Raw genomic sequence first — 57,671 nt, forward strand, 5'->3', positions numbered from 1 at the left:
AGTATTCCAACTTGGGGTTGATAATGGTTACCAACGTTTTATTGGCTTAGTCAGTAAATACCGCCATATGACGTTAGCTCAAGCAGATAAAATTGCTCAAGGCCGCGTATGGACAGGTAAAGATGCGCAGCAACGTGGTCTAGTTGATAAATTAGGTGACTTCGATACCGCCATTACTGCTGCTGTTGAATTAGCGAAAGTAAAAGATTATCAATTAGTATGGATGCAACAACCACTCTCACCAGTACAACAATTCTTTAAAGAAATGTCTGGCGAAGTAACCGCTAAAATCGCAACTATGGTGCTGGGCGATATGCCATCCACGTTAGCGCCAGTGACAAAAGTTGCTAAAGATCTTACTTCACTCACTAATTTTAACGATCCTAATGGCCGTTATGCTTTTTGCTTAAATTGCAGCACGGTTAATTAAAGACAACAATTGTCAGTAGCTCGGTCAATATTGGCCGGGTTTTTTAATGTCTTCACACACCACAACCCACCATTAGTTAACAGTCATTTACACTGATACTGTGTAATAAATCAGCATACTCCGCTACGATCACATTTTAACTCATACAATCACACTACAAATCTAACTAACCTCGCATCTTCATGCAGTTTGCGTATAATACGCGCACTCATTCGTTCATTCTGAGCTTAAAAATGGAAAGAAAACACATTTACATCGCTTACACTGGCGGTACTATTGGTATGCAAAAGTCGGATCATGGTTATGTTCCTGTTGCTGGTTTTATGCAGCAACAATTGGCAAGCATGCCAGAATTCCATCGTTCAGAAATGCCAGAGTTCACTATCAATGAGTATGAACCACTGATTGATTCATCAGATATGACCCCCATGGATTGGCAGCGAATTGCAGATGATATAAAAGCTAATTATGATAAATATGATGGTTTTGTGATTTTACATGGTACTGATACCATGGCTTACACCGCATCAGCATTATCATTTATGTTTGAAAATTTAGACAAACCTGTGATTGTGACTGGTTCACAAATTCCATTGGTTGAATTACGCTCTGATGGTCAAAGTAATTTGTTAAATGCTCTTCATATTGCGGCTAATTACCCAATCAATGAAGTCACCGTATTTTTCAATAACCAATTGATCCGTGGTAATCGCAGTACTAAAGCACATGCTGATGGTTTTGGTGCGTTTATTTCGCCAAACTTACCACCGCTATTAGAAGCGGGAATCAATATTACTGTTAATAACATTGCCCAAATAGATAAAAAGCCTGACGGCGCATTTCAAGTCCATACTATTACACCGCAACCAATTGGGGTTATCACAATGTATCCGGGCATTTCTCCTGAAGTGATCCGTAACACATTACGTCAACCCGTCAATGCAATGATACTACTGACATTTGGTGTCGGTAATGCGCCACAAAATAAAGAATTGCTTGAGCAACTCAAAGCGGCAACAGATCGTGGCGTTATTGTAATGAACTTAACTCAATGCCTATCAGGTAAAGTGAATATGGGTGGGTATGCAACAGGCTGTGCGCTTGCTGAAGCAGGTGTCTTAAGTGGTTATGATATGACCCCTGAAGCTGCATTGGCTAAATTACATTATTTATTAAGCCAAGACCTTACCACTGAAGCGGTCCGTAGTCTGATGCAACAAGATTTACGTGGTGAATTAACCCATTAATCGATAATCACACTGTTGATTACCGATGCAAAAAAGAGCCGCTATGGCTCTTTTTTTGATCATGATTTCTACCACCAACAATAACAAAGCCAACTACACTTATTGCAATATTATCGCTCATTGAGCCAAGCAATAAGTGACCACTATGATTTTACATGGCACCTCGATATCTCCCTTTGTACGAAAAATAATGCTAGCACTCAATTACAAAGGTATTCGCTATGAACTCCAACCGCTTAATCCTTATCTTGAAAAGGAACTTGCACACAAACGCCACCCCATGGGAAAAGTTCCAGTACTTGAGCATGGAACATTAACCATCATTGATTCCGCAGTTATTGCGCATTATTTAGATGATGTTTATCCCATTCCACCACTATATCCAGGCAATGCACAACAACGAGCTCAAATACGCTGGCTTGAATCATACGCAGCAACTCGTGTCACATCATTAATTGGAGGAGTACTGTTTTATCAAAAAATATTACGTCAAAAAATGCAAAACAAAAGTTGCGATCAAGAAGCCGTTGAGCAATGTTTAACTCATCATCTTCCAGATGTACTGCACTACCTTAACCAACAAATTCCACAGCAAGGTTATGTCAGTGATCATTTTTCAATGGCTGAAATTAGTTTATGGAGTATCTTTCGAAGCGGATGGATGAGTGGGTTACGTTTACAACCGCATTATCCACAGTTACATGCTTATCTACAGCGAATAGAACAGGAACCATGGATAGCCAATCTTATCGCAGAAGAAGATCATCAATTACAAGATTTCTATTGTGAACCCATGATTTTACCGCACTCATCAACATGATAATTACAACTGATCATGATCAAAGCGAGCAATATCATTGTCATGGGACGTATTTTCAGTGTCACGAGGCATCGCAGTGACATCAACAGCAAAGTCCCGTTTAAATTCCGCTTTTGATTTAAATTTAATATCACCACCAGCAGCAACCGTCATGTGATCGGCCTTGATATTATGCCGAGACTGATACAGCATCACCGCTTGCATTGCACTATCACGTAATGGGGGAGTTAATGTTGAGCCATCCAACCATTTACCTGTCTCAACTGCGGTTAAAATACGCTGATAAACGTCAGGCGTCATTGCCGCTAAGAGTTGATTAACATCCATATTCTTATCCTTATTTACCATGGTTGCATGACATATTTTAGGTCAATATCAAAAAACATATTTATTCATTGTAGACCTATCATATTAAATTACTTTGCAGTAACAGTTTCATTTACAAAAAAAATAATACTGCTAAATTTAATTATCGCTTTTTTATGAGTTTATCTTTTGAACTTTGTTTTATTGTTCGCACGTACAGTATCGTCACACTCACTACGAAATGTAAAAGCCATAATGTTATTACCACTTTTACTGAGTGGTTGCTTTGATCATTACCGTACCACAGAGAATCTATGTGATGATAACCCCGACGTATGCCAACCATTAAATCTTAATGATGGCCAATGTCGCATTCAACGAACGAACCTTATATGGCAACGTTATGACACCTTGCAAACCCCCTCAGAACAACACAAATTTAAAGAGTTAAAAGCAACCAAGGAATATCAGTTCTGTCTTGAGTATGCCGCACGCATTGAGCCAACAGAATTAAAGCAACGTAAGACCAAACGCATACAAGCGCTATATCATAGTTATGAAAGTATTGAACGGCTCAATCAAGAATTACAATCCTCTCAAGATCCACATATTATTTATTATCGTTGGAGTCAGGGTGACCCAATAGCTAAACAACAATTTATTGCACTTGAAGGTGATAAAAAACTTGAACACCCTGAATTACAATTAGCACTGGCTCGCTATTATGTTAATAAAGATAAGCCTAAGACAATCGATCTTCTGCATCATAGCCTCAGCCTTTATAAAGCAAAAGATAATATTAATATCAGTATATTACACTCTCTTTCAACCTTATATTATCAGCAACACAACATGGCAGCAGCTTATGTCTGGGCTAATATCAGTACCCATTATCAACCCAATAATACACCTCAAAAAATAACACTTCATAACCCATTTAAGTTAACTGAAAACGAGCGAAAAAAATTAGATAGTGTGACACTCAACATCATTGCAACCTTGAATAACGGTCAATACCATCGCACTGATATTATGATGCAATAGCCATAACAACTCACCATAGTATAAAGATCTCAGCGCGATTATCTTAAACCGTCACGGGTACACAGCAGCAGATTAATTATCGGTAGAGAAAAGCAGTGAAATTGAATTAACACAAAATCGCTCACCTGTTGATGGCGGCCCATCAGGAAAAATATGCCCTAAATGGCTATCACACTGTGAACACCGAATCTCCGTCCGTACCATGCCATGACTATCATCATTTAAATAACGAATACACTCTTTCGTGATAGGTGCGTCAAAGCTCGGCCAACCACAGCCAGAATCATATTTATTAGCAGAAGCAAATAAAGGCTGCTCGCAGCAAGTACAACTATAAACACCAGTCTCACGATTATGTAACAGTGTGCCACTAAAGGGAGCTTCTGTTGCTTGCTCACGACACACTCGATAAGCATCAGTAGATAACTTATCCTGCCAATATGCATTATCTTTTTGATTCATTCTTTTATTGCCTTTCTTGTATTTTAAGTAAATTGAATAAATATATTTGCAATTTAGGGCCACTGTACCACATACTTCTTGTGCAAAAAGTCACATAGACTCGAAAATAGTTTGTGATTATTGCAACAAACAGTTAAGAGTAAATAATTACTGCGTCGTTAATTTAAACAATATTTGTATAAATTAACGGCGATGTAGTGAAAATGTAAAGAAATCCAAACTTTTTTTTGACCTCAAGCAATTTAAACGTTTTTTTTGCTTGCAGGCTTGCAAAGGATTCTGTAATTTTACTACCAGTTATATTTCATTAGAAATTAAGTTGTGGAGCAAACTGTAATGACAATTAAAGTAGGTATTAACGGTTTTGGCCGTATCGGTCGTTTTGTTTTCCGTGCATCTCAAGAGCGCACAGACATCGAAGTTGTTGGTATCAACGACCTAATCGACGTTGAATACATGGCATACATGCTTAAGTACGACTCAACTCACGGCCGTTTCAACGGTACTGTTGAAGTTGAAGGCGGTAACTTAATCGTTAACGGTAAAACTGTACGTGTAACTGCTGAGCGTAACCCTGAAGATCTTAAGTGGGATGCAATCAACGTTGACGTAGTAGCTGAAGCAACTGGCCTGTTCCTAACAGACGAGACTGCACGTAAGCACATCACAGCTGGCGCTAAGAAAGTTGTTCTAACTGGCCCATCTAAAGATGCTACACCTATGTTCGTAATGGGTGTTAACGATACAACTTACGCTGGTCAAGACATCGTTTCTAACGCTTCTTGTACTACTAACTGTCTAGCGCCTATCGCTAAAGTTCTAAACGACAACTTCGGTATCGTTTCTGGTCTTATGACAACAGTTCACGCTACTACAGCAACTCAAAAAACTGTAGATGGTCCTTCAGCTAAAGACTGGCGTGGCGGTCGTGGTGCTTCTCAGAACATCATCCCTTCATCAACTGGTGCTGCTAAAGCAGTAGGCGTTGTTCTTCCAGAAATCAACGGCAAACTAACTGGTATGGCTTTCCGCGTACCAACTGCTAACGTTTCTGTAGTTGACCTAACAGTTAACCTAGAAAAAGGCGCATCTTACGCAGCTATCTGTGCTGCAATGAAAGAAGCTTCTGAAGGTTCTCTAAAAGGCGTTCTTGGTTACACTGAAGATGCAGTTGTTTCAACTGACTTCAATGGCGACACTCGCACTTCAATCTTTGATGCTGCAGCTGGTATCGCACTTAACGATAACTTCGTTAAAGTTGTATCTTGGTACGACAACGAAATCGGTTACTCAAACAAAGTTCTAGACCTAATCGCTCACATCTCTAAGTAATGTAAGCAATTAGCTGACTTTCTTTGAAAGCAGATAGTAAAAGGCGACGCTTAAGGGTGTCGCCTTTTTTACATCTAAAATATGGTAATTATCAATTCAACCAAAAATAACATGCCGTCATCATTCTCACTTAGAACGAATAAATTATAAAATAACCACCGCAGCCCTGTTTAATGTATAGCACATGAAATATTCAGATCAAATATGTTACAAAAATAACAAATAAATCTTAATATTCTTTGATATTTTAAAACGAAAAATAAGTTTTCATTGTTTATGATTTTGCGCTGAATATAACCAAAATCATCACCAATGGGCGCTTTCGCCACTCAACATTAAGGAAAAGAAGATGGATTTACGTCAACTTTCGACAATTAATGCATTATCTGATGCTGTTACTGTATGCGAATATCAAGGTGTGAAAATTATTCGCATTATTCACCCAATGGTAGAAGCGGGAATTTCTCTCCATGGTGGCCATCTACTTTGGTTCAAACCTGCGGGTGAAAAAGATGTTATTTGGCTAAGTGAAAATGCTGAATTTGATCTAACAAAAGCAGTTCGTGGTGGTATTCCTGTTTGTTGGCCATGGTTTGGTAAAGCAGGAACTCCTTCTCATGGTTTTGCTCGTACAAGTGAGTGGACATTATCGCAACACCGTGAAAATGAGCATGGCGTTATTGTTTCTTTGACCCTTGAAGATAACCAACAAACTCGTGAAATTTGGCCACATAAATTCCATAACCAAATCACATTTGAAATGAATGCTGAGCTAAAAGTGAGTTTATCATCAACCAATACAGATACTCAGCCTTGGTCATTTGGCGGTGCACTACACACTTATTTTAATATTGCAGATATCAACAATGTTTCAATAACGGGTATGGGTCACGCATATTTAGATAGCACTCAAGCAGGAAAAGCATGCCAAGGTAGTGATGTATTAACCTTTAGCGCAGAAACGGATCGTGTATATACTCAGCCTCAACCAACGATTCTAATTGCAGACAAAAATAACCAACGTACTATTGCAGTAACGAATGACGGTGATAATGCAGCCGTTATTTGGAACCCTTGGCAACAATTATCAATAAGCATGGCTGACATGGCAAACAATAGCTTTGAAACCATGGTGTGTGTTGAATCAACAATTCATACCCCAACTATTGAGCTACAACCAGGACAGTCACATACCTTAGCAACTCGTATTGCCGTCCAGCACTAATTCATAATGCTTTCTCCATCACTAGCAAGATTACGATCTGGCTAGTGATGTTATGCTAGCATGGTGCCATTTGATTCAATCAATACCCAACCATTGCCATCAGGATCATTAAAGGTCGCAAATCGCCCTTCCATCATTGTAATAATTTCAGATAGTGCCACACCTCGACTGCTAAGCTCTTGATATGTAGATTGAATATCATGCGTTTGAACCACTAAACCTTGTACCCCTCCCGCTTCCATCCCCGCAAAAGGTTTTACTAAACTGATCGTTGTTTCAGCCCCTTTTGGCACCAGTTGTACCCACCGAGTTTGTTGATTCTCAGCATGATCTCTTATTAATTCAAACCCTAATACATCACGATAAAATTGCAGTGCTTGATTTTGATCTGTGACTGGAATTGATACCGTATCAACTCGACAAATAGACATAACATCTCGCTCCATACTTTTAAACACTAACATGACCGTCCATATTGAGATTAAATCAGTCATTTGCCTTTTGTGTTAAAAAATGAGTATGCCCCCTTAGATTCTTACAATTTATCATTCGCTCTTAATGTTAAGACAGAGCAAAAAAATCACGCTATGACAAAAAAACACAATAAAACTGCCTTTAATACATAATCAAAACATTTACTTCATAACTAAATACTTAATCAGTAATAAAAACTAATAAGCATATAAGTCATAGCATTTACATCCAACTGATAAACTCATCATCTACAAACACAAAAACAACATAGATACAATAACTTTGCAACAAATTAGCTTGCGAAACCCTTTAAATTAAAGGATAGTGATTGGTATCGGTTATTTAATCGGCAATTTTATCCTATCAACTGTGAAAAAATTTATTCACCAATCAGTAATTCTGCAATACAAAGTAGCAAGTTCAGACTAGGCTTAAATAAGTAAGCAATGCAAAAACACTATGTTTTTCATTAATTACTCTCAAATATAAGAACGATTCAGGGGGCATACTATGAGTATTTTTGACCACTATCGTCAGCGCTATGAAGAAGCTAAAGACGAAGAGCTTTCATTACAAGAATTCCTTGATATCTGTAAAGACGATCGTAGTTCTTACGTCAACGCAGCAGAGCGTCTTCTAATGGCTATTGGCGAGCCAGAAATGATTGATACCGCACAAGATCCACATCTTAGCCGCTTATTTTCCAACCGCGTAATATCACGTTATGACACCTTTAAAGATTTTTATGGCATGGAAGAAGCCATTGAACAAATTGTGTCTTACCTTAAACATGCGGCTCAAGGACTTGAAGAACGTAAACAAATTCTCTATTTATTAGGCCCTGTTGGTGGTGGTAAATCATCATTAGCTGAAAAACTTAAAAGTTTAATGCAAAAAGTGCCGATTTATATTCTTACGGCTAATGGCGAACGTAGCCCAGTCAATGATCATCCTTTCTGTTTGTTTGATAAACAAGAAGATGGTGGATTACTAAAAGATGAATATGGCATTCCTGGCCGTTATCTTAATAGTATTATGTCGCCATGGGCTGCCAAACGATTACATGAATTTGGTGGTGATATCACTCAATTTAAAGTGATAAAAGTACGCCCTTCGATTCTGGATCAGGTCGGTATTGCTAAAACGGAACCGGGTGATGAAAATAATCAGGATATTTCATCATTAGTCGGTAAAGTTGATATTCGCCAACTTGAGCATTTCTCGCAAGATGATCCCGATGCATACAGTTATTCAGGCGCCTTATGTAAAGCAAACCAAGGCTTAATGGAGTTTGTTGAGATGTTTAAAGCACCATTAAAAGTGCTACATCCATTATTAACAGCGACTCAAGAAGGTAACTATAACGGTACTGAAGGACTATCAGCATTGCCTTTTGATGGCATGATTTTAGCGCACTCAAACGAATCAGAGTGGCAGACATTCCGTAATAATAAGACTAATGAGGCCTTCCTCGATCGTGTTTACATCGTTAAAGTTCCTTATTGTTTACGGGTTTCTGAAGAAATGCGTATTTACGAAAAATTATTACAAAACAGTGAGCTATCATCGGCACCATGCTCACCAAGTACCCTTGAAATTCTAGCGCGTTTCACTGTGCTATCACGTCTAAAAGAGCCTGAAAACTCAAGTGTATATTCAAAAATGCGTGTCTATGATGGTGAAACACTTAAAGATACCGATCCAAAAGCAAAATCATATCAAGAGTACCGTGACTATGCGGGCGTTGATGAAGGCATGAATGGATTATCAACCCGTTTCGCCTTTAAGATCCTCTCACGTGTATTTAACTTTGATCATGCTGAAGTTGCGGCTAACCCTGTTCACCTATTCTATGTGCTTGAACAACAAATAGAGCGTGAACAATTCCCACAAGATATTGCTGAAAAATATCTAGAGCATCTCAAAGGCTTCTTAACGCCTAAATATGTTGAATTTATTGGTAAAGAAATTCAAACCGCTTATCTGGAATCTTATTCAGAATACGGCCAAAACATCTTTGATCGTTATGTAAGTTATGCTGACTTTTGGATTCAAGATCAAGAGTATCGTGATCCTGATACAGGCCAATTGTTTGACCGTTCTGCGCTCAATAATGAACTCGAGAAAATTGAGAAACCTGCAGGTATCAGTAATCCAAAAGATTTCCGAAATGAAATTGTTAATTTTGTTCTTCGTGCTCGTGCCAATAATGCAGGTAAAAATCCAAATTGGACTAGCTATGAAAAGCTACGAACTGTAATTGAGAAAAAAATGTTCTCTAATACAGAAGAGCTGTTACCGGTTATTTCCTTTAATGCGAAAACCTCAACAGACGAGCAGAAAAAACATGATGATTTTGTTGCTCGAATGATGGAGAAAGGCTATACCCGCAAACAAGTTCGCTTATTGTCTGAATGGTACTTACGCGTGCGTAAGTCGTCGTAACCAACTGACAACAAAGGGGGGAACTATGGCACACTTTATTGATCGAAGGCTCAATGGTAAAAATAAGAGCACCGTCAATCGCCAACGTTTTTTACGCCGTCATAAACAGCGAATTAAAGAGTCAATCGCTGATGCAGTAAATAAACGTTCGATTACTGATGTCGATAGTGGTGAGGATATAACCATCCCCTCTCGCGACATTAGCGAACCAACCTTTCATCAAGGTAAAGGTGGGCAACGAGAAGTCGTTCACCCAGGTAATGACCAATTTAGTCCCGGCGATCGCATCGAACGACCACAAGGAGGTGGTGGTCAAGGCGGCGCGGGCGAAGGTCAAGCAAGTCCTGATGGCGATGGACAAGATGATTTTGTTTTCCAAATTTCAAAAGACGAATACCTTGATCTATTGTTTGAAGACTTAGAATTACCTAATTTACAAAAAAACGCGATTAATCAACTTGTAGAATGGAAAACGTTTCGTGCTGGGTATAAATCACAAGGCGTACCATCAAATATCGCTATCGTAAAATCATTGCAAAATTCACTCGCAAGACGAACCGCAATGACCGCAGGTAAGCGGCGAAAAGTACGAGAGCTAGAGCAAGCACTGGCGTTATTATTTACAACTGAGCCTGCTCAACCGTTTGAAGAAGAACGGATTAAACAAGAGATTGACGTGCTACGGAAAAAGATTAACCGTACTCCATTTATTGATACATTTGACTTACGATATAAGAACTACGAACGTCGTCCACAACCATCAAGTCAGGCGGTTATGTTTTGCTTAATGGATGTATCCGGCTCAATGGATCAGGCGACAAAAGATATTGCTAAGCGGTTCTATATATTACTGTATTTATTTTTAAACCGTACTTACAAAAATGTTGAAGTGGTGTTTATTCGTCACCACACTCAAGCAAAAGAAGTGGATGAGCATGAGTTTTTCTACTCTCAAGAAACCGGTGGCACAATAGTATCAAGTGCATTGAAAATGATGCATGACATCGTTAAACAACGCTATCGTCCCGAAGAGTGGAATATTTATGCGGCACAAGCATCTGATGGCGATAATTGGGCAGATGATTCCCCAGGTTGTCGTGAATTGCTTGATAAACACATACTTCCAGTAACACGTTATTATTCATACATAGAAATCACTCGTCGAGCACATCAAACATTATGGCGAGAGTATGAAGCGTTACACAGCAGCCATGAGAATTTTGCGATGCAAAATATTAAAACTGTTGAAGATATTTTCCCCGTGTTTAGGGAATTATTTAAAAAACAAGTCAGTTAAATTAACGCTACTCCATGATACTAACCATAATCGGCACAGCATAAGCCTTGTGCCGATTTATGCCAACTTATCAGTATCGAGTGGACAAACATGGGGAGATTGAGTGATGGCAATAATGACAACAACAAAACCACTCAGTGATGGACCAGATTGGACTTTTGATTTGCTTGAACAATATCACGTTGAAATTAAGCGTGTAGCTGCACACTATCGCCTTGATACTTACCCAAATCAAATTGAAGTTATCACTGCCGAACAAATGATGGATGCCTATTCCAGTATCGGAATGCCTATCAATTACCACCACTGGTCATTTGGTAAGCGCTTTATTGAAACTGAGCGAGGCTACAAACATGGCCAGATGGGCTTAGCCTATGAGATCGTAATTAATTCCGACCCTTGTATCGCTTATCTGATGGAAGAAAACACCATTACTATGCAAGCCCTCGTAATGGCACATGCATGTTATGGGCACAACTCTTTCTTTAAAAGCAATTACCTGTTTAAAACTTGGACTGATGCCAGTTCTATCATTGATTATCTATTGTTTGCCCGTAAATATATTACAGAATGCGAAGAAAAATATGGTGTTGATGATGTAGAAAAACTGCTCGATTCATGTCATGCCTTGATGAATTATGGCGTTGATCGCTACAAGCGCCCTCAAAAAATATCACTAGTTGAAGAAACTGCACGCCAGAAGGCCCGTGAAGATTATTTGCAATCTCAAGTCAATTCTTTATGGCGCACCATTCCCCAACACCAAGCCAAAGAAACCATATTAGAAGAAGAACGTTTTCCATCAGAACCACAAGAAAATATTCTCTATTTCTTTGAAAAACACGCCCCACTACTGGAACCATGGCAACGAGAGTTAGTACGCATAGTACGTAAAGTTAGCCAATATTTTTACCCACAAAAACAGACCCAAGTCATGAACGAAGGTTGGGCAACATTTTGGCATTATTCAATTCTAAACCACCTCTATGATGAAGGATTGGTAACAGATCGATTCATCATGGAATTTTTACACAGCCATACTAATGTGGTCGCACAACCTGAATACAATAGCCCTTATTACAATGGCATAAATCCTTACGCGTTAGGATTTGCAATGTTCCAAGATATTCGTCGTATTTGTGAGCATCCAACCGAAGAAGATAAATATTGGTTTCCTGATATTGCTGGATCAAATTGGCTCGATACTCTCCATTTTGCAATGGAAAACTTCAAAGATGAAAGCTTTATAAGCCAGTTTTTATCACCAAAATTAATGCGTGACTTTAAGCTTTTCGCTGTCGATGATGATGACCGTCATAACTATGTTGAAGTCAGTGCTATCCATAATGAAGAAGGTTATCACGCCATTAGAGAAAAGTTATCGTCTCAATACAACCTCAGCAATAATGAGCCTAACTTACAAGTTTGGAACGTGGCACTTCGAGGAGATCGTTCATTAACATTACGTTACATTCCACACAATCGAATACCATTAGCAGACAGTCATGCCGAAGTGATAAAACACCTGCACCGACTATGGGGATTTAGAGTGACCCTCGAAGAGGAATTACCAGATGGACGTGGAAAAATTATAGCAACTTGTCCGGCAAATACGCAGTACAACACTGATATATAACATCAGCCTCAGCCACAATATAAAAAAGGGGGAACCAACATAACGTTGATTCCCCCGTTTTAATTTTTTTAAGAACAGTAACTATTACTGCTCTTCTTCATATAAATATTTAGAGATTTTAACACGATGGGTATACCAAATCGCCCCACTTTCTCGGCCATATTTTTTAATGCGATCAGCAACTAACTCAGGTTGATGACCATCACAGTATGATTGCAAATCACTATAGAAATTAAGCGCTAATTGACATGCTTCTGGATTCATAAAGTAATAACCGCCAACGCGAGTATAAATTTTACGTAATCCATTAATTGTCAGCACATATAGCGTATTACCTGATTTTCCTGCCATTCCTTGGAATAAACGGTAATCATAGTAATTAAAAGCACGGGCTCGACAAACTTCCTCACATAACTGAGGATCATTTTTACCGTATTTATCAACGATCTTTTTTACTTCTTGCAGTAAATCTAATCGATCATCACTATTTTCAATAAACTCAGCAAAACTCTCAGCTGCGAGTAATCGTTGACATGATTCAATTACATGTTGAATTAATTCACTGGAATTTTCTGGATTACCTTTGACAGCATAACGCATAAAAACACTACTGATATCAGTACGAGCCGCTAATAAATCAGCTAATACGCGTTGAACATCCTGTCCATCTAATGTAATTAACGTATCTAAAATGCTTAAACCAGAGGTCTCCATGTAATTATTTACACGGGTAGGTTTACCATGTTGAATAGTTAGCCAACCATCTCGAGCCAAACGTTGTAATACTTCACGCAGCGTTGTTCGAGTTACGCCAATCAGTTCTGAAAGTTCACGTTCAGCAGGAAGAATAGAGCCCTGAGGAAAGTGATTATTCCAGATACTTTCAATAATGTATTTCTCAGCAAACGTCGCTGGGCTATCTGCCTTAATAACCATCTAAGTTCAATCCAATTCGCTTCTTGTTTATATTATTTATTAACACTCATCATACCACTAGTTGTTCAATAGCTGAAATCTAGTACATAACTCTGACATAGCGCAGATAGATATGTACAAAAATAAACCATCTATCCCCTTAAAGGTTGCATTGGTTGCATTATTTTATCAGCTAGCGATATTTTGCCTTTAACATTCTGTATATTGTACCCTTAATGTCTTAGGTATCACCCTCAGTTTGTGATGAAAATGTCATAATAATTTTACATAGTTATGTCTGCGATTGACTAATCAATTTCAATCGGTAAAGTTATCATTAACAAACTGGGAGCAAATGGACGCTGCTGCCTGCTTTAAGTTAAATATCATCATCGGTTATTTATGGTGTTTATCTTAAAGAACTTATCACTGCTAAAAATTATTGGCATGACGCCATCAATTCTCTGCTGATTAGTGCTCGCGGGCGGCTTTTAGACCATTTCGTACCTTTAAATTTGCACTAATAATAAGAGATTCAAACATGGCTATATCGCTAGGGAATGCCTTCATAAAGAACTTTTTAGGTAAGGCGCCTGACTGGTACAAGATTGCAATTATTTCTTTTCTTATCATTAACCCACTGGTTTTCTTTCTCGTTGATCCTTTTGTTGCTGGTTGGTTATTGGTAGTGGAATTTATTTTCACTTTAGCAATGGCACTTAAATGTTACCCGCTCCAACCTGGTGGCTTACTTGCTATTGAAGCTGTCGCCATCGGCATGACCAGTGCTGAACAAGTAAAGCACGAGCTTGTTGCAAATATCGAAGTATTATTACTGCTTGTCTTTATGGTGGCTGGCATCTACTTCATGAAGCAGCTGTTGCTGTTTATTTTCACCAAAATACTCATTAGCATAAAATCTAAGATACTGCTTTCTCTCGCTTTTTGTATCATGGCGGCATTCTTATCTGCCTTCCTTGATGCATTAACCGTTATTGCCGTCGTTATTAGTGTAACGGTTGGCTTCTATAGCATTTATCATAAAGTCGCTTCAGGGCAAGATCCAAGCGCCAATCATGATCATACCGATGATGATCATGTTCAAGAACTGAGTCGTGACGATTTAGAAAACTACCGTGCCTTTTTACGTAGTTTATTAATGCATGCCGGTGTAGGTACGGCACTCGGTGGTGTAATGACCATGGTTGGTGAACCACAAAACTTAATTATTGCCGATCAAGCGGGTTGGCAATTTGGTGAGTTCATTATTCGTATGTCACCGGTTTCTATTCCAGTGCTGATTTGTGGTCTCTTTACCTGTGTGTTGATTGAGAAATTTAAAATTTGTGGTTATGGCGCAAAATTACCTGAAAATGTTCGCACGATTTTGGTTGATTTAGACAACGAAGAACGTAAACGTCGCACTAACCTTGATTACGCTAAATTTATCGTTCAAGGTATTATTGCGGTATGGTTAATTGTTGGTCTAGCAATGCACTTAGCGGCGGTAGGATTAATCGGTTTAACGGTCATTATTTTTGCAACCGCATTTACAGGCATAACGGAAGAACATGCATTAGGAAAGGCGTTTGAAGAAGCTTTACCTTTTACCGCACTACTTGCAGTCTTTTTCTCGGTCGTTGCTGTCATTATTGATCAACAACTATTTACGCCAATTATCGGCTGGGTGTTAAGCCTTGAAGGTAGTTCACAATTGACCATGTTCTATATTGCCAATGGTGTCTTATCGATGGTTTCAGATAATGTGTTTGTTGGCACGGTATACATTAATGAAGTTAAAGCAGCATTACTTCATGGTGTTATCGATCGCAATCAATTTGATATGTTAGCTGTTGCTATCAATACTGGTACTAATTTACCGTCAGTGGCGACACCTAATGGTCAAGCGGCCTTCTTATTTGTTCTAACCTCTGCGTTGGCACCGCTCATTCGACTTTCTTACGGACGTATGGTGTATATGGCTTTACCTTATACAATCGTATTAACCTTTGTGGGTTTAGCCGGTATTGAACTGTTATTAGTTCCGATGACTGATTGGTTTTATAGTATGAATTGGTTAACACAAGGCACAGTAGATGCTGCGGCATTAATTCCTGCGGTAGGTCATTAAAAGAACACAATCGACTTATATGACGATTTACTTATCTTCAGAGCTATGATTGAATAACGTTCAGTAATAAGTGCCATTTATCATTTCAAGGCCCTGATGTTCAGGGCTTTGTTTTATCCAGTTAGCCATTAGAGTATCCAGAATGAAAGTGCTTAATTCTTTTTCAAAAACACGTTTAGCTTGGTTGCTATTGCTACTGTCCATTATTTTCTTTGAAAGTTCTGCACTCTTTTTTGAACATGTAATGAAACTCGCACCCTGTGTAATGTGTGTTTATGAACGTGTTGCAATGATGGGGATTGGTATTGCCGCTCTAATTGGTTTATTGGCGCCTAAAAATGGCCTATTACGCTGGTTAGGATTAGCTGGCTGGGGATTTAGTGCTTACCGTGGTCTTGAATTAGCCTATCAACATGTAGGATTTCAATTTAACCCATCACCCTTTGCTACTTGTGATTTATTTGTCCAATTTCCTTCATGGGCACCACTTAACCATTGGGTTCCATGGATGTTTGAAGCCTATGGTGATTGTGCCAAAGTGGTATGGACCTTCCTTGATCTTTCAATGCCACAATGGCTAGTAATCATTTTTGCTGCCAACCTTATTGTTTGGGCCGTCATGGTTATTGCACAATTTTTTGGTAACAAGCGCTAAGCTATTACAGCTACATAAAAAACGAATATAAAAAAAGCGAAGCACAATGCTTCGCTTTTTTTATGCGCCACTATAGTAGCAACGTGTACTTAGCTAATATCGCTATCTCTTGAAGCTATATACTGTTGTAACGCGGCAATAATAGGATAATCAGCAGCACAAAACTGATAATCCGCTAATTGTCGTAATGAAACCCACGCTATTTTTTGATGGCTATTGAGCATAATATCCCCTTGCCGCCAATGGGATAAATAACCTTTAAGCTCAACGACTTTATCACCATAATCAAACACACTATCAGCAAGCCACATTCCCGTTGTAGTCGTTATCGACAGCTCTTCAGACAGTTCTCGTTCAAGGGCTTGTATTGGGGTTTCACCCTGCTCAACTTTGCCACCAGGAAATTCCCACAGCCCCCCCTGACTCGCATCATCAAACCGTTGGGCAATAAAATAATATCCCTGCTTTTCAATCACCCCCGCAACAACAATGACATGTGGCTTTGCTATTGTCATTACAGCGTTTTACCACAGCATTGTTTAAATTTCTTGCCACTTTCACATGGACAAGGATCGTTACGTCCAATACCTTTAAATGGATTAATTGCTTGAGCTCCAGAACCTATTTGCAATTGATCCGCCGCCATCATCACTTCGGTTAGCATTAAGGGTAACTGTGTATATAACTCACTGGCTGCTGGCATACCAGTAACACCCGCTTGTTCCATTTGCGCCAATGTTGCCGCTTCATCCACCAGTAACATTAATGTCGTTAATAGTGCTGACAACATGCGCATGGTGCCATCAGAAACGGTTTGCTGTTGCCAATTAGGCTCAATGAATGCCCACACAGCCAAAAATCCTTGCGCAAACTCACGTAACGCATTTTGATTACTGCCATCTTGCTGCCAAATCAAATTCGTTGGTAATTGGTATTCACCCGCTTTAACCTTACGATATTGCATTTCAAAATGACTAAGAATTGGCATTTTATCGGCGTCATCAACCATGACAACCGCAGCTTCATCACCACCACCATTGATTAAAACTGGCAGCCATATTTCTGGCTCCATTGGCTTTGGGTTAGCATTCGCAGCAAATAAAGCACCTTCAATAAAAGCCGCTGACATCCCTTGCCAATGTGATGGTAACGTCATTAATGTATTCATTCGATGTCCTACAGGTTAATTCTTTTGATTCACTTTACCGCTATTATACGTCGAATATGCATGGCAATAGCCATAACGACACCATTAATCGCCGTTAATCGCTAAAATTTGATAAAGTTAAAAGCAAATTAAATAAAAATACGTTATTTATAGCCCTCGACTTATATATGATGGATACACTTATGTCACCCCGTTCACTGAATGCGATTATTGCTGGAGCCAGCGGCTTAGTCGGTACTGAGCTATTACATCAATTACTCGACCACCCACGTTTTGATCATATCTACGCTTTAGCTCGTCGACCATTACCTTTTCATAGTAAGAAATTACACCAAATTATAGACAGTCAATTACGTATTATTGCTTGGGAGAATGATCAACCCGTACCTGAATATGGTTTTATCTGTTTAGGAACAACCAAAAAAAAGGCGGGCACAAAACAAGAGCTTGAAGCGATTGACGTTGATTTAGTTAAAAATGTCGCTATTACGATGAAAAATTTGGGTGTAAAGCACCTTTTCGTGGTATCCAGCTTAGGCGCCTCTAAATACTCCCCTTCTCATTATTTACGCTGTAAAGGGAAGATGGAACAAGCATTAACCACTTTAGCATTTGAACATTGTGTCTTTGTTCGTCCAGGTCCACTTAAAGGCGAACGAAATCAACCCCGCCAAGATGAATTAGTTATTCAACGTATTTTTGATGTTATTCATCCATTAATGGTTGGCCCACTGCAACACTACCTGCCTATTCCTGCCGAAGATGTCGCAACCAGTATGCTAAAACTAGCCATCACATGTGATAAGCACCAATTACGACCAACCACAATTATTTCAGGCTATCATCTACAATCAAAGTAAAAACAAAGATGACAAATTAGCCAACTCGCACTAGACTCTTGCCCCTTAGCTATTTACCAGTAGAGCAAACACCCCTATGCGAGTTATTTTAGGCCCGATGGAAGGCGTATTAGATCATCTAATGCGTGAGATGCTAACCGAGATTAATGACTATGATCTTTGCGTAACTGAATTTGTACGTATCATTGATAGCCTACAACCCAATAGTGTTTTCTATCGTTTATGTCCTGAATTACATCAAGGCGGTAAAACACGCTCTGGTACACCAGTTCGTGTTCAACTATTAGGTCAAGATCCACAATGGATGGCTGAAAATGCTCACCGTGCGTGTAACCTTGGTTCTGCTGGCATCGATATTAACTTTGGTTGCCCAGCCAAAGCAGTAAATAAAAGCCGTGGTGGTGCGGTATTACTAAAAGAACCTGAGTTAATCTATCAGATAGTAAAAGCCACTCGTGCCGCGGTTAATCCAACCAAACCTGTAACCGCTAAGGTACGTTTAGGTTGGGATGATCCGCAACAATGCTTTGAGATTGCCGACGCAATTGCGCAGGCTGGCGCTGATGAAATGGTTATTCATGCTCGAACAAAAGATGATGGTTATAAAGCAGACACCATCAAATGGGATTACATTCGTCAACTTCGCCAGCATGTTACATTACCGATTATTGCCAATGGCGAAGTCTGGAGCCATGCTGATGGCCAGGCATGTTTAGCCGCAACCCATACTGATGCATTAATGGTTTGCCGTGGTGCATTAAACTTACCCAATTTAGGTAATGTGGTTAAATATAACCAAGCCCCGATGACATGGGAACAAGTGTTAGCCTTATTATTAACCTACTCGCAATTTGAAATCAAAGGCGATAAAGGCTTATATTACCCCAACCGTGTTAAACAATGGTTTGCTTATTTACGTCATCAATATCCACAAGCGAAATTATTATTTACTGATATTCGTTGTCTCAATAAAGCAGCGCCAATTATTGAACGATTAGAACTTGCACAACAACAATTGTCGTTAACCGCTTAAAAAATATATCTAATCATAGCGTTAGATATATTCACGGCTATCACTCGCTGGCTCATCAATATATTCTTGTTAAGAAAAATACCACTAACGTATGTTTTTGAGCCATTATTTAATCAGCGACTCCCCACAAAAGTAAAGGATTGATAATGCGTTGGAAGAATTCTCGCCAAAGCTCAAACATTGAAGATCGACGTGGCGATAGCCCTGCTCAAGCTGGTCTACCAGCGGCAGGATTATTGCGTTTAGTTCCCTTACTGATGCGCAGTAAAATAGGTCGAATCATTTTAGTCATCGGCGGCTTATTTTTAGCTTTTCAATATTTCACTGGTGGCGGTTCCTCCCTTGGTCTACAACAATCTCACACACCGAAGAAAGCCGCACTACAATCAAATGATGAGAATAAGCAATTTGTCGCCGCTATTCTTGGTACCACAGAAAGTGTTTGGGACAAGCAACTATCGGGGAAATATCAACCACCAACACTAGTGCTGTATAACAATGTTACTCGCACAGGTTGTGGCACAGGTTCAGCACAAACGGGTCCCTTTTATTGCCCTGCAGATCAAAAAATCTATCTTGATCTTGGCTTTATTAAAGAGCTTAATAAATTAGGCGCACCAGGTGATTTTGCCTTTGCATATGTTATCGCTCATGAAGTTGGTCACCATGTTCAAAAGTTACTTGGTACGAGTGATAAAGTGCATCAACTACAACAGCGAAGCGATAAAATCACCGCCAATAAACTCAGTGTAAAGTTAGAGCTTCAAGCCGACTGCTACGCTGGTGTTTGGGGTCACTATGTCAATCAACAAGGCATGCTTGATGCGGGTGATATAGAAGAAGGGATCAATGCTGCTAGTGCCGTTGGCGATGATCGTTTACAAAAATCAGCAGGACAAGCTGTACAGCCAGATGCCTTTACCCATGGCAGTTCACAACAGCGTATTTCATGGTTTAAAAAAGGTTTTAAATCAGGCGATCCAAAAGTCTGTAATACTTTTGCTCGTCCATAATTTGCACTAAGAGTGTAATCAAATTAAAAATGCCCTCGAAACGGTCAGTGACGAGGGCATTTTTTATTAAATCAACAAACAATTAGCGGCTTATTCACTAATACGATTAGGATGATTTAGGATGTGATCTTCCCAATCAATCACGTCAATTTCATACACGATTTTATTGCGCACAGATTCATCTGCAGCATGCATTGCTTCTTTAGAACCCGTGATCAATGGGTGCCACTCAGGTAAAGGTTTACCCTCAGCAAGCAAACGATAAGCACATGTTTCAGGTAGCCATACAAACTCATCAATGCGCTCACGAGTTAATTTAAGACACTCTTCGCCTGACTCAAATCGGTTTGCGTAATCTTTACATGAACATGTTTGATTATCGAGCAGACTACACGCGACATTGGTGTAATAAATATCATCGGTATCATCATCAATTAACTTATGTAGACAACATTTACCGCAGCCATCACAAAGTGATTCCCACTCTTGATCTGTCATTGTCGCTAAGTCTTTCTGTTGCCAAAAATGGGTCATGATACTTACACCAGTATTGTTATTTGTGTCGTTCAATACGCCACAATAATGAATGAGCTTATCAAAAAATAAAGCAGGCGGTTTTTATAGCGATCAATACGGTAAACTGCAAATTAAAAATACCTATTAATCACCAATACCGACAGAAATAATAGCTATTATCATTTAGCGTAGGAATAAATTACCAACCTGTAAATAATCGAGATCGATAAAATCACCAAGTCATTTGGCTTTTAGGATTAACAATGGTAATTTGCGCAACCAATTTGTAAAGCAGAAAGAGATAAATATGATGGAATGTCGTTTGGGTTGTGGAGCATGCTGTATTGCTCCGAGTATATCATCTTCGATTCCAGGAATGCTGAATGGTAAACCTGCGGGGGTACGTTGCGTGCAGTTAAATGAAAACAATTTATGCAAACTCTTTGGTCACCCAGAACGCCCAGCGGTGTGTCATAATTTTAAAGCTTGCTCTGATATTTGTGGTAATACCAACGAGCAAGCCTTAACAATTATTACCGAGCTTGAGCAAATAACCGAATGATTATTGCTGCTTGCTTACTGAAGAATAATGCTATTCTTTGGCCCCGCCAGTCAGAATACGTAATGCATTTTTAGCATTTTCTACCACTTGATGGCCAGAATATGTCAAATATCCTCCATCCTCTTCAGTCACTAATCCTTTCGCATACAAACGTTGCGCTGCAGAGATAACAGTAGGACTTGCATCGCTATGAACCTTAATACCTTCCATATTGCTGTGCATAGGGAATTTTACCAGCAGATTCATTTCATCAACGATATCGGGAGTGTACAGCATAGTCACCTCTTAATATGGAAAATCCCAGTGGGATAAATAATCTATTATTAATATTAGCGTTTGTTGGTAAGAAAACTAGGTGCAGAGATCAATATCTGAAGATCTTTCTCTACCAAGATGAGATCCACGTCAAAAAATTGAACATCTATCAGTCATTAAGTTTCAGCGTTGTATGAAAAACGACCTAAGTTATTGAGAGATATAAAAAAGCCGCTTCACAAAATCATCATAATATATGAAACAATTTGCTATTAGCGGCTTTTTGACTGTTCTTTGTCGCGATTATGCTTGAATACCAACAATTAACCATGGTGCATTAGGTTTGCGTAAATCACGCTCTAAATGCCATACATCATTAATATCTTCTTCTACACCTTCAACGCTATCTTTATAACGGCCACTGAACTTAATACTTAACTGAGCCATATTTGCATCATGATCAGCACGTACAAGTTCTGCATCAACGTACATCACTTCTGTATGTTGTTCTTCAGACAGCTTTGCACGCTCAGCAGTTAAATCCACTAATAAAGCGGGAGACACGTACTCACGAATTTTTTCTAATTCGTTATGATTCCATGCGCCTTGAATAATACGATAATGATCACGCGAACCATTTAGGAATGCATTCATATTAAAGTTTGGCGGTAAGTTAAACGGCACATCGCTATCTGTTGATTCAAAACCAGATGATTGTTGTTGTGCTGCACCTTGGCGGAATTGTTGCTGTTGTTGACGTTGCTGTTGAGGCTGACGAGGAGAATTTCCAGCATAAGACTCACGGTGCCCCATCGGTGTACCTTTATTCGCACGCATTGCTTTAAATAGTTTAAACAATACAAAAGCAATCACACCGATAATAAGAATATCCATAAACTGGATACCATCAAATGCGCCACCAAAGAAAGCGGCTAACAAACCACCAGCAAGAAGACCACCTAACAAACCACCCATTAGGCCTTTTTTCGCCGATGATGCTGCGGTTGGATTTTGTTTACGAATAGTGTCAGTCTGTTGCGGTTGCTGCTTACGAACCGGAGCGGTTTTAAAGCTTTTACCAAATGACTTACCACCACCGAATCTTTTTGCTTCTGCATGTGATGCTGTAAACGATACAGCCACAATAAGAGCAAATACGGTAAAAAAGCGTTTCATAATAATCGATATACCTTCGTCATTAACTCTAAGCATCGTAGCTATTCGCTACAAAATGTCAATTTAATCACTCATTAAAATTGTTACTAACGTTTAACATCTATTACGCATATTTCAAATAATAAATTAAACGCAGAATAATCAGACATCTAACACTAATAATACAGGCATCATTTTACGTATTTTTTTATATAATTAAACATAAAGCCATTTAATGCGCATAGTTATGCGTAATAAATTGAACTAATACAACCTAAAAGGTGAAAATTCCAATATCATTCCATATATTATCCGCAGTAAACGTTTATTATTATATACTGTTTTTTATGTCATCAACGAAAGTTAACAATATCTGTTCAACAATGTTACTTTCATTAATTATTATGATCTTTTCTCAATGGAGCTAGCTATGCAAGAGAACAATACACATAGTAAATTTGTGGGTTATCTATTGTGGATTTTTGGTTTTACAGGTGCTCACCGTTTTTATTATGGTAAACCAGTAACAGGTACCATTTGGTTTTTAACACTCGGTTTGTTTGGCATTGGCTGGTTAATCGATTTATTTTTAATCCCGTCAATGAACCGTGAATCTGATTTACGCTTCGCCGGCGGTGAAATTGATTATAATATTGCGTGGCTACTATTAACCTTCCTTGGTGTATTTGGTGTTCATCGCATGTACATGGGTAAATGGTTAACTGGTATTCTCTATCTATGTACTTTTGGCTTTTTCCTCATCGGTATTTTAATCGATTTTTGGACGCTAAATGATCAAGTGTCGCTTGAAAATATCAAAAAACAAAAAGCATAGTATTTATATTTGATGACTCATATTGTGGCATTATATGCACCGCTTATTACAGCCGCATCAATGCCGCAATACTTACATTATGTGAAATTTATAATTTCCATAATGGTTCAAAATAACAATTATTAGAATAATTAAAAAAGCAGTCTATCACTAGGCTAATTACGACAACTGCAAACATATTTAAAGAGTATAATTCCATGGCAAGAAGAAATGACCACACCCGCGAAGAATTGGTAAGTATGACTCTTGAGCAAGTAAAAAACTTTCTCGATGAGCACCCACACCATGAACTGAGCTTACGTAAAGTCGCGGCGATGATTGGCTATGTTCCAAGTACTTTAGTGAATGTGTTTGGTAACTATAATCTATTACTCCTTCATGCCGTAGCTCAAACACTTGACGAATTATTCCAACAAGCAGAAATGTGTGTTCGCGACTCAACCTCTTCTCAAGAAGCACTGCGTAATCTTGCTTTCTGTTATCTTGATTTTGCTACCGCACACCCTTATCGCTGGCAGTTAATTTTCCAACATACCATGAATGGCGAAGATCTACCTGAATGGCAAACAGATCGTATTGATAATATGACGGGTATGCTTGAAGCGTTAATTGGCCAAATTAATGGTGAGATGAGCGATAAAGAAGTACTTGAAGCTAGTCGTGTTATCTGGGCTGGTGTTCACGGTATTACATTATTAACTGTAGACGATAAATTATTCACCTCAACACCTGTTGATGGTAAAGCATTGATCAATAATTTATTAGATACCTACCTTAATTCATGGCATAAATAATTTAACGAGAACAACAGAATGTCCCCTAAACCTCAGTCAAGCTTATTAACTAAACGACGGTTTTTACCTTATTTTCTAACACAGGCTTTAGGGGCATTTAATGATAATGTTTATAAAAACATTCTATTGATTTTCATTGCTTATGCTTCAGTACACACACTTCCACTTAATGCTGATCTATTAATTAATTTAGCTGCGGGATTATTTATTCTGCCCTTTTTCTTATTTTCAGCCTCAGCCGGTATTCTCGCTGATATTTATGATAAAGCGAAAATAATGCGAATAGTCAAACTGGCTGAAGTCATTATTATGTGTTGTGCTGCCATTGCCTTTATTTACCAAAGTTATCTATCGCTATTATTTTTGTTGTTTTTGATGGGCACCCAGTCTGCATTTTTTGGCCCAGCTAAATATGCATTATTACCTCAACACCTTAAAAAAAGTGAATTAGTCTCTGGCAATGCACTGGTTGAAACCGGCACATTTCTGGCTATTTTACTTGGCACTATTATCGCTGGTGTTATTGCTAACAGTGACAATAGCCGTTACATTGCGGCCATTAGTGTGATTCTGTTTGCTATTTTAGGTTATGTCACTTCGCTGGCGATTCCACCAGCACCACCCAGCCAACCTCATATCAAATTTCATTGGCGTCCATGGCAACAAACGCGTCATACCATGAAAATTGCCCAGCAAGATAAAATCATATTTCAATGTATCATCGGTATTAGTTGGTTTTGGTTCCTTGGCGCGTGTTACTTAACCCAGTTCCCGAATTTTGCCAAATCCAATTTAGGTGGCCAAGCCTCTTCTGTTTCTTTCTTACTGACCTTATTTTCAATCGGTATCGCTATTGGTTCAATGTTATGTGATCGATTATCACACCACCGTATTGATCCCGGCATCGTTCCTATCGGCTGTTTTGGCATCAGTCTGTTTGGTTTCGGGCTCTACGCCATGACCCCAAGTATTATTCCGGTTAGTGACTCTATCTTAACGTTTGTGGCACAACCCTCACTATGGCCTGTTTTTATCTCGCTATTGTTGCTCGGTGTCGCTGGCGGTATTTTTATTGTGCCGCTGTATACTTTAATGCAACAACGTGCCCAAGAAGATCAACGCGCTCAAATTATTGCAGCTAATAATATTTGGAATGCGGTATTTATGGTGATCAGTGCCATTACTGCCATTATTTGTTTATCACTACTACACCTGTCTATTCCTCAATTTTTCTTATTATTATCAGGATTAAACGGCTTAGTCTTAGTATATATCTATTTTCAAGCCCCTGATTTTTTCTGGCGTTTCGTGGTATGGGTTGTCACTCACACCATGTACCGCGTTCAGCATCAAAATCTTAACAACCTTCCTCAACAGGGAGGTACATTGCTCGTTTGTAACCATGTTAGCTATATGGATGCGTTATTATTAGCAGGCGCTTGTCCTCGCCCTATTCGCTTTCTAATGGACGAAAACATTTATAACTTGCCGCTTGTGAATACCTTTTGTCGTGCTTGCAAAGCGATTCCTGTTGATTCAAATGATAGAAAATCTGTCCGTACTGCATTTGCACTCGTTGCGTCTTATTTAGAGAATGGCGATATTGTGTGTGTATTTCCAGAAGGACACTTAACGCAAGATGGTGAAATAGCCCCTTTCATGCGAGGCATCGATTTAATTATTAAGCGTTCAAGCGTTGCGGTGATCCCTGTTGCTTTACAAGGATTATGGGGCAGTTATTTTAGTCGTGAAGGTGGACATGCCTTACTAAAATGGCCGAAACGGTTTTGGTCAAAGGTGACCATTGTTGCTGGAGATTGTGTACATTCAGAAGCAACCAATAGCCAATTACTGCGTCAACAAGTCATCGAATTACGTGGTAATAAGCGCTAAAATAAAAAGGCGAAGCCATAATGCTTCGCCTTTATACTCATATCTGTTTTTAGTTTTAATCTTGTGATGCTAACCACTTAGTCAAATCTGAACGAGAAACCTTTACATTTTGAGTAAAGCATTCAGGTAATGAAAGATAGCGAATCGGTCGCTTATGTGGCGCTACATTTTGCGACATATAAGTCACAAGCTGATCGACTAAATAACTGTCTAGCGGTTGCGCTGTGGTTACTATTGCCACCGGTCTAGCACCAAAGTCATGATCATCTATTGGCAGTACAATAACTTGATTAACCGCGGCGTGTTGTAATAACACTTGTTCGATATCTTCAGGTTGTACATTTTCCCCCCCTGAAATGAACATATTATCAGCACGACCTCGAATAAATAATTCATCATCATGCCACTCGCCTAAGTCTTTGGTTGCAAACCAATTATCATCGTCATCATAGCCCAATAACGAAAAAATCGTATTATTGCGGTAATATCCTAAACATAATACTTTACCGCGTACCCAAATTTCACCCTCACGTAAGATAAGCTCACGATTAGGTAACACCGTCCCAACACCCGCACTACTATTGGCACGTTTAGCGGTTATAGTTGATGCCATTTCTGTCATTCCATAACCACTCCAACATTCAATCCCGGCTTGCTCTGCTGCCGTGGTTAAACTCACCGGAATGGTAGCCCCACCCAATAGCACTTGTTGTAACTTGTGCTGGTGTGCGTATTCGGAATCAAGGAAACGTTGCAATTGCGTTGGCACCAATGAAGCATGACTGACCCATTGTAGTGCTTGTTGCTGTAATGCTGGTTCTACCAAGACGATACGTGCACCACGGTATAGCCATCGCCAAACAATCGCTAATCCTGAAATATGAAATAACGGCAGTGACAATAGCCAACTATCGTCAGCGGTAAAGGTCATTTGCTTTAATAACCCACTCGCACTGGCTAAATGCGATTGTGGATGGTGCACAACTGCTTTAGGTAAACCTGTCGAACCTGATGTTAACGTCAGTGAAACCGGGCGGTGTTCTTGCCACATCACCGGAATAATACGTTCAGACGTTACTGCAGGATTCAAAGAAAGCGTATGCCCATGTAATTGTTCTGCCGTATCTATCTCTGGGCACCAAATGTGATCATTATCCAATGCCGTTAATTGCTCAATTAACACCTTAGCTGGCAATTTAGGATTGAGGCCAACATAACGGGCACCAACACGAATAATCGCTAATAACAGCCACAACACGTCGATACTGTTTGGCGCAATCACCGCAACTAATTGATCGCGTTTGACCCCTTGAGCCACAAGTCGCTGTGCATAAGTTTCAATATTAGCGGTAACTTCAATCCAATTCCACGTAACTGCACCGGCGTTTACATCACCTAATGCAATCGCAATTTCAGTAGGTCTTTGTTCGGCCCAATATTGCCAAGGCCACTTTTGAAATTCTGCTATTATTTGTGCCATACCATGTCTAATTCAGATAAAGAAATCACTGGTAATTCACAACCAGGCCATGACTGCATTAACTGGGTTTGAAATAATTGCATAGTGTCTAATCCAGGAATCACATTGGGTGTTTGCCATTGTGCTAAACGTGCCAATTGATTTAACCCTAAACTTGATTCAAGACTAGAACTGATCACCGCGGTCAATCCAACAGCATGTGCTTGCTCGATCAATGTAATGCATCGTGCAAGAGAACCAATTAGCGTCGGTTTTATAATAATCGCGGCCACACCAGGTTCAGCTTTTACTTCAAATCCAGCATCGCGTACTGTTTCATCCCAAGCAATATTGATTCCAGTTTGTTGAGCAAACGCTAAACTGTCACTGGGTAAACGACAAGGTTCTTCTAAAAAGGCAATGCCGCTACGGTGTTCAGGCTTAACATACTTCGCAAATTGTTGGGCTTTTAATGGTGTCCATTGACGGTTTGCATCAAGTCGTAATTGCATATCAGGAATCGCTTCCAGTAGCATATTTGCCACAATGCCATCACGTACAGCTTCATACATGCCGACTTTAATCTTAGCCACTTTATCACCCGGCATCTGATTAAAACGTTCCACTAAATCATCAGGATCACCACAACATAATGGCGCAACTAAATAATTACCAGTAACGGGAAGTTCAGCGGCCAATTCCGCAATAGCACAACTAATACCAAACGCAACAGAAGGAAAAGCAGCATCTAAATCAAGTGCTTCACCAGCAACCCATTGTGAGAGTAATTGTTGTGCTTGCTCGCCTGCTTCTATAGCAGTTTCAACACTAAACTCTGGTAATGGCGCAATTTCACCATAAGCTAATTGTTGATCTTGGCATAACTCAACCACCCAACCTTCACGTGTAACCAATCGTTGATCTCGTAAAATAACCCCAGAATCCATTGGAAGTTGGTATTGAAATAACTTAGCGCTGCGCATTACATTTCCTTATATTTTGCTAAAGCTGTATCTAACAAACACTCTAGCCAGAAAACAGAGTCTCTTCTTTACTTTATAACCTTATTATTAACCAAGAAAGGTTAATAATGCCGTCGTAAAAGCAACAGGTTGTTCAATATGAATATTGTGACCAGCATTATCAATGACTGTCACGGCTAAACCACAAGCCGCAGCTAAGTCTCGAAACTTAGTATCATGCTCACCACAAAGATAATGTACTGGAACAGAAAGCTGTTGTAATTGAGGTAATAATTGTGGCTGTTTAGCAAGCGAGGTCGCCAACATCATTTTAGCAATACCAGCACCTAAATTATCACTTCGTTTAGTAACCAAAGCTTGTCGCTGTGCTGTCGTCAATGATGTAAAAACGGACTGTTGATACCAATCTTGTAATACATCGATTAATGGTTGCTGAGCAAACCGTGCCGCCCAACGCTGATCATGTTGATAGCGAGGCTCTCGTTCAGCACTTGGTAATCCAAAATGCCCGCCTTCAAGCAACACTTTAATTAATCGAGGTCCATTAGAGGATACAGAAGGATCAGCAGCTAATGCACATGCATGATACATGGCTAATCGCGCCCCCATCGAATACCCAATAAGCACGTAATCAGTAACGCCACGATGAGATAAGGTTGTATTCAGTGCGTGATGAATAGCATCAAATCCCCCGTCTAAAGCTGCGGCTGTCATGCCAACATCAACAAACGCACTCAGCCCATGACCGGGTAAATCGATAGTCATGCATTGTTGAGTCATGGCCAGTTGGCTAATCACATAACGCCAATCATGACCATTACCCAATAAGCCATGCAAAAAAACGAGAGTAGGTTGATTAGCATTCGCTTTAGAACCGAAAGTTTCAGAATAAAGTAGCATGCTCAACCTCAGCAAATAATGCCTTTAGCATTGCTCCAGCTTCACCCGCTGGCGTTTTAATTTCAACCAGAGTTGTACCTATATGTGCTTGACCATTACGAATAGCTGTTTCAGCAGCATTCAATGAAGTTGGTGCGCAATACTGTAAACCGAACATCGCCGCCGCATGGCTAAACTCAAACCCATGAGGCATGCGATAAAAATCATCTTTTTGCTGATCAGGCACAGGCAACATATCAAAAATACCACCACCGTCATTATTGGTGACAATAACCACAATCGGGTATTGATGTTGATTCAATAATGCCAATGAATTGAGATCATAGAGTAGCGATGTATCGCCAATCAGACACACTAATGGCGCTTTACGAGCACGCTGCACACCAGCAGTCGTTGCAATAAGGCCATCAATGCCAGACGCACCACGATTAGCAAATGTCGCGGTTAAAGGTAATTTAGCGCACATATCCAACAATCGAACAATCATGCTATTACCCAAAAACAATTCTGTTTGAGGCGCTATCCACGGCATAACTTGTGCGGCTAAGCCTAATTCAGAAAAACGATTACTGTGAGCTGCAACAATATCAAAATAACGTTGCGATGCTTCAGCTAACGGCAGTGCCCATTGTGAATATAGTGACTCAGTTGTTAACGCTATTGCTGCTTGCGCCCATGCATCAATGTTGGCTTGAATACGCTGACTACGGCGATGATGAGAGTCTAATCGTCCAGCCAGCGGATCAATCAGTAAAAACGCCTGCCATTGATGCTGACCAATAAACTGTAATAACCGTTTTGAAACGATACGACCGCCAAATTGCAGTAGCACCTGCGTTTGTTGAAGATGATGCTGACAGGCACCGTTTTGTAACCAGCCATCAAAGCCAGCATAATCACTACTGCCACCCGCTTGCGGATCCACCAGCAATGGCCAACCTAATATTGACGCTAATTGTTGAACAGTTTTAAGCTCACTCGTCGCTAATCGTCCAGCAACAATCACCCCTTTCTGAGCACATAATGCTTGCCATTGTGTTGCATCAATAGTTGCCATTGCCGATGACAATAGCGCTTGATGCTGACAGTAAGGGGTAGCATCCTGCTGCCATTGTGCAACAGGGGTAAGGTAATCACTAAAATCAACATCATCGCCATACAGCGGTTCTGGATAGTGACAGTTAAAATGTACCGAACCACCACGTAATTGTTGCTGCTGCATCGCATCATCAATAGCACATAACAACCAATTAGGACTAATATCCAAACTTGGACTTGGTATATCTAAAAAGTGACTTACATGATCAGAAAAGATCCCATGCTGCCGAATCGCTTGGTTGGCACCGCATTGAAGTAATTCAGCGGGGCGATCAGAGGTTAACAGTACCAGTTTTTCACCAGTAAGCCCTGTTTCAGCCACCGCTGGTAATAAATTCGCGACCGCAGTACCCGATGTCACAATAACCGCTACCGGAGATTGAGATGCTTTAGCTAAACCTAAAGCTAAAAAACCCAAACCTCGCTCATCAAAATGGGTATGAATCGTAAGTTGCGTTAGTTTTGCTGCCGCTAACGTTAATGGTGTCGAACGAGAACCTGGCGCAATACAGACATGTTGCACACCCAGTCTCATTAACTCTTCAAGCATTAAGCTTGCCCAACAACCATTTAATGCAGCTCGGTATGATTGGCTCGTTGTTAATGGTGGCTGTATCATGCGCTTTTATATCCCATCTTATCCATAATATTCACATCATCAGAACAGGGTTGTTCAAACAAACTGCACAGGGTGGATGTTTTGCGATCGAGCTCTTTCCATTCACTATCGGCAACAGAACCCGGCACAATACCCGCCCCTGCAAACAAATGTAAATCATCACCACTGATCATCGCACTACGTATCGCGACACAAAACTCACTGTGTTTTTGTCCAATATACCCCACAGCACCGCTATACCAACCACGGGCAAACGGTTCGTGATCTGCAATAAAATTTAACGCCGCATCACGGGGTAAACCAGCAATAGCCGCCGTTGGCTGTAGGCTATCAAGTAGGTTGGCACTGAAAACAGCATCATTAAGCTGACCATCAATACTGCGTTTTAAATGCTGCACTTTGCGTAACTGCACCAATTCAGGCACTGGCGCAACATTCATTGATTCACACTGAGGAACCAAACGTTCAACAATATCATCAACCACTAAACGGTTTTCATAGCGATTTTTTGTATCCGCCAATAACCACTGTGCCAATTGTTGATCTTCTTGAGTATCGGCTCCGCGTCCAATCGTGCCCGCCAATGCTTCTGTTTGTAATGCTCGCTCATGACGTTGAAATAAACGCTCAGGTGTCGACCCAACAAAACAATGCTCAGCATCTAGCGCCATTAAGAAATGGAAACTATTGCTATTACTGGCGCGACTTGCTTTAAGCAATTGTGCTGGCAATACCGGATGATCAAGTTGCAATGTTGTGCGTCGAGCCAACACCACTTTTTCAAATTCATCATTAGCGATTCCCGTCAGAGCTTGATCAATCATGGTTGACCAACCTGCAAAGTCAGGGCTATAGCTACGACTTAAAATACGGCTATCAATATCAGTGACGATATCAGGGCTGATAACGATTTTTTCTAACATCGCTAACATACGCGGCTTATCGTCACTCATATTTGCAGCAAGATGCCACTCACCATCAAAACGAATGATTTCAAGTAATGGCAAAAAGAAGAAAGACGACAGGCAACGTCGATTACGATCAGTATGCCCATCAAAAGAACGTCCACCCCAAACACGCTGATCGTCATTAATCACTTGTTCAGCGATTAACGGATCGGTAAACGTTTTTATCTGCCCTAAAGCAACCACTTCTTCACGACAATCTCGAGATTGCCAATAGAATTTAGGAAATAAAGATTGCGCATCCATCCAATCAATTAAATCAGTATTTGCAGGCAGTTCTAGTTTTACTAGTAATCGTTGAGTTGTTGCTGATGCTTGTTTAATGTTAGCAATCAATAATGCAACGGCTTGTTGTAACGCAGTCAAGATAACCTCGCTCAGCTAAATATCACCAATACGGCTCATCCCTGGCTGAAAGATAAAAATATGCCAATCATGGACATACTTGGTTCTTTGCTAATAATCGTTCTTATTTCAATGGTTACTTAGCTAGAAAACCATTGATTATCAGCAAAGACGAATGATCTGAGTATTCTACCTCACTCAATAGCATCTGACTAATGAAGTAACATCATTCCTTTATCCTATATTTCAGCATAAATAGCTGAACCTTAACAATAACTGTAGTTAATACCACAGCTACTATGGGTTCGAAATAACACAAAAAACTATTTTTCCAAATTTTATGCTGAAAGGTGTTCCTTTAAACTGGTTTTATAGTGTAATTTGTGAGGATACCAAAAATTATCATCAGGAAAGTATTATATGCAAAATTTCGGGATGTCATCCAAGCTCAATAATGTTTGTTATGACATACGTGGTCCCGTTCTTAAGCATGCAAAACGCATGGAAGAAGAAGGCCAAAAAATACTTAAACTTAACATTGGCAATCCGGCGCCATTTGGGTTTGATGCCCCTGATGAAATTCTGGTTGATGTGATCCGTAACTTACCAACATCACAAGGTTACTGTGATTCAAAAGGCATTTACTCGGCACGTAAAGCCGTCGTACAACATTATCAAAAAAGTGGCTTATTAGACATTGATGTTGAAGATGTTTTCATTGGTAATGGTGTCTCTGAATTAATTGTAATGGCGATGCAAGCATTACTAAATCATAAAGATGAAATTTTAGTACCGTCCCCTGATTATCCATTATGGACTGCTGCTGTTTCTCTTTCTGGTGGTACAGCGGTACATTACACCTGTGATGAGCAATCTGATTGGTACCCAGATCTTGATGATATCAAGAAGAAAATTGGACCTCATACGCGTGGTATCGTACTGATCAACCCTAACAACCCAACCGGCGCTGTTTATAGCCGTGAATTTTTATTAGAAATTGTTGAAATTGCACGTCAGCATAATCTGATTATTTTTGCCGATGAAATCTACGATAAAATTCTCTATGACGGTGCAAAACACACTTCGATTGCACCATTAGCACCAGACGTATTCTGCATCACGTTTAATGGCCTGTCTAAATCATACCGAGTATGTGGTTTCCGTGCGGGTTGGATGGTACTTTCTGGCGCAAAACACAAAGCAAAAGGCTATATTGAAGGCTTAGAAATGCTGTCTTCTATGCGCTTATGTGCCAACGTACCGATGCAACATGCGATTCAAACAGCACTTGGTGGTTACCAAAGTATCAATGAATTAATTTTACCCGGTGGCCGCTTACTGGAGCAACGCGATAAAGTTTATGATCTATTGACTCAAATTCCTGGGGTTTCATGTGTAAAACCTAAGGGCGCACTATACTTATTTCCCAAACTAGATCAGAAAAAGTTCAATATCGTTGATGACCAACGCTTTGCAATGGATTTCTTACTCCAAGAAAAAGTCTTAGTGGTTCATGGCACTGGCTTTAACTGGAAACAACCGGATCACTTCCGTATTGTTACCTTGCCTCGAGTTGATGATCTTGAACTAGCAATGGTGCGTTTAGAGCGCTTCCTGCACAGCTATCGTCAATAACAACCACGATAATAATACCGTTAAATAACGCCTCTCATTAGCCTCGATTTTTATCGAGGCTTTTCTTTATTCGCACCGTCAAACCATTCACAACTAATTCCCCCACCAACCCAACAGTATTGGTATACTCAAGCCATCAGTATTTTAGCTATAAGGGAACTCTCCCATGGAAAAAAGCCATTTTTTTGCGCATCTCGCTCGAATGCGTTTAATTCAACGCTGGCCACTCATGCGTTGTGTTGAAACTGAAAATATTTCAGAGCACAGTCTTCAAGTCGCTTTTGTCGCTCATGCGCTAGCACTGATTAAAAACCGTAAGTTTGGCGGCAATGTTAATCCTGAACGTATTGCATTATTAGGCATGTTTCATGATGTCAGTGAAGTGATCACCGGGGATATGCCAACCCCGATAAAATACTTTAACCCTACCATTGCTGAAGAATACAAAAAGATCGAGCTCGCTGCTGAACAAAAATTACTGTCGATGCTACCTGAAGAATTTCATGATGATTACGCACCACTGCTTGATAGCCACAAATTAGATCCTGAAAATGCCGCTATCGTGAAACAAGCCGATACTTTATGTGCTTATCTCAAATGCCTAGAAGAATTAAGTGCAGGTAATCATGAATTTACTAAGGCAAAAAAACGCCTAGAAGAAACCTTAGCTGAACGCCGCACACCTGAAATGGACTACTTTCTTACCACCTTTGCCGATAGCTTTAATTTAACGTTAGATGAGATCAGCTAATGACAGCCTTTATTATTGATCCTTGTTGGCAACAACGTCACAGCGACGAACAAAAAATGCGTCGCGATGATCATCGCTCGGCCTATCAACGTGATCGTGCACGAATCTTACACTCAGCCGCATTTCGACGTCTGCAAGCCAAAACCCAAGTACATGGTGCGGGTAATCATGATTTCTACCGCACCCGTTTAACTCACTCACTTGAAGCCTCACAGATAGGCACTGGCATTGTGGCACAGCTAAAATTAAAACAGCCCCAATTCCATTCATTACTCTCATCAACCAGTTTGATGGAGAGCCTTTGTCTGGCGCATGATATTGGTCATCCCCCGTTTGGTCATGGTGGTGAAGTTGCATTAAATTATATGATGCGCAATCACGGGGGTTTTGAAGGTAATGCGCAAACCTTCCGTATCGTTACTTTACTGGAACCCTACACTGAACATTACGGCATGAACCTCTCTCGGCGTACGTTATTAGGGCTACTTAAATACCCAGCATTACTGAGCCAAACAACAGCAGCAGAACGCGCTGCGGATGTGATGAATTTTCGTCATTTAAAAGCCAAACAATGGCACCCAGCAAAAGGGATTTATGATGATGATAAAACGGTCTTTGATTGGGTCTTAGCACCATTATCAGAGCACGACCGTCAATTATTTAAACAAATGCGTAATCACTCACCACGACCCGATCAACATAATAAAACACGCTTTAAATCACTTGATTGTTCAATCATGGAATTGGCGGATGATATCGCTTATGGGGTTCATGATCTTGAAGATGCAATCGTGATGGGAATCGTTAATCGCGATCAATGGCAAGAAGCTGTCGCATCAAAAATTGCTGAATGTGGTGATCCATGGCTAGAGCAACGAATTGGTGAAATAAGTGAACATATGTTTGCTAGTCATCATCAACGTAAAGATGCAATCGGCGCGCTAGTTAATGCTCTACTCACTTCAATTAGTATTGCACCAACCATTCAAGATGGCTTGCACAGTTTTGAAGAGCCATTATTAAAATGGAATGCCTTTCTATCACATCCAATGGAAAATGCATTGAATGTGTTGAAACAATTTGTCAGTGATTATGTGGTTAAAAAGCCTGAAATTCAGTTACTAGAATATAAAGGCCAACAATTAATCATGGAATTGTTTGATGCGTTTGCATCAGATCCTGAACGTTTACTACCAGAGTCTACTCGTAAGCATTGGCAGAGTGCCGTTGATAAAGGCGACAATGAAATGCGGATCATCGCTGATTATATTTCAGGTATGACAGATGGCTTTTCGCAGCGGCTGTACAACACCCTATTTCAACCATCAATTACCTTGGAAATAGGTAACGAAGGGCATGGGGTGTAGAGGATTCAATGCAGAAAATGACGGAATTGGGCTTTGCATTCACCAGCCTATTATCCGTCATCTCGGAAGTTGAGGCACGAAGCTATCCGTGATCTACTCACCGCGAACTTGAGCCTTAAAGACGCCAGTGAAAACCCTATATAACCACAGTAACTCTACGACGCGTAGACAATAGATTCCCTATCGCCCTCGCGGGCATTCACTGTAGGGAATGACGGGGTTGGGCTTTGCATTCACCAGCCTATTATCCGTCATCTCGGAAGTTGAGGCACGAAGCTATCCGTGATCTACTCACCGCGAACTTGAGCCTTAAAGACGCCAGTGAAAACCCTATATAACCACAGTAACTCTACGACGCGTAGACAATAGATTCCCTATCGCCCTCGCGGGCATTCACTGTAGGGAATGACGGGGTTGGGCTTTGCATTCACCAGCCTATTATCCGTCATCTCGGAAGTTGAGGCACGAAGCTATCCGTGATCTACTCACCGCGAACTTGAGCCTTAAAGACGCCAGTGAAAACCCTATATAACCACAGTAACTCTACGACGCGTAGACAATAGATTCCCTATCGCCCTCGCGGGCATTCACTGTAGGGAATGACGGGGTTATTATCCTTCTTCTCACAAATAATTGTTCTCAAACACCCCTTGTGGCATATGTTTTATCTGAAAATCTATCATGTGATTAAAAGTGGTTAACAACGGCGCAAACTTATCAGCATCAGCTTCAAACGCAGATAGGGCTAAATAGCCGGCTTCTACGGTTGAAACGCCCTGCTCTTTGGGTGATTTGCGAATACGATAATTACCATTGTCTGCATTGTCTAAATTAACTAACGGCAAATGGTGTAAATTGGTTGCCAATAGCCACATTTTATACGCTTTTTTCCATGTGCCATCTAATAGAATAACCGTCTGTAAACGTTGCTTCTTTGCTGTCGCAGCAACACTTGATATCGGCACTGAACCTTCACCAGGATAGACGACATACACATCACGTTCAGGATCAGCCAGTAAGCTATTAAGTTCATCATTATCAGAAAAATCTTCTCCAACCCAAAGTCGGCTATTTGGTAGAGAAAGTGATAATATTCTTGCTGTACCTATCGCACGTTTGATTTCAGATGGATGCTGTAAGATCCAGATTTCCGTTGTTGCTGTGATGTTTTCAATCCAGTGGCAAATACAGGCTTTTTTTGCCTTACCACAGTATTCACAATACCGACTCATTGAGGTTGCCTTGTCTATTCGCAATTACATTATTATCGCATTAATTATAGGGATTATTGCTCAAATCCCCCAACTACAGCCACTGTTAGTATGGGATCGCCAAGCGATACTTAATGGCGAGGTATGGCGGATCCTAACAGGAAATATTACCCACACCAATTGGATTCACCTCGCTATGAATGCGGGTGCATTTATTATTATCAGCTTTATTTTCCGCGCCCATTTTACACCGCGTTATTATAGCTTATTAATTTTAAGCATCAGTACCATCATAGGTTTAGGACTCTTTGCCACACAGATTACTTGGTATGCAGGGTTTTCAGGCGTATTACATGGCTTATTTGCATGGGGAGCGGTACGTGATATTCAAACTAAAACCAAAGGCGGTTGGTTGTTATTTGTCGGGCTCATAGCCAAGATAGGTTGGGAACAATGCTTTGGCGGCTCAGCAAGTTCAGCTGAATTAATAGGGGTACAAGTTGCCACTCAAGCCCATTTAATAGGGGCTATATCTGGTGCAATTATCGCGCTTGTCACAACCCGTAAAGCTTAAATAGTGCTCAATAAAAACGACAGGCGCTGGTGGCCTGTCGTAATAAATAAAGCCTATGTAATTGTTCACTACAACTTAATGCGCTTACGATTTTTATCGACTGTTGACACACCAATACCTTTGACTTTTGCAAGATCATCAGCAGAAGCAAACTTGCCATACTTAATACGATATTGAATGATATTTTCAGCTTTATCCGGCCCGATTCCTACTAATAATTTATCAAGCTGTTCTGCATTGGCATCATTAATATTCACAATAATATCAATACCTTTATGCTGATCAGGATTGGCATAAGTTACAGGGGCTAATACCAATGTTCCCGCTACAACGATGGCTTTAAACAGCTGATATTTTATTGTCATGTTCATTCTATTCCTTTTGAAAGTGAATACGAATAATATGCAATAAAGTTCTCACTGTAATAATAATGGCTATTTTATAGTTAAAAAAAAGACGGGTCGCACAAGGCGACCCGTCTGTTTACATTACAATTTCAATTAATCTTTCGATGCGTCTTGCATTGGGTAGCTAATCTCAGCTGATTCACGCAATGTTTTTAGCGTCGCAGCTAGATCTTCTTGAGCAAACATCTGCCCAATTTGCTCTGCAAACTGACCATTTACTTTTTCGCCAGCCAACTTCATGTTAACAACTTTATCAAGCGCGATGATTTCAACATTACCGTTGTTATCACGAGCCATACCGTAAGTTGCTTTACCTGCCGTTGGTTTAGGTAAACCAAATGCGACATTTGAAATGTTTGCATTTGGGCCTGAACGATTGATTGTTTGTTCGCCAGAGAAGCTGAAGCCATCTTTAGCAACAATATCATTCTTACCTTTACGAAGATCAGCGATGATCTCATCAGCTTTAGCTTGTGCTTGTTGTTCACCTTTTTGGTTCGCAACCAATGCATTCACCTTAGCAGCAACCTCTTTAAACGGTAATACAGCTTCAGCTCGCGCATCATCAACACGTACCACAACCACATGCTCAGGACCCACTTCAATCACGTCAGAGTTCATACCATCATCATGAACTTCAGGGCTCTGTAGTGTTTCTTGAACTTGCTTATTAGCCAACACGCCTTTTTCAGCCGCTGGTGTGATGTAACCTGTGTTAATAATTTTCGCATCAACAGCTTCAGCTGCAGCGTCAAGTGAATCTGGAGATTCAAACGCCACTTCAGCTAGCTTACTTTTCAGCTTATAGAACTCGTCAGCCGATTGCTGTTGTTGTAATTCAGCAACAATTTTTGCTTTAACATCAGCAAATGGTTTTACTTTTCCAGGTTTAATACCATCAAGTAAAATGATGTGGTAGCCAAATGATGACTTCACAAGGCCAGACATATCACCAGGCTTAGCAAGTGCAAAAGCTTCTTGCTCAAATGCTGGATCCATCATGCCTTTAGTGAACCACTCTAATTTACCGCCATCTTTAGCACTGAACGTATCATCAGATGATTGCTTAGCAACTTCAGCAAAGTTAGCGCCGCTCTGTAGCTTCGCCAGTAATGCTTCAGCTTTCGCTTTAGCCGCTGTTGTATCGCCTTTAATTAAGATGTGGCTAACTTCACGCTCTTCAGCAGAGCTAAACTTAGCTTGGTTATCTTTGTAGTATGTTTCAGCAGCTTGCTCTGATACTTTAATATCTTTAGTTAAGCCTTTATCTGATAGCTCGATGTAAGATACTTTGATTTGTGCAGGTCGAGTGAACAAGTTTGGATTTTGGTCGTAAAAATCTTGCGCTTCTTTATCGGTAACTTTTACTTTTTGAGTAAAGTCAGCAAGGTTCAGCGTTAATGTACGAACAACACGTTGTTGTGATTCAAGCTTACGCAACTCATCAGCTTCATCAGCTAACACAAAGTCACTGCCTTGTAATGCTGAAAGGAATTGCTGACGTAGCATATCTTTACGGATCGTTTCTGCAAACTGATCAGGCGTAAAACCAGCACGACGTAAAGCCATGTTGTATTGCTCGTTATTGAAAACACCATTAACGGCAAATGCAGGCATCGCAAGAATTTCTTGTTTTACTTGTGCATCGCTAACACTAAGACCAAGTTTATTTGCACGTTGTTGAATAAGTTCATCATTCACCATACGATCTAATACACTTTGACGGAATTGCTTCACATAAGCAGGATCGCTCATCAAAGTTGAAAAATAATCGCCCATACGCTGTTGCATACGGTTACGCTCATTTTGATAAACTTGCTCAAACTGACGCTGGCTAATATCTTTACCATTAATCTTTGCTGCAACTTGCTCATTTCCACTCGCCAGATAACTGCCGACGCCAGCAAATACAAAAGATAAAATAATTAGGCTTAGAATAATCTTAACCCAGATGCTGTTAGCGCCTTCGCGCAATCGCTCCATCATAATCTGCCGTCTCTCCTACTGTTCGATCTGGCTCGGTTTCGAACTACTATCAAATTAATGCACACTGCTACTGACATCACCATGATGACTGCACCATACTATTTACTACATGTTATATAACAACAACTGAATAGCTACTGCTATATCGATACTCGGTTTTAATTAACTTAGCTTTATCAATATAGATAACCTATGGCCGATAAGCCACATACAGCACTGAGAATTGTTACATAAACGCAATTAAACAACGCTATGATGAATATCACACAAGATATTTGTCGTAGTCTGTTGCTATGAGGCTATTTTAAGTAAAAAAAACGCATCAACCGATGCGCTTTGATTGTACCGAGTGAGTATACCCTTTCCGGTAGCAATTTTTAAGCCATGAAAACATGACAAAATACTGGCACAACGGCCAATATTTTTTAGTTTACAGAATCTTTAAGCGCTTTACCTGGTTTAAAACCAGGAACTTTTGCAGCTGCAATTTGAATCTCTGCACCTGTTTGTGGGTTACGGCCAGTACGTGCAGCACGCTCACGAACAGAAAAAGTACCAAAACCAACTAATGCAACTTGATCACCGCTTTTTAGGGTTTCAGTTACAGTTTCAATGAAGGCATCAAGAGCACGGCCAGCAGATGCTTTAGAAATATCAGCACTTTCTGCGATTTTATCAACTAGTTGAGTTTTGTTCACAATTAGATCCTCTGAATGAACCTTGATTACCACGCGGTAGTTAAGTCTGTACTCGCATAAAGGGTAATCAAGTAAAAAACATTATTACTTTGATAGATCATGATAAATAACTATCAAGGCTTAAAATTAGTTCGCATAATGCGGATTAGATGTACCTTATAGCCACACAAAAAAACGCTGACAAGTTTTTTAATCTTGAAAGCGTTTTTTCTTTAACTAATTTAGCTCTAGGTCACTATTTTGTACATTGACTAACTCAATGCCTGTCGGATTATTCTGCAATGCCAACATTAACACTTCATCAATCCAACGTACTGGACGCACTTCCAAATCAGCAATAACATTCTCTGGAATTTCTTCTAGATCACGTTCGTTCTCTTTTGGAATTAATACCGTCTTAATGCCGCCACGGTGTGCTGCTAGCAACTTCTCTTTCAAGCCACCAATCGGCAATACTTCGCCACGTAACGTGATTTCACCCGTCATCGCAACATCAGCACGCACAGGGTTACCTGTTAAGCTTGAGACCAAGGCAGTACACATAGCGATACCCGCACTTGGGCCATCTTTAGGTGTTGCACCTTCAGGTACGTGAACATGGATATCACGTTTTTCATAGAAATCACTCGCAATGCCTAAACGTTCAGCACGACTACGTACCACTGTCATTGCCGCCTGAATAGACTCTTGCATTACATCACCTAAAGAACCGGTGTAGGTTAGCTTACCTTTGCCCGGCATAGATTCAGTTTCGATAGTTAATAAATCACCACCAACTTCTGTCCATGCAAGACCTGTCACTTGACCAACTCGGTTGCTTTCGTCAGCTTTGCCGTAATCACAACGCTGTACACCTAAGTAATCTTTAAGATTATCTTGGCTAATCGATACATGCTTAATGTCTTTGTTTAATAAAATTTCTTTCACCGCTTTTCGGCATAGTTTAGAAATTTCACGCTCAAGACTACGTACACCCGCTTCACGAGTATAGTAACGAATAATCCCCATTAATGCTGAGTCTTCAATCGTTAACTCGCTCGGCTTTAATCCGTTACGTTGAATTTGCTTCTCAAGTAAATGATTTTTCGCAATGTTCAGTTTTTCATCTTCGGTATAACCAGAAAGACGGATCACTTCCATACGATCAAGCAATGGCCCTGGAATATTCATTGAATTCGAGGTTGCCACAAACATGACATCAGATAAGTCGTAGTCAACTTCTAAGTAATGATCGTTAAATGAACTATTCTGCTCAGGATCTAAAACTTCAAGTAATGCTGAAGCGGGATCGCCACGCATATCAGAAGACATCTTGTCAATTTCATCCAATAGGAACAGTGGGTTTTTCACTTCCACTTTTGCCATCTTCTGAATCAACTTACCCGGCATTGAACCAATGTAAGTACGGCGATGACCACGGATTTCCGCTTCATCACGTACGCCACCTAATGCCATGCGCACGTATTTGCGTCCGGTTGCAGCAGCAATAGATTGACCTAACGATGTTTTACCCACACCAGGAGGACCGACAAGACAAAGAATTGGTCCTTTAAGCTTGTTAACACGGCTTTGCACTGCGAGATATTCAAGGATACGTTCTTTAACCCGCTCTAAACCGTAGTGATCGGCGTTAAGAATTTCTTCAGCTTTAGCAAGATTCTTCTTCACTTTAGAACGCTTATGCCAAGGCACGCTTAACATCCAATCGATGTAGCCACGTACAACAGTCGCTTCAGCAGACATCGGTGACATCATCTTTAGCTTTTGCAGCTCTTGCTCAGTTTTTTCACGTGCTTCAGCTGGCATCTTTGATGCTTCAATCTTAAGCTTTAACGCTTCAAATTCATCTGGTGCATCGTCAAGCTCACCCAACTCTTTCTGGATAGCTTTCATTTGCTCGTTAAGATAGTACTCGCGCTGACTTTTCTCCATCTGCTTTTTAACGCGTCCACGGATACGTTTTTCAACTTGCAGCAGATCGATTTCAGATTCCATCATTGCCATCAAGAACTCTAAACGCTCTGTGATATCAACAATTTCAAGCACTTTCTGCTTATCCGCTAATTTCAATGGCATGTGCGCAGCGATGGTATCAGCCAAACGCGCAGCATCATCAATGCCATTTAGCGATGTTAAGACTTCAGGTGGAATCTTTTTATTTAGTTTGATGAACCCTTCAAACTGACTTATCGCAGTTCGAACGAGAACTTCTTGCTCACGCTCATCCATTTCTGGCGTAACCAAAAACTCAGCATTTGCAGTAAAAAACTCATCATCAGTTAGATCTTCAACTTTGGCACGTTGTTGGCCTTCAACCAACACTTTTACCGTACCATCAGGTAGTTTCAATAACTGCAGAATCGTTGCAACTGTACCAACATCATAAAGATCAGTGATCGACGGTTCGTCTGTGGCTGCTTCTTTTTGAGCGACCAACAGAATCTGTTTATTGTTTTCCATTGCCGACTCAAGGCAACGAATTGATTTTTCCCGGCCCACAAACAATGGAATAACCATATGAGGGTATACCACTACATCACGTAGAGGTAGAACCGGGATCTCAAGGCGCTCAGAACGCTCCAGGTTCATATTCTTCTCTCTTCCTGTCCATACTAATCGTATTAAATAACTCGACTGGATACAGCATAGTTACTTAATACGATTAGAGTTAGCTTATATTGAGTATATGGGGGTGAAGCATCAAGTTTCAATGTATGAAATGTCAGAAAATAAAAAAGGAGGCAAAAGCCTCCCTTTTTTAGCTTTTATGTGCAGATATTGAGCACTTACTCAGCACTAGCCGCTTCTTGTGGTTCTGTATTTTCGTAAATCAGTAATGGTTCTGACTCACCGTTAATTACAGACTCATCAATCACAACTTTACTCACACCAGCTAGAGACGGAAGCTCATACATGGTATCAAGTAATACTGCTTCAACAATAGAACGTAGGCCACGAGCACCTGTTTTACGCTCCATCGCTTTTTTAGCAATAGCGATCAACGCATCATCACGGAATTCTAATTCAACGTTTTCAAGCGCTAATAATGCTGCATACTGTTTAGTAAGGGCATTTTTAGGCTCACGTAAAATTTGAACTAACGCATTTTGGTCAAGTTCGCCAAGTGTTGCAGTAACAGGTAGACGACCGATGAATTCAGGAATTAAACCGTACTTCACCAAATCTTGTGGTTCAACTTTCTTAAACAAATCACTTAATGTGTCTGTTTGATCTTTTGAACGAACATCAGCACCAAAACCGATACCTGTACCTGTTGCTACACGTTGCTCAACCACTTTATCTAGGCCGGCAAATGCACCACCACAGATAAATAGGATCTTAGAAGTATCAACTTGTAAGAACTCTTGTTGAGGATGCTTACGACCACCTTGTGGTGGCACAGAAGCAACGGTACCTTCGATTAGCTTCAGCAATGCTTGCTGAACGCCTTCGCCTGATACATCACGTGTAATTGATGGATTATCCGACTTACGTGAAATCTTATCAATTTCATCGATGTAGACAATGCCGCGCTCGGCTTTAGCTACGTCGTAATCACATTTTTGTAGCAACTTCTGAATGATGTTTTCAACGTCTTCACCAACATAACCTGCTTCAGTTAATGTTGTTGCATCAGCCATTGTAAATGGAACATCAAGCATACGCGCTAGTGTCTCAGCTAATAATGTTTTACCACTACCAGTTGGACCAATAAGTAGGATGTTACTCTTACCTAATTCAACGCCATCACTATTCTTATCGCCATTACGTAGACGCTTATAGTGATTGTATACAGCAACAGCCAACACTTTTTTAGCGTGTGATTGACCGATGACATAATCATCTAAGTTGTCACGAATTTGTTGTGGTGTCGGCAGCTCGTCGCTATCGCTTTTCGTCATTACTTCTTTTATTTCTTCGCGAATAATGTCGTTGCATAAATCAACGCACTCATCACAAATATAAACAGAAGGACCGGCAATTAGCTTGCGAACTTCATGCTGACTTTTGCCACAGAAAGAGCAGTAAAGTAGCTTGCTACTACTTCCCTCTTTGCGCTTATCTGTCATTCGCTAACCTCTTTTATTGGGGTATCCCATCATTGTCTTGTCTTGAGTGTATAACAAGTCGACTTATTTTGCTTTACTAAACCCGCATCGCGAATTGCAAAATAAAACAGTTTAGTCACGCTTACTCAATACAGCATCAACAAGACCGTACTCTACTGCCTGATCTGCAGACATAAAGTTATCACGATCTGTATCACGCTCAATAATTTCTAATGGTTGACCAGTATGTTCAGCCAATAAGCCATTCAAACGTTGTTTAATCGTTAGAATTTCTTGTGCATGGATTTGAATATCCGATGCTTGACCTTGGAAGCCACCTAGTGGTTGGTGGATCATGACGCGAGAGTTAGGTAGACAATAACGCTTACCTTGAGCACCGCCAGCCAATAGGAATGCACCCATTGAACATGCTTGGCCCATACATACTGTACTAACATTTGGTTTAATAAACTGCATGGTGTCATAGATAGACATACCCGCTGTTACTGAACCGCCTGGAGAGTTAATGTAAAGGAAAATGTCTTTGTCTGGATTCTCTGACTCCAAAAATAGCAACTGGGCTACAACTAAGTTAGCCATATGATCTTCAACCTGACCGGTTAAGAAAATCACACGCTCTTTTAGGAGACGGGAATAAATATCGTAAGAACGCTCACCACGAGAAGTCTGCTCGACCACCATCGGTACCAGCGCATCCATAATCGGTGACATGCCGTTTTGTGCTTGGTAGCTCATAATCTTATTTCCCTAAAATAAATGGCCCGAATGAAAATATTCACACGGACCATTGTTAGCAGAAGACTTGAGAGAATGTCAAATCTCTACAGCAATTTCAGTAAATTAAGCAGCAGGATTCATTAGATCGTTGAAGCTAACTTCTTTATCTGAAACCTGAGCTTTAGCTAGAAGTGCATCAATTGCTTGCTCTTCTAGAGCAACGTTGCGCATATTATTCATTAGCTGCTCGTTGCTTGCGTAGTATTTAACTACTTCTGTTGGATCTTCGTATGCAGAAGCCATTTCAGCGATGATTGCGTTAACACGCTCTTCGTCTGCTGTTAGTTCTTCAGCTTTAATTACTTCACCAACTAATAGACCAACAACTACACGACGCTTAGCTTGCTCTTCGAACAATTCACGTGGTAGTTCAGGCATGTTCTTAGCATCGCCGCCAAAACGTTGTGCTGCTTGCTTACGTAGTGCTTCGATTTCTTGATCGATAAGCGCTGCAGGAACAGTGATGTCGTTTTGCTCAACAAGACCGTTAAGAACTTGATCTTTAATGCGGCCTTTAACAGCTTGCTTAAGTTCACGTTCCATGTTCTTACGAACTTCAGTCTTAAGACCTTCAACAGAACCGTCTTCAACACCAAACTTAGCAACAAACTCTTCAGTTAGTTCAGGTAGCTGCTGTGCTTCAACTTTGTGAAGAGTGATAGCAAATACTGCTGACTTACCTTTTAGGTTTTCTGCATGGTATTCTTCAGGGAAAGTTACTTCTACAGTAAACTCTTCGCCTGCTTTATGACCAACAACACCTTCTTCGAAACCAGGGATCATACGACCTTGGCCCATAGCAAGTGCGAAACCTTCAGCTTTACCGCCGTCGAATTCTTCGCCATCGATAGTACCAACGAAATCGATAGTTACACGGCTATCAGCTTCAGCTGCTGCTTCAACGTCAGTCCAAGTAGCTTGTTGCTTACGTAGTGTATCTAGCATGCCGTCAACGTCAGCATCAGTTACTGTAACAACTGGCTTCTCAACAACAACTTTGTCTAGACCAACTAGTTCGATTTCAGGGAAAACTTCAAAAGAAGCTTTAAATACTAGATCTTTGCCTTCAGCCATTTCTACTGGAGTAAAAGTTGGCGCGCCTGCTGGATTGATCTTTTCTTTAACGATAGCTTCGATAAAGTGGCGGTGCATTACTTCACCTAGGATGTCTTGACGTACAGAAGCGCCAAACATTTTAGCAACCATCTTCATTGGTGCTTTACCTGGGCGGAAACCGTCGAAACGACGAGTTTTAGCAATTTTACGTAGTTCAGCAGCAACAGCATCTTCGATGTTTGCAGCAGGAACTGTAATAGTTAGGTGGCGTTCTAGACCTTCAGTGGTTTCAACGGTAACTTGCATTATATTTAACCTCAAAACTTACTCAGCTTTTCTGAGTGGTGTTGCCGAACAGCCATTTACTGACGGTGGCATCCTTTCATGTTACAGCTCGAAAACCATAACGCCTAAATTCTTTCATCAAGATTCTGATAGTAGGTCACCTACTTATCAGAGCGCGCTATTATAACGACACGTAAGCGTGACGTCGAGGTAGATACCTTTAAACGCGAGCGATCTCTTTAACTGCCTTACAAGATAGGGGCTAGAAATATCATTTCAAGGGGAAAAATGAAAATAATCGCTTTAAAACCCTTTTTTTTGGTTTAAATGTCGGAAAAACGAGCTAATTAGAAAAAATTTCAACAATAGTAGAATAGAAAAATAGTCGTGAAATAGATCTAACACTAGAAAATAAGAGATTGATGATTCAAAGAAATGATAATGAAGAGAAGAGATGGTACGCCCTGCAGGATTCGAACCTGCGACCACATCCTTAGAAGGGACGTGCTCTATCCAGCTGAGCTAAGGGCGCATCATTGTGTAGCAAGGAGCTACGAGGCAGGATTATACGTAGCTGTAAGGTAAGGTCAATCCCTTTACTCTATTTTTCCGATATCAAATGGCTAACTGGTTAAATATACAACAAAAACACCCTATTTAAGCAAATATTTCAAGCAAACCACGTCAAACATTCCTCCTCTTCCCTACTGATAATTTCTTTCGGCAACATTCTTTTTATTCGTCATTATCTACTCTTACCTTAATTCTTGATTCAATTTCAATATATTATCAAATAGCAAACGTTTGCTTAATGGTAATTACATTTGTAATCTGCCACAATATCAGCGTTGATACGTTAACCAACACAACAAAGGATCACCATGAGCGCTCAAATTATTGATGGGAAAATCATATCCCAAACTGTACGACAAGAAGTTGCTGCAAGAGTCAAAGCTCGCACCGATGCCGGATTACGCGCACCTGGGTTAGCGGTTGTTCTCGTAGGTCAAGATCCTGCCTCGCAGATTTACGTTGGTAGTAAACGCAAAGCGTGTGAAGAAGTTGGCTTTATTTCAAAATCATACGATTTACCCAGCACAGCATCTGAGCAGCAATTACTCGATTTGATTGATGAACTCAATCAAGACCCCACAATGGACGGTATTCTCGTGCAATTACCGCTACCTGCGGGTATGGATAGCACACGAATTCTTGAACGCATCGATCCAGAAAAGGATGTTGATGGCTTCCACCCTTATAATGTCGGCCGTCTTAGCCAGCGTATTCCTAAATTACGCTCATGCACTCCAAAGGGTATTATCACGCTTCTTGAACGTTATAATATTGAAGTGCGCGGTAAGCATGCCGTGATTGTTGGCGCATCAAACATTGTTGGACGCCCAATGACATTAGAGCTATTACTAGCAGGAGCAACGACAACAACCTGCCATCGCTTTACGCAAGATCTTGAAGGTCACATTCGCCAAGCTGATATATTGGTCGTCGCTGTCGGTAAACCTAATTTCATTCCTGGAGATTGGATTAAACCTGGCGCAACAGTGATTGATGTAGGTATTAATCGCCTTGAAAATGGCAAATTATGTGGGGATGTTGAATTTGATGTTGCTTGTCAACGTGCAAAGCATATTACACCAGTTCCGGGTGGTGTAGGACCAATGACGGTAGCAACCTTAATTGAGAATACGTTGCTCGCCTGTGAACAATACCATTCAGCATAAACACATGAGCGAACAACAATAGCGTATGATGGGATATACAAAAGCGAGTAGCAACATACTCGCTTTTTTATTGCTATTATTCTTTGTTTTTTACTAAATCAGTATTCTCTACACTGACTTTTACTTGTTTACCCAGCAAATTAATCAGCATAAATGAGCGTTTCTCACCATCAGGCTCATGATAAATAGCGTCAAGACCTTTAAATTTACCTTGCTCTAAGACTAATTTATCCCCCTGCTGAGGTAATGATTCAAACATATCTTTATATGAATCATTATCTTCATTAAGCATCAAATTATAAACAAGCTCTTCGCTAACAATTTGTGGCATTGCCCCCTGACGAATAAAATCTGCGACCCCACGCGTTGAACGTACCGTCGTGAAACTTAATTGTTCAGGATCAAAAGTAACAAAAACATAGCTTGGGAATAACGGCTCATAGCATTCACAACGTTTACCACGAACAATTTTTTCTACCACAACCTGAGGGTAATAACATTCAGCCCCTTGACGATCAAGATTGATCACTGCGCGTTCTTGTTCACTACGCTTACAATAAAGTAGATACCAATCTTTCATTATCAACCCCAATAAAATCTTAACTTTTATTAGTATATACAAAATTAATACTGATTTACATCTCTCACCTTTTACCTCGATTTTAGGATGGCATAGTGCCTTTATATTCTATGGCTATAGGTTTAAACGATATTATTGGCTAATATTCACCACTGAAATTGTAACATACATGAATATTCCCAACTGATGATATAAGCGACCAATATAAGACTCAAAAACAATATAAAAAGCTAATTTTAAAAGACAGAATAGTGTAAGATACAGCTCTGCATGATGGAATTTGATTTTTCATAACTGAGCAATAAATACACAATCGCTTATTTATCAGCTTCTTATAATGTTTTATTATTGTTCGTTAAATGTAAAAACTTGCAGTTAAATATATTGTGCTTTATAAACCTACATGAATGAGCAAACACACACTAATTAAAATAAAATAGAGAATCCTATGAGTCATAATAGTAGTGGTACCCTTCTGGGCCACCCAAAAGGCTTGTTCCTTTTATTTGGAACAGAGCTATGGGAACGCTTTTCTTATTACGCAATGCGAGCAATTCTGGTTTTATATCTAACAGATAAAACCATTGATGGCGGTCTTGGGTGGACCACAGAAGAAGCGCTTAACTTATACGGTATCTACACTGGCTTAGTTTACTTTACTCCTCTTATTGGTGGTTGGGTTGCCGACAACATTTTAGGTCAACGTCGCTCCATTATTATTGGTGGCGTATTGATGGCTATTGGTCAATTTACGCTAGCCCTACCTCACAGCGTTGTTGATCCCCATGCTGTTACCGCTTTCTATGTTGGTTTAGCGTTCCTTATTGTGGGTAATGGTCTATTTAAACCAAATATTTCAACTATGGTAGGTGACTTATACCCTGAAGGTGATAACCGTCGTGATGGTGCTTTCACTATTTTCTACATGGGTATTAATATTGGTTCACTACTAGCCGGTGTTATTGCAGGTACAGCATCTGCTGTCTATGGCTGGAAAGCTGGCTTCCTATGCGCAGGCGTAGGTATGTTAATGAGTTTATTAATTCAAGTTTTCTTTGCTCAACGTTACCTAGGTGATATCGGTACTGTACCGGCAGCTGTACGTGACGCGGCAAATAATGCTAGCGGCAAAAAAGAACCACTAACGAAAATTGAACGTGATCGTTTAAAAGTAATTTTGGTAATGTGTACTTTTGTTATCGTATTCTGGGCAGGCTTTGAACAAGCCGGCGGCCTAATGAATATTTACTCTCAAGAATACACTAACCGTATGATTGGTAACTTTGAAGTACCAGCAGCATGGTTCCAATCACTGAACCCATTCTTCATTATTCTATGTGCACCATTGCTTGCTGCATTATGGGTTAAAATGGGTAAAAGTGAGCCAAATTCACCGGTTAAATTTGCGTTAGCAATGTTCTCTCTTGCTCTGGGTTTTGCTTGTATGATCGGTGCTGCGCTAGAACAAAATGGCGACGTAACTGTTAAAACATCAATGATGTGGCTAGTCGGTGCATACTTCTTCCATACAATTGGTGAGTTATGTCTATCACCAATTGGTCTATCAATGGTAACGAAATTAGCACCATTACGTCTTGCGTCATTAATGATGGGTGCATGGTTTGGTGCTAACGCCATTGCAAACTACATTGCAGGTGTTGTTGGTGCAAGTATCGGTCAAGCAGGCCCACTTGCTATCTTCTCTGGTATTGCAATTACAGCGGTTGTTGCAGGTGTATTACTGCTGTTGTTCTCTAACAAGCTTATCTCGTGGATGCACGGCGCTGAAGGCGCAGCTTATAACGATGACAATGATACTAAACCACAACCAGCAAATGCTTAAGTTGTGATGTGAAATAAAAAAGGGGATGCCATGCATCCCCTTTTTGTTTGTCTTATTTTTACTAACAGATATTCGTTTAGGTAACCGTTTCAAAGTTAACACTAAAATTAGCATGACTAATATCACAAAGAGACAATCGACCACCAATATCAGACATGGGTAAAATAACGAGTGGATTATCACAAGCTCGATCCCCTAACCATTGTCCTGCAGCTATCATTGCACATTGCTCACCCACTTGTAGCTTTCCGCCAAGCCCTGCTGCAATAAGATGTAATTGTTTCTCAGCTAAATTGAAAACACCAAATAAGCCTTTTACTGGTGTAGCGTAACCTGAATATTGCAAACCTAACTCGATTTGAGCCACTAAATGCTGCACACTGCTTAGATAGTTACCTTGCTGACGTAAGAAGTCGTTAAAACAAGCTCTGATCAATAATGCAGTCGCAGTGCTATTTTCACCACCAGAGCTAGTATCAACCATATAGAACGCCAACTGGCCATCAATCAACCAGATATAATCAAAGATAACCGGTGAGATCTCAGCTGCTTGTAACGCCCGATAACTCAGTTTCCAACGTCCGTAACGAGATTGAAGATCAGGCATTAACCCCATTAATAATTCACGGGCAGCCTGAGGATTATTTTTTAACTCTGAAATATGCCATTGTAGTTCTTCTTCAACTAACCCTGAATCATCGCCATCGATAACCCAGCGTTGAGAAAAATCCTGTTGCTTTTGTCGTGCACTGTCTTGCATTTTTAATACAGAAATAATTGCTGATTTCAGTATCATAATATTATCAATCGGTTTAATTAAAAAATCTTTAACCCCTAACCGTAATGCTTGAGCAACATCCGTCATATTGCCAGTCCCCGAGATCACAATCACGGGTATCATTGGATACTGCAATGCCACTTCTTCAACAAACTCCATTCCGGTCATGACAGGCATCGACAAATCACATAATAATAAGTCTGGAATCTCGTCTTTCAGGGCTCTTAATCCAATCAGACCATCTTCTGCTTCTCGTACCTGACATCCTTGGCTATTTAAAAAGCCAACCAGCATAGTGCGAAACACAGGATCATCTTCTACGATAAGTATGTTTTTCCCTTTAAGCAAAAGTATCTCCTTTTTCATGACTACGTCTATGAGTGTATAAGCTAAAGTTAGCAACACCAACTACGATCACCAAATTTTATAATGGGCTCTTATTTCAAGAACACACTATCACTAAGCATAGAGAATAATTAGCAGCTTATAACGGTTTATATTTACCACTAAAATAGTCACATCATAAAACATTTAATAAGCAAATAATAAATAACTCAAACTCAAACAAAAAATTTATAAAATATCCACCTCAGACCAATAAATATAGGGCCTAACATATTTTTATTAAAAATACATAACAAAAGGGGGTGATTTTGACTCGTTTTGTTATACAATTACCCATTATCAGTTTTCACAAATGACTTTGATATGAAACTTGACGATCTAAACCTATTCCGCATGGTTGTGGAAAATGGTAGTTATACCGCTGCATCACGCAAGACACAGGTACCCGTTGCGACGCTAACCCGCCGCATCCAAGCACTTGAAGAAGGCCTTAATATTCGCCTTTTAAATCGTCATGCTCGTAAGCTGTCGCTGACTGAAGCCGGTCAGAAGTTTTATCATGACTGTGCGCCATTGTTACAACAGCTACTTGATACCACTGAGCATATCAGTGAAGAGTGCAAAGGCGCTGCTGGTAAATTACGAATTGCTGCACCGACCAATATCACCAAGGTGATGTTACAGCCGTTGTTAACTGCATTTATGCAGGAACATCCAGCGATCAGTATTCAGTTATTTATGAGCAATGAACCCGATCAACTTGATCCAACCGACTGGGATGTTATGTTCCGTGTTGGTCCTCAACGCGATTCAACGCTTATTGCACGTCGTATTAACGAAGTAAAAGATATTCTAGTCGCAAGTCCTGATTATCTTAAGAAAAACCCAGAACCTAAGCATGCTCAGGATCTACATGAACATACGCTATTAAAAGGTAATCCGCTGTTACGCTGGCGTTTAACCAACCAAAATGGCGAAACGGTTACAATCAACGAGCGCGCACGCTTTGAAGCAAGTGAACTCAATGTAATTCGTAAAGCATGTAGTGCAGGTCTTGGTATTACACTGATGCCAAACGTAATGTTAGAAAAATACATTGCCGCTGGTGATGTGGTACAGGTACTTAAAAACTGGTCAGCTAACCCACGTGACGTATATTTGATTTATAACCACCGTGATTACCAACCAGAAAAACTACGTCTATTTATTGATTTTGCAAGTCATTACTTTGATCTTGAAAAACACTAATTAGAATTAGTTTCCTCAAAAAAAACAGAGAAAAATGCCGCCAAATAATTAGGAGCGGCATTTTCATTTGTTGTTATTTATAACAGCCTTACCCATAATTTTTGTGCATTGCATTTTATTATTCTGCATTAGTATTTAAAGCATTCTCACGCCAGCATTATCTCTGTTGTTTCATCATCTTGTTTTGCGATCACCTTCATCACTCATAACAGATTTAATAAGTGCACCTAGCATCAACAAAACTGGCACAAACGAAAACACACCAACAAAAAAGCGATGGTGATCAAACCATCGCTTTGTCGTGTTCGTTACTGTGACTTAACAAATAAAATCACATACCTTCGTTATACAACTCAAGGCTAGCTAAATCTTGTTGTAATTCAGACTGTAATTTTGAATCTTCATTACGTAACGCATCAAGATAATCAAGATATTGTTGATCGACATCGCCTGTCACATAACTGCCATTAAAGACCGATGTTTCAAATAGCGTAATGTCAGGATTACCTTCGGCTACCGCTGCCACTAAATCACTTAAATCTTGAAAAATCAGGCCATCAGCGCCAATCAATTTACCGATTTCATCCACTTCACGACCATGTGCAATTAACTCATTAGCACTTGGCATATCAATACCGTAGACATTTGGGAAACGAACTTCAGGTGCGGCTGATGCTAAATAGACTTTATTCGCTCCTGCATCACGAGCCATCTCAATGATCTGCTCAGATGTAGTACCACGCACAATCGAATCATCCACCAACAATACGTTTTTATCTTTAAATTCAGAACGAATCGCATTTAACTTACGACGCACAGATTTACGACGCATCTGCTGGCCTGGCATGATAAAGGTACGGCCAACATATCTATTTTTAACAAACCCTTGACGATAAGGCTTATCCAACGTACGCGCGATTTCCAGCGCACTATCACATGAGGTTTCAGGAATAGGGATCACCACATCAATATCAATGTCAGCCCACTCGCGCTTAATTTTTTCACCTAGCTTAGTGCCCATCGCTAAACGCGCACCATACACTGACACTTTATCGATAAAGGAATCTGGGCGGGCAAAATAGACAAACTCAAACACACATGGATTAAGCTGTGGGTTAAGTGCGCATTGCTGCGTGTAAAGCTCACCATTAAAAGTGATATAAATTGCCTCACCAGGGGACACATCACGCATAAAATCAAAACCAACAGCATCCAATGCCACTGATTCTGACGCAACCATATACTCAATTTGGCCGTTTTCTTCACGTTTACCTAAACACAATGGACGAATACCATTAGGATCACGAAAAGCAATTAAACCATGGCCAATAACTAGAGCAACAACCGCATAAGCTCCTTTTACAATATTATGGACATCGCTTACTGCTTTAAATATATCGTTCGGACTAATGGGATAAGTTTGGCTCTGTGCTAATTGGTTCGCCAGCACATTCAGTAAAATTTCCGAATCAGAGGTGGTATTCACATGACGCTTAGTTTGTTCAAACAAGGTTTCTCGAATATCCGCCGCATTGGTTAAATTACCATTGTGCGCTAAAGAAATACCATAAGGAGAGTTAACATAAAACGGTTGCGCTTCTGAAACACTAGAACTCCCTGCCGTTGGGTAACGCACATGTCCAATACCCACATTACCTTGTAAGCGCTGCATATGTTTAGCTTCAAAGACATCACGAACTAAACCATTCGCTTTACGCAGACGGAAACGATTGCTTTCTAAGGTACAAATACCCGCAGCATCTTGGCCGCGATGCTGTAACACTGTAAGTGCATCATAGATAGACTGGTTTACCGGGGTAGATCCCACGATTCCAACAATACCACACATTCCCTTAATCCTCGTTCTGCATAAAATAACAGCTGCTAACATTACTGCTTATAACAATAACGTCAGCAACCGCAGTTAATCTTGCACTATTTAATGCTATGTAAAAAACTAGAGCTTTCTTTGATATATTCGAAGAACCATTCTATTACTGCACCAAATTGAGGTATTAACTCAGATTTCTTCCACCACTCTGAGCTAGATAACCCGGTAAAGGTGTCAGTAAAGAACAATACCGCAGCGACAATAAGCACACCACGAACCGCACCAAAAACAACCCCTAGAACACGATCAGTACCTGATAAACCAGTTTTTTGTACTAATTGACCGATAACATAGTTCACCACTGCACCAACAATCAGTGTCGCAATAAACAGCACGGCAATCGCACTACCATTACGCAACATCTTGTCATTGAAGTTAGTAAAATAAACCGCCAATTCAGTATAAAAATTACTTGCGACAAAAAACGCAGTAAACCAAATCACTAATGACAGTGCTTCTTTAACAAAACCACGGACCAAACTTACCATTGCTGAAAAGCAGATCACGCCCAGTATTACATAATCAATCCAGATCATTTTTGTTATTGCTCGTTTTGTTGATGGGTATTCTAACAGAAAAAACGCTTACGCAAACGTTTACCTAAGGATTTATTGCATCAAATCGGTTCAATTTACCGTTTAGACCCGTAATTTTTTTCAATTCCGCAATTTGACCAGCTAGCTTCGCTTTTGATACATCAGGACCAACAACAACCTTTACATATTGACCAGGTTTAGCATTACGCGGAATTAATTGTGCTTGATAACCATTCAAACGCAGTTTTGCAATTAAAGCATTGGCGTTGTCAAAATTACCAAAAGTACCCATTTTAATTACCCAAGCTGAACTTGTTGTAACGGGTGTTTTTATTACAGGTTTTGGTTTTTCAACCGGTTTCACAGTAGGTTTTACTACCGGCTTAACAGCAACTGTTTTTTCAACCACGGGTTGTGGCTCAGCTGACGGTTGATTATCAGATTCAATGGTATAGGTTTCATCACCAGATGAGGTTGACGTTTGTGTATCCGTCGTCGCAACAACGGGCTCTTGAGGCAACACAACATTTGCATTTTCAGGCTCAGGAATCGTTTTAGCTTCACTTTCGCCTCCCATTTTTGGTTGTAATGGGATACTTGCAAACTCTTCTTTATAATGTTCTTTCTTGCCATCGAAAAAATCGGGTAGAAAAATAACACCTACCGCGACTAAAATAATGGTTCCAATTAGTCGATTTTGAAATTGACTCGCCACAATGACTCCTGTTGGTATCTAAACGAGAACACTGCACAATCACAATGTGCTCTCTTCACGTTCTACAACTTTAAATGAGTGGTTATTTGACCGACAGTGTAAAACGAGCCAAACACGATTACCACATCGTCAGCCCCTGCTTGTGTTAATGCTTGGTCAAATGCTAACTCAGGACACTCAAATCCACGACATCCTGTTGGTAAATGCAACAAAATCTCATCAGCAACCGCAGCACGAGGTCCAGTTAATGACGCCGGATACCAATAATCAACACTGTCACGCATAGCGGCAACGGTAGCGGCAATGT

At 40.2% G+C, this 57,671-nt stretch carries 53 protein-coding genes and 1 tRNA gene (2 of these 54 running past the window's edge); 25 read left to right on the forward strand and 29 right to left on the reverse strand.

Annotated features, from left to right (window positions below; genetic code table 11):
• The 3 genes from sppA to CZ809_RS12450 all read left to right on the forward strand — a co-directional run.
• Nucleotides 1-430, forward strand: partial view of a signal peptide peptidase SppA gene (gene sppA / locus CZ809_RS12440; protein WP_080157952.1) — the final stretch only. It extends 1,418 nt beyond the left edge of the window; 430 of the gene's 1,848 nt are visible here — the last part of the coding sequence; its start codon lies off the left edge, out of view; the stop codon is at nt 428-430.
• 233 nt (nt 431-663) lie between these two features.
• Nucleotides 664-1,677: an asparaginase gene (ansA, locus tag CZ809_RS12445; protein ID WP_080157953.1), complete on the forward strand. Its 1,014-nt coding sequence runs from the start codon at nt 664-666 to the stop codon at nt 1,675-1,677.
• Between the two features lie 145 nt (nt 1,678-1,822).
• The gene (locus CZ809_RS12450) at nt 1,823-2,497 is read left to right on the forward strand and encodes a glutathione S-transferase family protein (protein ID WP_080157954.1); all 675 of its coding nucleotides are present in this window, start codon (nt 1,823-1,825) and stop codon (nt 2,495-2,497) included.
• A gap of 3 nt (nt 2,498-2,500) precedes the next feature.
• Here the strand turns inward: CZ809_RS12450 and CZ809_RS12455 are convergent, their stop codons facing one another.
• Nucleotides 2,501-2,824: a YeaC family protein gene (locus CZ809_RS12455; RefSeq protein ID WP_080157955.1), complete on the reverse strand. Its 324-nt coding sequence runs from the start codon at nt 2,822-2,824 to the stop codon at nt 2,501-2,503.
• Nucleotides 2,825-3,058: 234 nt separating this feature from the next.
• Between CZ809_RS12455 and CZ809_RS12460 the strand changes: the two genes are divergently transcribed.
• A complete protein-coding gene (locus CZ809_RS12460; protein ID WP_080157956.1) occupies nt 3,059-3,847 on the forward strand; it encodes a DUF2989 domain-containing protein in 789 nt (262 codons plus the stop codon).
• Between the two features lie 72 nt (nt 3,848-3,919).
• On the opposite strand, the gene msrB is transcribed toward CZ809_RS12460, so the two are convergent.
• Complete coding sequence (msrB, locus tag CZ809_RS12465; RefSeq protein ID WP_080157957.1) at nt 3,920-4,309, reverse strand: peptide-methionine (R)-S-oxide reductase MsrB; 390 nt, start codon at nt 4,307-4,309, stop codon at nt 3,920-3,922.
• Between the two features lie 336 nt (nt 4,310-4,645).
• Here msrB and gap point away from each other — a divergent pair, with 336 nt between their 5' ends.
• Both gap and CZ809_RS12475 read left to right on the forward strand, forming a co-directional pair.
• On the forward strand, nt 4,646-5,641 hold the full coding sequence (gap, locus tag CZ809_RS12470; RefSeq protein WP_080157958.1) for a type I glyceraldehyde-3-phosphate dehydrogenase: 996 nt from the start codon (nt 4,646-4,648) through the stop codon (nt 5,639-5,641).
• Between the two features lie 349 nt (nt 5,642-5,990).
• Nucleotides 5,991-6,866 carry a D-hexose-6-phosphate mutarotase gene (locus CZ809_RS12475; RefSeq protein WP_080157959.1) on the forward strand — a complete coding sequence of 292 codons (876 nt, stop codon included), beginning with the start codon at nt 5,991-5,993 and terminating at the stop codon, nt 6,864-6,866.
• Between the two features lie 50 nt (nt 6,867-6,916).
• Here CZ809_RS12475 and CZ809_RS12480 read toward each other — a convergent pair whose 3' ends face one another.
• Nucleotides 6,917-7,297 carry a VOC family protein gene (locus CZ809_RS12480; RefSeq protein ID WP_080158163.1) on the reverse strand — a complete coding sequence of 127 codons (381 nt, stop codon included), beginning with the start codon at nt 7,295-7,297 and terminating at the stop codon, nt 6,917-6,919.
• A 553-nt stretch (nt 7,298-7,850) separates the two neighbouring features.
• On the opposite strand from CZ809_RS12480, the gene CZ809_RS12485 reads away from it, so the two are divergent.
• From CZ809_RS12485 to CZ809_RS12495, 3 genes are all read left to right on the forward strand, one after another.
• Nucleotides 7,851-9,785, forward strand: a complete 1,935-nt coding sequence (locus tag CZ809_RS12485) for a PrkA family serine protein kinase (protein ID WP_080157960.1) — start codon at nt 7,851-7,853, stop codon at nt 9,783-9,785.
• A 25-nt stretch (nt 9,786-9,810) separates the two neighbouring features.
• The gene (locus tag CZ809_RS12490) at nt 9,811-11,082 is read left to right on the forward strand and encodes a YeaH/YhbH family protein (protein ID WP_080157961.1); all 1,272 of its coding nucleotides are present in this window, start codon (nt 9,811-9,813) and stop codon (nt 11,080-11,082) included.
• Nucleotides 11,083-11,188: 106 nt separating this feature from the next.
• Nucleotides 11,189-12,718, forward strand: coding sequence for a SpoVR family protein (locus tag CZ809_RS12495; RefSeq protein WP_080157962.1), 1,530 nt, complete (start codon nt 11,189-11,191; stop codon nt 12,716-12,718).
• 84 nt (nt 12,719-12,802) lie between these two features.
• Here CZ809_RS12495 and fadR read toward each other — a convergent pair whose 3' ends face one another.
• Nucleotides 12,803-13,654 (reverse strand): fatty acid metabolism transcriptional regulator FadR, encoded by an 852-nt coding sequence (fadR, locus tag CZ809_RS12500; protein WP_080157963.1) that lies wholly within the window; start codon nt 13,652-13,654, stop codon nt 12,803-12,805.
• Nucleotides 13,655-14,174: 520 nt separating this feature from the next.
• On the opposite strand from fadR, the gene nhaB reads away from it, so the two are divergent.
• Together nhaB and dsbB are read left to right on the forward strand one after the other, a co-directional pair.
• A complete protein-coding gene (nhaB, locus tag CZ809_RS12505; protein WP_080157964.1) occupies nt 14,175-15,764 on the forward strand; it encodes a Na(+)/H(+) antiporter NhaB in 1,590 nt (529 codons plus the stop codon).
• A gap of 142 nt (nt 15,765-15,906) precedes the next feature.
• Entirely contained in the window at nt 15,907-16,419 is a 513-nt protein-coding gene (gene dsbB / locus CZ809_RS12510; protein ID WP_080157965.1) for a disulfide bond formation protein DsbB, read from the forward strand.
• An 89-nt stretch (nt 16,420-16,508) separates the two neighbouring features.
• Here the strand turns inward: dsbB and CZ809_RS12515 are convergent, their stop codons facing one another.
• Both CZ809_RS12515 and CZ809_RS12520 read right to left on the reverse strand, forming a co-directional pair.
• On the reverse strand, nt 16,509-16,934 hold the full coding sequence (locus tag CZ809_RS12515) for a (deoxy)nucleoside triphosphate pyrophosphohydrolase (protein WP_080157966.1): 426 nt from the start codon (nt 16,932-16,934) through the stop codon (nt 16,509-16,511).
• Nucleotides 16,934-17,587, reverse strand: coding sequence for a YecA/YgfB family protein (locus CZ809_RS12520; protein WP_080157967.1), 654 nt, complete (start codon nt 17,585-17,587; stop codon nt 16,934-16,936). The genes CZ809_RS12515 and CZ809_RS12520 overlap by 1 nt, the downstream gene beginning before the upstream one ends.
• Nucleotides 17,588-17,769: 182 nt before the next feature.
• Here CZ809_RS12520 and CZ809_RS12525 point away from each other — a divergent pair, with 182 nt between their 5' ends.
• The 3 genes from CZ809_RS12525 (at nt 17,770) to ypfJ (ending at nt 20,493) form a co-directional block, all read left to right on the forward strand.
• A complete protein-coding gene (locus CZ809_RS12525; protein ID WP_080157968.1) occupies nt 17,770-18,447 on the forward strand; it encodes an NAD-dependent epimerase/dehydratase family protein in 678 nt (225 codons plus the stop codon).
• A 76-nt stretch (nt 18,448-18,523) separates the two neighbouring features.
• The gene (gene dusC, locus CZ809_RS12530) at nt 18,524-19,480 is read left to right on the forward strand and encodes a tRNA dihydrouridine(16) synthase DusC (RefSeq protein WP_080157969.1); all 957 of its coding nucleotides are present in this window, start codon (nt 18,524-18,526) and stop codon (nt 19,478-19,480) included.
• A 146-nt stretch (nt 19,481-19,626) separates the two neighbouring features.
• A complete protein-coding gene (gene ypfJ / locus CZ809_RS12535; protein WP_080157970.1) occupies nt 19,627-20,493 on the forward strand; it encodes a KPN_02809 family neutral zinc metallopeptidase in 867 nt (288 codons plus the stop codon).
• Between the two features lie 90 nt (nt 20,494-20,583).
• Here the strand turns inward: ypfJ and CZ809_RS12540 are convergent, their stop codons facing one another.
• Nucleotides 20,584-21,027: a YcgN family cysteine cluster protein gene (locus CZ809_RS12540; protein WP_080157971.1), complete on the reverse strand. Its 444-nt coding sequence runs from the start codon at nt 21,025-21,027 to the stop codon at nt 20,584-20,586.
• Nucleotides 21,028-21,319: 292 nt separating this feature from the next.
• Between CZ809_RS12540 and CZ809_RS12545 the strand changes: the two genes are divergently transcribed.
• Nucleotides 21,320-21,571, forward strand: a complete 252-nt coding sequence (locus tag CZ809_RS12545) for a YkgJ family cysteine cluster protein (RefSeq protein ID WP_080158164.1) — start codon at nt 21,320-21,322, stop codon at nt 21,569-21,571.
• A 30-nt stretch (nt 21,572-21,601) separates the two neighbouring features.
• Here CZ809_RS12545 and CZ809_RS12550 read toward each other — a convergent pair whose 3' ends face one another.
• Both CZ809_RS12550 and CZ809_RS12555 read right to left on the reverse strand, forming a co-directional pair.
• Complete coding sequence (locus CZ809_RS12550) at nt 21,602-21,847, reverse strand: TIGR02647 family protein (RefSeq protein ID WP_080157972.1); 246 nt, start codon at nt 21,845-21,847, stop codon at nt 21,602-21,604.
• A 282-nt stretch (nt 21,848-22,129) separates the two neighbouring features.
• Nucleotides 22,130-23,002 (reverse strand): Tim44 domain-containing protein, encoded by an 873-nt coding sequence (locus CZ809_RS12555; RefSeq protein WP_080157973.1) that lies wholly within the window; start codon nt 23,000-23,002, stop codon nt 22,130-22,132.
• Nucleotides 23,003-23,411: 409 nt separating this feature from the next.
• On the opposite strand from CZ809_RS12555, the gene CZ809_RS12560 reads away from it, so the two are divergent.
• The 3 genes from CZ809_RS12560 (at nt 23,412) to CZ809_RS12570 (ending at nt 26,503) form a co-directional block, all read left to right on the forward strand.
• Entirely contained in the window at nt 23,412-23,816 is a 405-nt protein-coding gene (locus CZ809_RS12560; RefSeq protein ID WP_080157974.1) for an NINE protein, read from the forward strand.
• 197 nt (nt 23,817-24,013) lie between these two features.
• Nucleotides 24,014-24,610 (forward strand): TetR/AcrR family transcriptional regulator, encoded by a 597-nt coding sequence (locus CZ809_RS12565; protein ID WP_080157975.1) that lies wholly within the window; start codon nt 24,014-24,016, stop codon nt 24,608-24,610.
• A gap of 18 nt (nt 24,611-24,628) precedes the next feature.
• Nucleotides 24,629-26,503, forward strand: coding sequence for an MFS transporter (locus tag CZ809_RS12570; RefSeq protein WP_080157976.1), 1,875 nt, complete (start codon nt 24,629-24,631; stop codon nt 26,501-26,503).
• A 55-nt stretch (nt 26,504-26,558) separates the two neighbouring features.
• Here the strand turns inward: CZ809_RS12570 and menE are convergent, their stop codons facing one another.
• From menE to CZ809_RS12595, 5 genes are all read right to left on the reverse strand, one after another.
• Nucleotides 26,559-27,983: an o-succinylbenzoate--CoA ligase gene (gene menE, locus CZ809_RS12575; RefSeq protein WP_080157977.1), complete on the reverse strand. Its 1,425-nt coding sequence runs from the start codon at nt 27,981-27,983 to the stop codon at nt 26,559-26,561.
• Entirely contained in the window at nt 27,971-28,945 is a 975-nt protein-coding gene (gene menC, locus CZ809_RS12580; protein WP_080157978.1) for an o-succinylbenzoate synthase, read from the reverse strand. The genes menE and menC overlap by 13 nt, the downstream gene beginning before the upstream one ends.
• 87 nt (nt 28,946-29,032) lie before the next feature.
• Nucleotides 29,033-29,845, reverse strand: coding sequence for a 2-succinyl-6-hydroxy-2,4-cyclohexadiene-1-carboxylate synthase (gene menH, locus CZ809_RS12585; RefSeq protein ID WP_080157979.1), 813 nt, complete (start codon nt 29,843-29,845; stop codon nt 29,033-29,035).
• The gene (gene menD / locus CZ809_RS12590) at nt 29,829-31,562 is read right to left on the reverse strand and encodes a 2-succinyl-5-enolpyruvyl-6-hydroxy-3-cyclohexene-1-carboxylic-acid synthase (RefSeq protein ID WP_210434285.1); all 1,734 of its coding nucleotides are present in this window, start codon (nt 31,560-31,562) and stop codon (nt 29,829-29,831) included. The genes menH and menD overlap by 17 nt, the downstream gene beginning before the upstream one ends.
• Nucleotides 31,559-32,893, reverse strand: a complete 1,335-nt coding sequence (locus CZ809_RS12595; protein ID WP_080157980.1) for an isochorismate synthase — start codon at nt 32,891-32,893, stop codon at nt 31,559-31,561. Before CZ809_RS12595 ends, menD begins: the two co-directional genes overlap by 4 nt.
• A 399-nt stretch (nt 32,894-33,292) precedes the next feature.
• Between CZ809_RS12595 and CZ809_RS12600 the strand changes: the two genes are divergently transcribed.
• The 3 genes from CZ809_RS12600 to CZ809_RS12610 all read left to right on the forward strand — a co-directional run bounded on the left by CZ809_RS12600 (nt 33,293) and on the right by CZ809_RS12610 (nt 36,625).
• Complete coding sequence (locus CZ809_RS12600; protein ID WP_080157981.1) at nt 33,293-34,507, forward strand: pyridoxal phosphate-dependent aminotransferase; 1,215 nt, start codon at nt 33,293-33,295, stop codon at nt 34,505-34,507.
• A gap of 166 nt (nt 34,508-34,673) precedes the next feature.
• Entirely contained in the window at nt 34,674-35,258 is a 585-nt protein-coding gene (gene yfbR / locus CZ809_RS12605; protein ID WP_080157982.1) for a 5'-deoxynucleotidase, read from the forward strand.
• A complete protein-coding gene (locus tag CZ809_RS12610; protein WP_080157983.1) occupies nt 35,258-36,625 on the forward strand; it encodes an anti-phage deoxyguanosine triphosphatase in 1,368 nt (455 codons plus the stop codon). The genes yfbR and CZ809_RS12610 overlap by 1 nt, the downstream gene beginning before the upstream one ends.
• Nucleotides 36,626-37,248: 623 nt before the next feature.
• Here the strand turns inward: CZ809_RS12610 and CZ809_RS12615 are convergent.
• A complete protein-coding gene (locus CZ809_RS12615) occupies nt 37,249-37,857 on the reverse strand; it encodes a tRNA-uridine aminocarboxypropyltransferase (protein ID WP_080157984.1) in 609 nt (202 codons plus the stop codon).
• Nucleotides 37,858-37,867: 10 nt separating this feature from the next.
• Between CZ809_RS12615 and rrtA the strand changes: the two genes are divergently transcribed.
• Nucleotides 37,868-38,410: a rhombosortase gene (gene rrtA / locus CZ809_RS12620; RefSeq protein WP_235865939.1), complete on the forward strand. Its 543-nt coding sequence runs from the start codon at nt 37,868-37,870 to the stop codon at nt 38,408-38,410.
• Nucleotides 38,411-38,478: 68 nt separating this feature from the next.
• On the opposite strand, the gene CZ809_RS12625 is transcribed toward rrtA, so the two are convergent.
• The 8 genes from CZ809_RS12625 to CZ809_RS12660 form a co-directional block, all read right to left on the reverse strand.
• Nucleotides 38,479-38,781, reverse strand: coding sequence for a ComEA family DNA-binding protein (locus CZ809_RS12625; RefSeq protein WP_080157985.1), 303 nt, complete (start codon nt 38,779-38,781; stop codon nt 38,479-38,481).
• A gap of 129 nt (nt 38,782-38,910) precedes the next feature.
• Complete coding sequence (ppiD, locus tag CZ809_RS12630) at nt 38,911-40,803, reverse strand: peptidylprolyl isomerase (protein ID WP_080157986.1); 1,893 nt, start codon at nt 40,801-40,803, stop codon at nt 38,911-38,913.
• A 425-nt stretch (nt 40,804-41,228) separates the two neighbouring features.
• Nucleotides 41,229-41,501, reverse strand: a complete 273-nt coding sequence (gene hupB, locus CZ809_RS12635) for a nucleoid-associated protein HU-beta (protein ID WP_080157987.1) — start codon at nt 41,499-41,501, stop codon at nt 41,229-41,231.
• Nucleotides 41,502-41,717: 216 nt separating this feature from the next.
• Nucleotides 41,718-44,090, reverse strand: coding sequence for an endopeptidase La (lon, locus tag CZ809_RS12640; protein WP_080157988.1), 2,373 nt, complete (start codon nt 44,088-44,090; stop codon nt 41,718-41,720).
• A 197-nt stretch (nt 44,091-44,287) separates the two neighbouring features.
• Nucleotides 44,288-45,571 (reverse strand): ATP-dependent protease ATP-binding subunit ClpX, encoded by a 1,284-nt coding sequence (clpX, locus tag CZ809_RS12645; RefSeq protein ID WP_080157989.1) that lies wholly within the window; start codon nt 45,569-45,571, stop codon nt 44,288-44,290.
• A 111-nt stretch (nt 45,572-45,682) separates the two neighbouring features.
• Nucleotides 45,683-46,306, reverse strand: coding sequence for an ATP-dependent Clp endopeptidase proteolytic subunit ClpP (gene clpP, locus CZ809_RS12650; protein WP_080157990.1), 624 nt, complete (start codon nt 46,304-46,306; stop codon nt 45,683-45,685).
• 105 nt (nt 46,307-46,411) lie between these two features.
• Nucleotides 46,412-47,710 carry a trigger factor gene (gene tig / locus CZ809_RS12655; protein ID WP_080157991.1) on the reverse strand — a complete coding sequence of 433 codons (1,299 nt, stop codon included), beginning with the start codon at nt 47,708-47,710 and terminating at the stop codon, nt 46,412-46,414.
• Nucleotides 47,711-48,144: 434 nt separating this feature from the next.
• Nucleotides 48,145-48,221: transfer RNA gene (locus tag CZ809_RS12660), tRNA-Arg, on the reverse strand.
• Nucleotides 48,222-48,570: 349 nt separating this feature from the next.
• Between CZ809_RS12660 and folD the strand changes: the two genes are divergently transcribed.
• Nucleotides 48,571-49,428: a bifunctional methylenetetrahydrofolate dehydrogenase/methenyltetrahydrofolate cyclohydrolase FolD gene (gene folD / locus CZ809_RS12665; RefSeq protein ID WP_080157992.1), complete on the forward strand. Its 858-nt coding sequence runs from the start codon at nt 48,571-48,573 to the stop codon at nt 49,426-49,428.
• A 76-nt stretch (nt 49,429-49,504) separates the two neighbouring features.
• Here folD and rfaH read toward each other — a convergent pair whose 3' ends face one another.
• Entirely contained in the window at nt 49,505-50,008 is a 504-nt protein-coding gene (rfaH, locus tag CZ809_RS12670; protein WP_080157993.1) for a transcription/translation regulatory transformer protein RfaH, read from the reverse strand.
• A gap of 448 nt (nt 50,009-50,456) precedes the next feature.
• Here rfaH and CZ809_RS12675 point away from each other — a divergent pair, with 448 nt between their 5' ends.
• A complete protein-coding gene (locus CZ809_RS12675) occupies nt 50,457-51,851 on the forward strand; it encodes a peptide MFS transporter (RefSeq protein ID WP_080157994.1) in 1,395 nt (464 codons plus the stop codon).
• 76 nt (nt 51,852-51,927) lie between these two features.
• Here the strand turns inward: CZ809_RS12675 and CZ809_RS12680 are convergent, their stop codons facing one another.
• Nucleotides 51,928-52,977, reverse strand: coding sequence for a response regulator (locus tag CZ809_RS12680; RefSeq protein WP_080157995.1), 1,050 nt, complete (start codon nt 52,975-52,977; stop codon nt 51,928-51,930).
• 360 nt (nt 52,978-53,337) lie between these two features.
• Between CZ809_RS12680 and CZ809_RS12685 the strand changes: the two genes are divergently transcribed.
• Nucleotides 53,338-54,222, forward strand: coding sequence for a LysR family transcriptional regulator (locus tag CZ809_RS12685; protein ID WP_080157996.1), 885 nt, complete (start codon nt 53,338-53,340; stop codon nt 54,220-54,222).
• Between the two features lie 331 nt (nt 54,223-54,553).
• On the opposite strand, the gene purF is transcribed toward CZ809_RS12685, so the two are convergent.
• The 4 genes from purF to folC form a co-directional block, all read right to left on the reverse strand.
• Complete coding sequence (purF, locus tag CZ809_RS12690; RefSeq protein ID WP_080157997.1) at nt 54,554-56,071, reverse strand: amidophosphoribosyltransferase; 1,518 nt, start codon at nt 56,069-56,071, stop codon at nt 54,554-54,556.
• 86 nt (nt 56,072-56,157) lie between these two features.
• The gene (gene cvpA / locus CZ809_RS12695) at nt 56,158-56,649 is read right to left on the reverse strand and encodes a colicin V production protein (protein ID WP_045035698.1); all 492 of its coding nucleotides are present in this window, start codon (nt 56,647-56,649) and stop codon (nt 56,158-56,160) included.
• A gap of 64 nt (nt 56,650-56,713) precedes the next feature.
• Entirely contained in the window at nt 56,714-57,364 is a 651-nt protein-coding gene (gene dedD / locus CZ809_RS12700) for a cell division protein DedD (RefSeq protein WP_080157998.1), read from the reverse strand.
• Nucleotides 57,365-57,426: 62 nt separating this feature from the next.
• A protein-coding gene (gene folC, locus CZ809_RS12705) for a bifunctional tetrahydrofolate synthase/dihydrofolate synthase (protein WP_080157999.1) crosses the window boundary here: on the reverse strand, nt 57,427-57,671 show its 3' end. 1,018 nt of this gene lie beyond the right edge of the window; 245 of the gene's 1,263 nt are visible here — the last part of the coding sequence; its start codon lies beyond the right edge, outside the window; the stop codon is at nt 57,427-57,429.

Origin of the sequence: Photobacterium piscicola, assembly GCF_900166965.1 — a bacterium.
GTDB classification, from domain to species: domain Bacteria; phylum Pseudomonadota; class Gammaproteobacteria; order Enterobacterales; family Vibrionaceae; genus Photobacterium; species Photobacterium piscicola.

Bases quoted from the DNA above. Each gene is read 5' to 3' on its own strand.
- ansA (WP_080157953.1), top strand. From the start codon at position 664: ATGGAAAGAAAACACATTTACATCGCTTACACTGGCGGTACTATTGGT.
- CZ809_RS12450 (WP_080157954.1), top strand. From the start codon at position 1,823: ATGATTTTACATGGCACCTCGATATCTCCCTTTGTACGAAAAATAATG.
- CZ809_RS12455 (WP_080157955.1), bottom strand. From the start codon at position 2,824: ATGGATGTTAATCAACTCTTAGCGGCAATGACGCCTGACGTTTATCAG.
- CZ809_RS12460 (WP_080157956.1), top strand. From the start codon at position 3,059: ATGTTATTACCACTTTTACTGAGTGGTTGCTTTGATCATTACCGTACC.
- msrB (WP_080157957.1), bottom strand. From the start codon at position 4,309: ATGAATCAAAAAGATAATGCATATTGGCAGGATAAGTTATCTACTGAT.
- gap (WP_080157958.1), top strand. From the start codon at position 4,646: ATGACAATTAAAGTAGGTATTAACGGTTTTGGCCGTATCGGTCGTTTT.
- CZ809_RS12475 (WP_080157959.1), top strand. From the start codon at position 5,991: ATGGATTTACGTCAACTTTCGACAATTAATGCATTATCTGATGCTGTT.
- CZ809_RS12480 (WP_080158163.1), bottom strand. From the start codon at position 7,297: ATGTCTATTTGTCGAGTTGATACGGTATCAATTCCAGTCACAGATCAA.
- CZ809_RS12485 (WP_080157960.1), top strand. From the start codon at position 7,851: ATGAGTATTTTTGACCACTATCGTCAGCGCTATGAAGAAGCTAAAGAC.
- CZ809_RS12490 (WP_080157961.1), top strand. From the start codon at position 9,811: ATGGCACACTTTATTGATCGAAGGCTCAATGGTAAAAATAAGAGCACC.
- CZ809_RS12495 (WP_080157962.1), top strand. From the start codon at position 11,189: ATGGCAATAATGACAACAACAAAACCACTCAGTGATGGACCAGATTGG.
- fadR (WP_080157963.1), bottom strand. From the start codon at position 13,654: ATGGTTATTAAGGCAGATAGCCCAGCGACGTTTGCTGAGAAATACATT.
- nhaB (WP_080157964.1), top strand. From the start codon at position 14,175: ATGGCTATATCGCTAGGGAATGCCTTCATAAAGAACTTTTTAGGTAAG.
- dsbB (WP_080157965.1), top strand. From the start codon at position 15,907: ATGAAAGTGCTTAATTCTTTTTCAAAAACACGTTTAGCTTGGTTGCTA.
- CZ809_RS12515 (WP_080157966.1), bottom strand. From the start codon at position 16,934: ATGACAATAGCAAAGCCACATGTCATTGTTGTTGCGGGGGTGATTGAA.
- CZ809_RS12520 (WP_080157967.1), bottom strand. From the start codon at position 17,587: ATGAATACATTAATGACGTTACCATCACATTGGCAAGGGATGTCAGCG.
- CZ809_RS12525 (WP_080157968.1), top strand. From the start codon at position 17,770: ATGTCACCCCGTTCACTGAATGCGATTATTGCTGGAGCCAGCGGCTTA.
- dusC (WP_080157969.1), top strand. From the start codon at position 18,524: ATGCGAGTTATTTTAGGCCCGATGGAAGGCGTATTAGATCATCTAATG.
- ypfJ (WP_080157970.1), top strand. From the start codon at position 19,627: ATGCGTTGGAAGAATTCTCGCCAAAGCTCAAACATTGAAGATCGACGT.
- CZ809_RS12540 (WP_080157971.1), bottom strand. From the start codon at position 21,027: ATGACCCATTTTTGGCAACAGAAAGACTTAGCGACAATGACAGATCAA.
- CZ809_RS12545 (WP_080158164.1), top strand. From the start codon at position 21,320: ATGGAATGTCGTTTGGGTTGTGGAGCATGCTGTATTGCTCCGAGTATA.
- CZ809_RS12550 (WP_080157972.1), bottom strand. From the start codon at position 21,847: ATGCTGTACACTCCCGATATCGTTGATGAAATGAATCTGCTGGTAAAA.
- CZ809_RS12555 (WP_080157973.1), bottom strand. From the start codon at position 23,002: ATGAAACGCTTTTTTACCGTATTTGCTCTTATTGTGGCTGTATCGTTT.
- CZ809_RS12560 (WP_080157974.1), top strand. From the start codon at position 23,412: ATGCAAGAGAACAATACACATAGTAAATTTGTGGGTTATCTATTGTGG.
- CZ809_RS12565 (WP_080157975.1), top strand. From the start codon at position 24,014: ATGGCAAGAAGAAATGACCACACCCGCGAAGAATTGGTAAGTATGACT.
- CZ809_RS12570 (WP_080157976.1), top strand. From the start codon at position 24,629: ATGTCCCCTAAACCTCAGTCAAGCTTATTAACTAAACGACGGTTTTTA.
- menE (WP_080157977.1), bottom strand. From the start codon at position 27,983: ATGGCACAAATAATAGCAGAATTTCAAAAGTGGCCTTGGCAATATTGG.
- menC (WP_080157978.1), bottom strand. From the start codon at position 28,945: ATGCGCAGCGCTAAGTTATTTCAATACCAACTTCCAATGGATTCTGGG.
- menH (WP_080157979.1), bottom strand. From the start codon at position 29,845: ATGCTACTTTATTCTGAAACTTTCGGTTCTAAAGCGAATGCTAATCAA.
- menD (WP_210434285.1), bottom strand. From the start codon at position 31,562: ATGATACAGCCACCATTAACAACGAGCCAATCATACCGAGCTGCATTA.
- CZ809_RS12600 (WP_080157981.1), top strand. From the start codon at position 33,293: ATGCAAAATTTCGGGATGTCATCCAAGCTCAATAATGTTTGTTATGAC.
- yfbR (WP_080157982.1), top strand. From the start codon at position 34,674: ATGGAAAAAAGCCATTTTTTTGCGCATCTCGCTCGAATGCGTTTAATT.
- CZ809_RS12610 (WP_080157983.1), top strand. From the start codon at position 35,258: ATGACAGCCTTTATTATTGATCCTTGTTGGCAACAACGTCACAGCGAC.
- CZ809_RS12615 (WP_080157984.1), bottom strand. From the start codon at position 37,857: ATGAGTCGGTATTGTGAATACTGTGGTAAGGCAAAAAAAGCCTGTATT.
- CZ809_RS12625 (WP_080157985.1), bottom strand. From the start codon at position 38,781: ATGAACATGACAATAAAATATCAGCTGTTTAAAGCCATCGTTGTAGCG.
- ppiD (WP_080157986.1), bottom strand. From the start codon at position 40,803: ATGATGGAGCGATTGCGCGAAGGCGCTAACAGCATCTGGGTTAAGATT.
- lon (WP_080157988.1), bottom strand. From the start codon at position 44,090: ATGAACCTGGAGCGTTCTGAGCGCCTTGAGATCCCGGTTCTACCTCTA.
- clpX (WP_080157989.1), bottom strand. From the start codon at position 45,571: ATGACAGATAAGCGCAAAGAGGGAAGTAGTAGCAAGCTACTTTACTGC.
- clpP (WP_080157990.1), bottom strand. From the start codon at position 46,306: ATGAGCTACCAAGCACAAAACGGCATGTCACCGATTATGGATGCGCTG.
- tig (WP_080157991.1), bottom strand. From the start codon at position 47,710: ATGCAAGTTACCGTTGAAACCACTGAAGGTCTAGAACGCCACCTAACT.
- folD (WP_080157992.1), top strand. From the start codon at position 48,571: ATGAGCGCTCAAATTATTGATGGGAAAATCATATCCCAAACTGTACGA.
- rfaH (WP_080157993.1), bottom strand. From the start codon at position 50,008: ATGAAAGATTGGTATCTACTTTATTGTAAGCGTAGTGAACAAGAACGC.
- CZ809_RS12675 (WP_080157994.1), top strand. From the start codon at position 50,457: ATGAGTCATAATAGTAGTGGTACCCTTCTGGGCCACCCAAAAGGCTTG.
- CZ809_RS12685 (WP_080157996.1), top strand. From the start codon at position 53,338: ATGAAACTTGACGATCTAAACCTATTCCGCATGGTTGTGGAAAATGGT.
- purF (WP_080157997.1), bottom strand. From the start codon at position 56,071: ATGTGTGGTATTGTTGGAATCGTGGGATCTACCCCGGTAAACCAGTCT.
- cvpA (WP_045035698.1), bottom strand. From the start codon at position 56,649: ATGATCTGGATTGATTATGTAATACTGGGCGTGATCTGCTTTTCAGCA.